This is a genomic window from Nonomuraea sp. GTA35, assembly GCF_041950525.1.
Lineage (GTDB): Bacteria > Actinomycetota > Actinomycetes > Streptosporangiales > Streptosporangiaceae > Nonomuraea.
In genome coordinates, this window is sequence record NZ_JBGNUV010000027.1 from 1 (window position 1) to 54,905 (window position 54,905).

A 54,905-nucleotide genomic window follows, 5' to 3' on the forward strand; every position below is an offset into this window, starting at 1 on the left:
CCCGGCAGGTGCTCCATACATCCGGCCCCACCGGCCGCTCGGGACGATGCCCCATCATGCTGCCCAGCCTGACCCTCGACCTACATGATCGGAAGCCTGACCAGCAACATCATCAGAAGTCTCCTAGTCGGGCGCGGTACGACGCTGCCGGAAAGAGATTGAGCTCAGCACGGTGGATCCGGTCAGGTGGCGGCGCAGCAGCTCGGCGGCCATGGCCCGGGCGTGCCGGTCCAGCCCGGCGTAGGCGATGGTGACGTCGGGTGCTCCGTCGTCGCCGGCGAGGACGAACGGCCGGCGGCCGGGCCGCGGCGCGTTCGGAGAATGTCCCCAGAGTGTCGAACATGGCGGTCAGGCTGGCGGGCGGCTTGACACGACGTAACGGCACGTGGACGGGGGCGTCAATCGCCTCCGCCTGCCTGCCCGAGCGGTCGAGCGCCAGCATGAGCAGCCCGGACAGCCGCTCTCGGGCCGGGTGCTCCGCGCAGAGCAGGGTGAGCAGGCGGGAGACGTAGGTGCGTAGGGTGCAACGCGGCGGGTCCTCGCCCCGGACGCGTCGAGCAACTGGTCGTGGCCCACCATCCGGCCGCCGGCCAGCAGCAGGACCATGCGGCTCGGCGAAGGCGCTGCCTGATCAAGCCCGGCATCATGGGGGACCTCGGCCGGACGAGAGGCGCGAAGGCCACTTGCCGTCCGGAACGTCTCAGCCCGCCGGCGCGAGCTGCGGGTACAGAGCGGTGAGGTCGGCGGCGAGACCGGCCTTGACCTGGCGTGACAGATTATCGGCCAGGACCTCGGGGGCGTCGGCCTCGATGCCGTCCAAGGCCTGCTGCGCGACACTGCCGGGGGAGGTCTTGGGCGCCTCGACGTCGGCGGCCATGTCGGTGTCGACGTAGCCGACGTGCAGTCCGGTGACGTTGATCCCCCGCGGCCGCAGCGCCAGGCGCAGCGCGTTGCTCTGCGACCACACCGCGGACTTGGAGGCGCTGTAGGCCTCCGCGCTCGGAAGCGTGACCCAGGAGAGCACCGAGTGCATGGTGAGGATGTGCCCGCCGCCGTTGCGCTCGATGATGGGCACGAAGGCGCGGGTGGTGAGCAGCGGCCCGAAGAAGTTGACCTCGAACTCGCGGCGGACGTCGTCGATGGGGGAGTCGAGGAACGACGCGGACAACAGGACTCCGGCGTTGTTGATCAGGATGGTCGCGTCCTGGGCCTGGTCGGCGGCTGCGGCCACGGAGCCGGGATCGGTGACCTCCAGCGCCAGCGGGACCGCGTCCGGGTGCGTGACGGTGCGCGGGTCGCGGGCGGTCGCGTAGACCTTGGCGGCGCCGCGCTGGTAGAGGGCGTCCACCAGTGCCTTGCCGATGCCGCGGCTGCCGCCGGTGACGACGGCTACGGAGCCTTTGATGCTGGTCATGAGGTCATCTCCTTCTTGGAAACCGATCGGTTTCCACTCACCGTAAACCGATCGGTTTCCCTTGCGCAAGTCGAGCGGTAACCTGGGCGCATGACGCACCCCACGCCGGCTGCCGCGCCCGTTTCGACCCGTGATCGCCTGCTCGACGCCGCGGCGGAGCTCTTCTACCGCGAGGGCGTCGGCGTGGGCATCGACGCGCTGTGCCGCAGGGCCGGGGTGTCCAAGCGCTCGATGTACCAGCTGTTCGGCAGCAAGGACGAGGTGGTGGCGGCGAGCCTGGACCGCATGGCGCCCGCCTACCAGGCCCTCCTGCTTCCCCCCGCCGACGACGACCGGCCGCCCCGCGCGCGCATCCTGCACGTCTTCGAGAGACTGGAGGAGTCGGCCGCGGAGCCGGACTTCCGCGGCTGCCCGTTCGTGGCGGCAGCGGTCGAGGTCAAGTCGCCCGAGCATCCGGCCAGCCTGGTCGCCCGGCGGAACAAGGACGCGCTGACCGCGTTCTTCCGACAGGAGGCCGAGCGCGCCGGAGCCGCGGACCCGGCGCTGCTGGCCCGGCAGCTCACCGTCGCCTTCGACGGGTCGAGCGCGCAGGCGGTCGTGCAGGCGCGGGGCCTCGACGGCCTCGCCGTCGCCACGGCCGCCGCCCTGCTCGACGCCGCTGGCCTGCGCGCCCGTCCCGAGGCATGAACCCGCCGACGTGGCGTGACATCGCGGCTCGTCCTCGACGATCCCGCCGTTGACCGGGCGCTCGTCGTGCGGGCAGTGGCGACTCGCCGCCGCGCCGGCGGTCGTGCCGACGTCGATCGCGGTGCGGGCCCTGGCCGCCCGGCGGCATCCACACTCTCACGCAGGAGCGTGCTTCCGGCTACGGATCCGGAGCCGGTCCGTGCCGCGCAGGCAGGGGAGACGACCGGCATCGGAGGCCCTGGACGGGGGAGGCCGCCATCTTTGGTGGCCCTTGGGTGGCGCCGGTGGGGGACCGGCGGGTCGGGCACCGCGCATGGACAGTCGGTGCAGGTGATCGGCCGATAGGCGGGGAGGACGGCGTCTTCAGGTGCCGGCCGTCGACCGACAGGTGGATGCTGCGCCGGCCGGCCCGGACGGTGACGGCCCAGGCCCACCCGGACGGCCCGACCATGACTTGGCTGGTGGTGGCGTCACAGGCGGCTACGACAATCTCGAACTCCCCGCTGCCCAGGAGTGGTCCGGGGCGGCGGGAAGGGGCCGATGATGGCGAAGTGGCCACGGGCTGGATCGCCCGGCCTTACCTCGGCAAGGGGATCGGACTCCACAGAGCGACCGGCGTGGGCGTGGTGGGGATCCGGTCGCGCGGAAGCGTTCGCCGGGCGTGGCCAGCTGTGAGCACTGACACGTTTCTCACCGGTGAACCGAGGAACTGGCGAGCGGCGGCGCGTCAGCCGCAGTGCTCCCATGGGCTCTCGTACCACTGGCTGCCGTAGGAACCGCCCCACATGATGCACTTGCCCGGCGCGTCGACCTTCACCGGCCCGGCGTAGTAACGGTAGTTGTCCGCGTCCACCCTGCCCGGCGAGCCGTACACCTGCACCACCGCCCGCACCCACGCGGTGTTGCCCGCTGCGCCGGTCTTCCAGGTCACCACGCAGTTGGTCTTGCCGTTGTAGAGCAGGTACGTGACGGCGCTGGAGCCGTAGGCGTGGCTGTCGATGACGTGATAGCTGCCGCCGCCGCAGGCCTCGATGGGCGAGGACGCCGCCATGGCGGGAGAGCTCAGAGTGGCCGCCGCGGCCAGCGTGGCCGCCGTGCCGAGCGCGAAGGTCGCACTACGCTTGATGATGCCCAAGGGAGGCATTCCTCCTTGATCGTTTCACTGTTGGTGATCAAGGATAGCGGAGCACATCAGCAGTCCCTCGGTGATGTTCCGCGAGCGCCGAGCGCCGGGCCGCCGGTGCACCGCCTCTGAGCCCGTGAGAACGCCTGTCACCGATCCGGAATTGTCGTAAGCCTGTCCGGCGCCTGAGCGGTCTGCTCCGGGGTGCGGCCGAGTGCGGGTGTCGAACCGGTGACCTGTGTTGGCAGTGGCCGGGGCCGCATCATCCACTCCGGCGGTTTCATCGCCGGCCTGCTGCCCGAGGGCAAGACCTGGTACAAGGAAAAGAACCGCGGCATGCCCGACTCGTGGTCGCAGTTCATCAACCCCGCCGAGGCGAAGACCCTGGCCCGGTTGCTCAAGAACGGCACGACCAAGGGCGACACCGTCTCCGGCTCGATCACCGTCAAGGAGCTCAAGGCGGTCTCGGCCTGGGTGTCCGCCGCCAGGATCGGCAAGGAGCACGACGGCGTGAAGATCTCCTACACGCTCACCCTGTCCTCGGCGGGCCTGGTCAGCCGGGTGAGATCCACCTACGCGCTGGCAGAGGACGGGACGACCTACACCAGCACCGTGGACAGCCGTTATACGGGGTGGGGCGGCAAGGTGTCGGTCAAGGCGCCGGCGCCCGCCACCGTGACCACCAAGCTTCGCTGACCTTCGCGTCCCATCGCCTGCGCTTCGGCCAGCACCGCAGCGCGGGCGGTGGCTCACCTGGGAGCGGACCGGCCTCCCGCCGGCTCAGGCGGCGATACAGCTGGGCGGCGGGTGCGTGCGGAGAGGCGATCAGCCGGGCCCTGGGCCAGCCACCCCGCACACTTCCAGCACCCGTACCGGCAGGTCACCCGGCGAAGCGGACGGCAGCCCGCGGCCCGCGAACCCGTCGCCGAGGATGCCGTGCGCGCCGAACGCGCCGGCCTTGTCCCGGACACGCGACCTCCTCTGCAGTGGTGCGGTTACGCGCCATCGGCTGGCGCCACCTGTACGTCGCCTGCTGATCACAACTGGTTACAGCCGCTCTGTACGGGCTTGTACGGATGATTCGGCGGCCGTTGCGCACCGGGGGCATGACGCCTCACGGTCGGCGTATCGGCGGCCGGTATCCGGAGCCGACCACCCTCACCCTGATCACGGACAAGTCAGTCGAACCTCACGGAGGGTCCACGCCCATGACAGCATCGACTTCCGCTCACGGCCGGCTCGACGTGCGGCGAATGCGGCGGATACGGCGGCGAGCGGCATCGTTCTTCGTATCCGCGCTGATTGCCGCGGCCGTTCTCCCCACCGGCGCGGCCCGCGCCTTCGCGGACGTCGCCGTGAACCTGGAACTGCGCGGCGCCTACGGCTCTGTGAGCATCCACGTCAACGGATCACTGGCCGGCACCTGCTCCGTCTCGAACTGCCTGCACATGGTGCCCGTCGGATCAACCGTGCGATTGATCCCCGACGGAGACATCACATCCTGGGGTCACGGGCCCTGCCAGTACGTGTTCGGCACCCAGCCCTGCGACTTCGCGGCGCTGTCCAACACCAGCTTCCAGGTGGTCTTCCTCGGCTAGGACGTTCCCTTCGCGGCCTCTCGCCCGCCGGACACCGCCGGTCGGATCCTCGGACATACCACTGCTATACCGCCGGTGTTTAGCATCCTTCGCGGTGCTCTGATCACAGGCGGAGCACCGCGAAATTCTCGTTGACTGACAAGGATCGAATCTCATGCGCAAGCTCTCCCCTTCGAAGAAGCTCGCCACTGTTGTCGGGGTCGCTGCGGCCTTCGCCGTACTGACGCCGGCCACGACCGCCACGGCCTCCACCACCGCCTCCTCGAGCGTCTCTTCGGCCGGCTGCAAGGACAAGTGGAGCAAGCTGAACACGAAGGACGGCTTCGTCAGCTACGTCCTGAAGCTCTGCAGCAACGGCTACGGCGAGGCGCGCGGCAGCGTGACGGACACCAAGAACGACGCCTGGACGACCGTGGTCGAGGTCTCCTTCAAGAAGAGCAACGGCAACGAGATTTATGGTGGGTACAAGGAGGCCGGCCGGAAGAAGGGCCACAAGAGCTTCAAATGGTCCACGACCCGCACCAACCTCGACCGGATCACGATTAGGGCCAAGCGCTGCCTCCCGAGCACGATCGTGTGCAACAACACCAAGACCTACACGCTCTACCCCTGATCTGAGGCGTGGCAGTCGGGTCGCCGACAGTGTGAGTTTCGGCCCGTACCGGCCCGAGCGGGCGGTGGCTGGTGGGCGAGCCGCCGCCGCCGGGTCGGGCGGGCCGGGGGGCGACAGCTCGCTATCGCAGCGAAGCCACCGTGAACGCGACCTTGGGGACGTCAGCAGTCAACCCGGAGAACGCCGCGCCGCCAGCGATCAACCGGACGGAGAGCGCGGGACAGGCGCCGCAGGGGCGAGCCGGCCATGATCTCCCCGAGCTCGCCCCTTCGCGCACCCTTCCGGGATGCCTTACCAGGCGATGGGGCCGAGGCGATCGATGAAGATCCCGGTCGGCCCGTCAGAGGCGAGCGTCGCGAGCTCGATGATCGGATCGCTGCCCTCGGTGACCGTCAGCTCGCCCGTGTGGATGTTCATGTCGGTGGCGGTGAACCTGCCTTTGGCGACCTCGCCAGGGGTCACGGCGTTGAACTTGATGGCCGGCAGCGCCTGGGCGTATCGGACGGTGATCATGTTCAGTGCTGCCTTCGACGAGGTGTAGGCGAGTTCGTACATCGTCGAGACGGCTTGCCCGGGGTCGGTCACGAACGCGATGGACCCTCCGGCGCCGGTGACCATCACCACCCGCGGGTTATCGGCCGCCTGCAACAGCGGCAGGAACGCGTTCGTGACCCGGACCGGCCCGTACACATTGGTGTCGTAGACGGCGTGGATGTCCTTGGCCGTCGCGTTCGCCGGATTGACGCCGCCGCCCGGCGTGCCGGCGTTGTTGATCAGCACGTCCAGCCGGTCAGTGTGCTCCCGGACCAGCCGTACCGCCCCGGCCACCGACTCCTCCGAGGTCACGTCCAAGGGAACCATGATGACGTGTGCGCCGTCGGCGGCCAGCTTCTGCGCGGCGGCCCTTCCCCGGCCCTCGTCGCGTGAGCCGAGGAAGACCCTCCAGCCCAGCTCCCCGAGCCTGCGCGCCGTCTCGTAGCCCAGGCCTTTGTTCGCTCCAGTGATCAATACGGAGGTCATGTTCTCTCCTGACGTCGTTGTACCTGCGGCCATGTGACACTGCCGACCTGATTTCTGTGACTCTGCCGACGTGTGATGTAGGCCACCGGCCGTGGTTGTCACAAACCGGCGGAATCGGCGTCCGCAGGCTGAAGGCGTCCAGCGGCGGCCCACTTGCAGGTGAGCTGCCACAGGCAGTCATCCAGCGCGCGCCGGCCAGGCGGTGAGGCGGGCCTGGACCTGCTCGGTCACGGCGCGGCAGTCGTCGCAGGCGAGGAAGAAGGTGCGGTCCCTGCCGTCTACGTCGCTGTGAGCCATGTCACATGCGGTTTCTGTCAGCAATCGGGGCGCTGTTCCGCTCAACTCACCGGTAGCACGTGAACCGACAGGAGCGACACATGAAGCACCGCATCGTCGTCCTCGGCGCCGGTTATGCCGGAGCCTACGTGGCCGGGAACCTGGCCCGCCGGCTGTCCCCGGCGGACGCCGAGATCACCGTGGTCAACGCTGAGCCGGACTTCGTCGAGCGGCTGCGGCTGCACCAACTCGCGGCCGGCCACGAGATCAAGGCCCAGAAGCTCGCCGACGTCTTCGCCGGAACGGGGATACGGCTGCGCCTGGCCCGGGTCACCGCCGTCGACCCCGAGCGTCAGGTCGTCGCCGTGGCCGACGCCGACGGTGGCGGAGAGCTCGGCTACGACACGCTCGTGTACGCGCTCGGCAGCCACGTCGCCGACGGCGGCGTCCCCGGCACGGCCGAACACGCCTTCCACGTCACCGGCCGGCCCGCGGCACTGCGCCTGCGCGAGCGCCTGGACGCCCTGGACAGGCGGGGTGAGGGCGGGAACGTGCTGGTCGTCGGCGACGGATTGACCGGCATCGAGACCGCCACCGAGATCGCCGAAGCCCGGCCCGGCCTGTCGGTGACGCTGGTCGCCCGCGGCGAGCTGGGCGCCCGGCTCTCCGCCGGAGCCCGCGGCCACCTGCGCCGGGCCTGCGACCGGCTGGGCGTCACCGTCCTGGAGCACACCAGCGTCGAAGCCGTCGAAGCGACGCGGGCGCTGTGCGCCGACGGCACCGCCCTGGCCTCCGACGCCACCGTGTGGACGGCCGGATTCGCGGTCAACCCCATCGCCGCCGCCGCCGGGCTGGAGGTCACCGAGAACGGCCGGATCGTCGTCGACCGCACGATGCGGTCGCTCTCTCACCCGAACGTCTACGCCGCCGGCGACAGCGCCTACGCCATCGGCGACAACGGCCGGCCGCTGCCGATGTCCTGCGCTTCGGCGGGCTACACCGGCCGGCAGGCCACGGACGCGATCGTGGGCCGCCTGACCGGCCGCAAGATCGCGAACACCAAGCTGGTCTACCCGGGCAACCACATCAGCCTCGGGCGCCGGGACGGGATCTTGCAGCCGGTCGACGAAGAAGCGCAGGCAAAGCCGATGTATGTGGGCGGCCGGAAGGCCGCGCGGATCAAGATGGGCATCCTCAAGATCTCGCTGTGGGGCATCTCGCACCCGACCTTCGCCCTGCCCGCGCGCAAGCGCCGCCTGGCCGCCACGCCGGATGGGTCCGCTGAGAAGGCCGCCGCGCCGGATATCTCCGCCGAGAAGGCGGATCGCGTGGCCGCCTAGGGTAGCCCGCGTGAACAGCAGCGCCACTGATCGCTTCGACACCAGCCGCTTCGAGGCCGGCCGGAACCGGCTGGCCTCGCTGGCCTACCGGCTGCTGGGCTCGGCCGCCGACGCCGAGGACGCCGTGCAGGACGCGTTCCTGCACTGGCAGGCCGCCGACCGGCAGCGGATCAAGGTGCCGGAAGCATGGCTGACCAAGGTCGTCACCAACCTGTGCCTCGACCGGCTCCGCTCGGCACAGGCCCGCCACGAACGCACCGCCGGCGCCTGGCTGCCCGAACCGCTTCTCGACGGCGACCCGATGCTCGGCCCGGCCGAGACCTTCGAGCAGCGCGAATCGGTCTCCCTGGCCGTGCTGACCCTCATGGAGCGCCTGTCGCCCCTGGAGCGGGCCGTCTACGTGCTGCGTGAAGCGTTCTCCTACGGCCACGCCGAGATCGCCGAGATCCTCGACATCACCGAGTCCGCCAGCCAGCAGCACCTCCACCGGGCCCGGCGCCGCATCACCGTCGCCCGCCGCCGCGGCGGCGGGGAAGTCGATCCGGCATCCGCCCGCAGGATCGTCGCGGAATTCCTGGCCGCCGCCGCCTCGGGCCGCACCGAACGGCTGGTGGTGCTGCTCACCGACGACGCGATCGCGATCTCCGACGGCGCCGGCCTGGCCGAGACGCTGCTGCGGTACGACACGCCGCAGCGCATCGCCGCCGTGGCACGGGCCGGCTTCACACCCACACCCGCGAAACGGCGATTTGCCGGCGGCACGCCCGCCGTCCACTACGCGCTCGTCAACGGCGCCCCCGCCATGCTCTTCGTGCTCGGCGACCGGGTCGTCGGCGCCGTGACGTTCGACCTCGCCGGACGCAAGATCGCAACCGTGCGCGGCATCGCCGCGCCCATCCGCCTCCTCCGCCTCACCGAAGCCTGGCGGCAGCACGAACCGGACCCGCCGCTCGTCCCCCAGTGGTGACCCGAAGCCGACCGCGACCGAGGGCAGCATGCGCCCTGCGCCTGGCCGCTCCCGGCCTTCGGACGCCACCAGCCGCATGCGGACGGCGCGTGCGGCGTCACGCGGTTCGAGGCCGCCCCTGCCGCAGATCGGGCCGACCGTGCTCGACGGCCCCGGCACGAAGGCCCACGGCGGCACCCCGCAACGCCGTGCACCTCGATCGCGGGCAGCCGAGCGCGCTCACCACCTGGACCGCCGGCTTGTGCATCGGATCCGGTCACGCGCAGTCGGCGTCGACCTTCGCGGGATCCTCAGCGGAGATCTCCCGCGCGACGGCCTTGATGTTCTCCTGCACGATGGTGGGGAGGTCCGCGACCGGTGGATGCCCCGGATGGGCACGGTCCATCTCGGCGATGATCGATTTCTGCTCGCCGGGTGCGACCGTTCTGCCCTCGGGGGAGTCCGGGGCGACAGCCGTACGAACGAGGCCGCGGAATCGCTGCAGGTAGCGGCGCTGGTCGTCGATCAGCACCCGGGTCGGGCCCGGGGCGCCGTGGCCCGGATAGATCATCCTGGCCCCGGAGAATCGCCGGTCCAGCTGGTTCAGGATCTGGAGCCAGCCGCAGCTGTCCCCTTCGATCAGCGCGGGCGTGACCTTGCTGGTCGCCAGGTCGCCGGAGAACAGGTCCCCGGTGTCGGGGCGGTAGTAGACGGTCGCGGTGTCGGACTCGCCCTCGGCGAAGGTGGCGGTCTCGAAGCGGAGGCCGCCGACCTCCACCGGTGTGTCGTCCTCGAAGGTCCTGTCGGCGTAGGTGACCTTGACGGGAAAGGCGGGGTTCGCCGAACGGGCCAGCGGATAGAAGCCGCGCTTGTCCTCACGCATCGCCTTGTCGGTCGCCTTCGACGCGTGGATGGGGGCCTCGGGGAAGGCCTCGTGGAAGGCGCCGGCACCGCCCACATGGTCGGGATGGGAATGGGTGAGCAGAATGGCGGCGACCGGCTCACCGGTCTTCCTGATCTCCGCTATCGCGTTCCGGGCGTCGGCCGGGGTGCGCAGGGTGTCGATGAGGACCAGGCCGTCCGGTGCCTGGATCCAGTAGGTGTTGACGGAGCCAGGGTTGGGCGAGGCGAAGCGTCCCGGCTGCGCCGTCTTCGCGGCCGGCGCCTCGGGCTTGTCCTCGTTCGAGCAGCCCGCCACCCATACGATCGTGCATGCGGCGGCGGAGCTTGCGGCGAGAAGGCGCCGCAGTCTCTGGTTCATCTGGAACTTTCGTGACGTCGGAGTGCGGGAGATTCAGCGGAAGTCGTCCGCGTGGGCCCTGACCCACTGTTCGAAGGTCCGGGGCGGATGTCCGGTCACCTTCTCCACGGTGGGGTAGATCTGGGACTCGTCGAGGGTCCCGTCGCTGTAGAAGCTGAAGAACGCGTGGATGTACTCCTCCGGTACGCGCCCGGCCATGTCGGCTCGGGCCTCCTCGTCCGTGAGGGCGTGGAACCGCAGATCGCGGTCGAGCACCTCGGCCAGGATGGCCAGGCGCTGAGCGGGCAGCAGCCGTTCCGGGCCGCTCAGCTCGTGGACGCGCTCCTCGTGACCCGGGTCGAGCAGGGCCCGGACCGCGACGGCGGCGATGTCATGAGGGTCGACGGAGGCGACGAGCACCTCACTGAAGGCGTCCTTGACGACGTCGCCCTCGCGTAGCTGGGGCAGCCAGCGCAGGGCGTTGGACATGAAGGCGTTGGGGCGCAGGAAAGTCCAGGCCAGGCCGGACTCGCGGACCGCGGTCTCCGAGCGGATCATGAACTCGGAGATGGCGTTGCGGGTGTCGGCCGCGACGGCGGCCAGGCTGGACAGCAGCACCACCCGTTCCACCCCCGCCCGCCGCATCGAGGCGAGCAGCCCCGGCATGTCGCGGTAACCGGGCAGCAGGAACACCCCGCGGACGCCGTCGAGGGCGGCGGAGAGCGAGTCCGGCTCGTTCAGATCGCCGACGGCCTGCTCGACCGGCAGGCGGGCGGGCTCACGCACGAGCGCGCGGACCGGCTGCCCGGCCCGGACGAGAGCCTGAACGACCTCGCCGCCGACGTTGCCGGTGGCTCCGGTGACGAGGATCATCGCAGCGTCCTGCCGAAGTGCGCGGCCACGGTGTCGGCTGCCAGGGTCACGTGTGGTTCCTGGTCGTAGAAGTCGAACTGGGTGCCCTGGGTCCAGAGGATGTCCCCGGGCCCGGCCAGGCCGGCGTGGAAGCGGCGCGCGCCGTCGGGGATGGCGGCGTCCTCGCTGTGCACGAGCAGCGTGGGGTGGGTGATCTGTGGCGCCAGGGCGGCGCCGTCGCTGTCGAAACTCACGTTCACGCGCACTCCAAGTGGCCATGGTGATCGATTTGTCGGTGGTCGCTGCTGACCACGGCCACGCCCGCGATGGGTGCACACCGCGGTGTCGCCGTCGATGTGACCAGGTGGCTGCCGATGAGGTGCTGGGTGGCCGCGTAGGCGCTGAGTCCCGTCTCCCAGGCCTCGATGATCCGGGCGGGGGTGAGGGTGACGGGTTCGCCGCCGTTCAGGCTGGTGTGGTCGAGCATCACCTTGTCGGCGAACACCCGGACGAGTTGGTCCCGGTCTCGCTGGTCGACGTGCCAGGCCATCGAGGTGCGGGTGTTGATGACGTGCAAACGATCCATGACTCCAGGATCTTGTCTGGGACGATCGGGGAGTAGAGCGAACGGTTGCACGCAGGACTGCAGGAACCTGCACGTCACAGCCAGCCGCGGTCATGTGACGTACGCCACCGATCAGGGGTGTCACACGGCCATGAGGGCCGGTGTCTTGTGCGCAGAGCAAGGTGAGAAGCGAACACAGGTGGGAGCCGGCGATGAACGAGCGCAGCGAGCCAACGACGGGCGCAGCGGAGCCGCTCGCTGACGGCGGCCGGATGGACGCCGCCACCGAGGCGTTCGTCGCCCACCGCAACCTGCTGTTCACCGTCGCCTACGAGATGCTCGGCTCGGCGGCCGACGCCGAGGACGTCCTGCAGGAAAGCTGGCTGCGCTGGGTCAAGGTCGACGTCGGTCAGGTGTCCGACCAGCGTGCCTATCTGGTCCGGATCACCACCCGGCAGTCGCTCAACCGGCTGCGCAGCATGAAACGCCGCAAGGAGGCCTACGTCGGCCCCTGGCTTCCGGAGCCGCTGCTCACCACGCCGGACGTGGCCGAGGACGTCGAGCTCGCCGAGAGCCTGTCGATGGCGCTCATGTTCGTCCTGGAGAGCCTCTCGCCGACCGAGCGCGCCGTCTTCGTGCTGCGCGAGGTCTTCGACGTCAGCTATGACGAGATCGCGGCCGCCGTCGACAAGAGCCCCGCGGCCGTCCGCCAGATCGCGCACCGCGCCCGCCGGCACGTCGAGGCCCGCCGTCCCCGCGAGGCGGTCTCCCCGAGCCAGGCCCGGGCGGTACTGGAGTCGTTCCAGCGCGCGCTGGAAACCAGAGACCTGCAGGGCCTGCTTGACGTTCTCGCCCCTGAGGTCGTCCTGGTCAGCGACGGCGGCGGCGTCAAGAAGGCCTCGCCGCGGCCGATCAGCGGCGCCGGCAACGTGGCTCACATGATCGTCAGCGGCCTCGGCAAGGCCGGCATCGCCCTCACCGGCGACTCCACCGTGGTCAACGGCGGCCCGGCGCTCGTCCTGCGTCTGGACGGCGAGTTCGACGGTGTCCTGGCGATCCGCGTCGAGGGCGCCCGCATCACCGGCCTCTACTACGTCCGCAACCCGCACAAGCTGACCCGCCTCGCCTCCGAGACCGTGCTCACCCTGCACTGAACAAGCCCGGCCACCGAAACACCACTCACCCACCGCCCCACGCCGGAAGAAGAGGATCACACGCCATGGCCGGACAGGCGACCGCAGCGCGCGGCGGCCTCACGTTCCTGAAGACCGCGGTCGCCGTGCAGACCTTGAGCATCTTCTTCCAGGCGGTCACCGCAGGAATGCTGCTGTCCTCCTCTCACGGCGCGCTGCTGCACGATGTCGGCTCGCGCGTGATGTGGGGCGCGTCGCTGCTGTACGTGCTCGCCGCGATCCTGGCCTGGCGTCCGGGCGGCGGCACACCCCGCCCCATCCTGTACGCCGCCGTCTTCCTCGCCCTGGCCTCGGTGCAGGTCGCGCTGGGCATCGCGGGCATGACCTCGCTCCATGTCCCCCTGGGCGTCCTGATGTTCGGCCTCAGCACCCTGGCACTGGGCCAGATGCTGTCCGCCTCCCGGCGGAACCGCTCCAGCACCCGGTTGTAGCCGCCGGCCCCAGGTCGTGCCCCCGCACCAGCCCGGCCCCGGGGCACCTTGAAGCGCGCGCTGTTCGAGTTCCGAGAAGCGACCCTGGACCACCCTGTCGCGCTCGAACGGTCACCGGCCGCTCGATCAGGCACTTCGCGGCCTGGTCACCCGTTACGGCAGGACCGCCGCTTCCTGCGTTGCCGTCGTCACCATGGCCTGCCTCCCGCGCGGGCTGTGATCATTCGAAGGCAGGTCCTAGGCTGGCGCGGGTGACGGGATCGGCGGCGGGCGCGCGGACGCAGGAGCAGATGCGGCAGCGGAACCTGAGTGAGGTGCTGCGGTGCGTCCACAAGGACGGGGCGGTGTCACGGGCCGCGCTCAGCCGCCGGATGGGCCTCAACCGCAGCACCATCATGGACCTGACCGCCGAACTCGCCGCGGCCGGGCTGGTCCGCGAGGGCGCCCCCGTCGGGCGGGGCCGCGCCGGGCGGCCGTCCATCGTCGTCATGCCCGAGCGGGGGACGGTGTACGGGCTCGCCTTCGACGTCGCCGTGGACCGGCTGCTCGCGGCCCGTGTCGGGCTCGGCGGCCAGGTCCTCGACCGTCGCGAGGCCGTGCGTGCCCGCGCCGGGGTCGACCTGGAGGACGTCGTCGGCGTCCTCGCCGCCTTCGGCCGCGAGCTGGTCGTCGGGGCCGGCCCGGGCGCGTTGTGCGTGGGTGTCGGCGCGTCCTACTGCGGGTTGATCAGGCGCGTCGACGGCACGGTCCGGTACGGGCCGCACCTCGGCTGGGTGGACCAGGCGTTCGGCGCGGAACTCGGCGCCGGGCTCGGCCTCGGCCTTCCCGTCGAGGTGGGCAACGAGGCGCACCTGGGTGCGATCGCCGAGCACGTGCGCGGCGCGGGATCCGACGTCGACAACCTCATCTACCTGCACGGGGACGTCGGCGTCGGCGGCGGGATCATCGTCGGCGGCGAACTCCTGGACGGCGACGCAGGCTACGGCTGCGAACTCGGGCACATGCTGGTCAACCCGTTCGACGGGCGGCCCTGCCTGTGCGGGTCGCGCGGCTGCCTGGAGGCCGAGGTGGGGGAGGAGGCGCTGCTCGACTACGCGGGACGGTCCGACGAACTCGTCGGACGCGACGGCATCCGAGCCGTCGTCGCCCTCGCCGGGACCGGCGACGCCCGAGCGCGGGACGCTCTCGACCGCGTCGGCGACTGGCTCGGCGTCGGCGTCGTCAACCTCATCAACCTGTTCAACCCGGCGCTCGTGGTCTTCGGCGGGATGCTCCGCGATGTCTACCCGGGCGCCGCGCCGCGCGTTCACGCCCGGATCGACGCGCATGTCCTGCCGGTGTCGCGCGAACGTGTCCGCCTGGCCGTGACGGCCCTCGGTGACGACACCACGCTCGCCGGGGCTGCCGAACTCGCCTTCGCCAAACTCCTGGACAACCCCCTCAGCACGTTGGCCGCCCTACGCTGATCCCGGTCGCCTTCGCCCACCCCAGCACCTGGGTGCCGGCATCCATGCCGCCGCTTTCCGCCGGCGTGCTCTCATCGTGCGGACCACAGGCACGGCAACGCAGGAGTCGAGGAGTCGGACGATCCAGGCCCCGGGGCGGCCGGGATCGTGATCTTCGTGGGCGCGCACAGGCCGCCGACGTGAGCCGCTTCCGGGCTGTCCCGGCACGGCCGCGGTCCCGCTGGGCGGAATTCACCAAGCGCTTGTTGACAGACGATCTCCGAAACTCATACTGATGGAGGTCAAGTGGATGAAGGGTCGTGAGCGGCGGCGTCGTCGGTCGGCTCCTCCGCGCGCGGCCCGCGGTCTCCGGAAGGACGTACCCCCACATGAGCGTCTCGCGTGTCGCGATCATCTCGGCGTTATGCGCCGCGGCCCTGGTCGCCTCGTCGTACCCGGCACTCGCCGACCAGCGCGAATCCGCGCCCCCACCGCAGCCGACCAGGGAGGTGAACGCGACCGGCCCCGGGCTCTACATCCCGGGCACCCGCACCTTCACGCTTCCGGAACGCGCCGAGTTCACCGGCGTCCTGGACCGGGTCTACCGGCTCACCGGGCAGAAGAACGGCGGCTTCAAGGAAGCGCCGGGCCCGCGATCGGACCTGTCCGTCTTCGGCCCGGGATGGCGGGCCGACATCCTCGGCGGCCTGACGAGCCGCCGCCTCGACCTGAACGACGACCAGGCTCAGGCCACTGACCTGGACGAAGGCGAGACCACCCAGTACACCCGGCAGCGGGCCGAGGCCGGCAGCCGTACCTACGCCTCCGCCACCGGCTCCGTCCTGACCGTCAAGGACGGGGACGCCGACGCGACAGAGACGCTGGCCCAGGCGACCGCCTCGGGCACCGCCGGCGGCTCCGGGATCAAGCCGGCGGACCTCGACGTCGTGCTCACCTGGCGGCAGATCGCCGGCGCCTGGCGCGTCACCTCCGTCGCGACGGCCGCGTACGGCACCTCCACCGTCGCCTACGACGACCAGGGCCGCGTGACCACCATCACCGACCTCGACGCCGGCAGCGGTCCCGAGACGACCATCACGCTGGCGTACGCCGAGAAGACCACCGCCACCGCGGACCGGCCGGGCGACTACGCCGGCCGCCTCGTCTCCGCCGAGAGCAAGTCCAAGCGCGCCACCTACGCCTACGACCCGCGGGGCCGGCTGCGCAGCGCCACCCTGGACGACGGCACGACCTCGGCCACCACGACCTACGCCTACGACCGCGCCGGCCTCCTGACCCAGCTCACCTCACCCAGGACCGGCAAGTGGAGCCTCACGTTCCCGGCCTCGGGCAGCAAGCCGAAGGCCGCCATGGTGGCGCCCGCCTCCGCCGGGCCCGGCGTCCTCAACTACCCGCCGACCTGCCCGTACGCGTCGCAGTGGATGTGGCACACGCAGGCCGAATGCGTGGCCGACCACGTCGCCCACTACGGCTGGCAGCCGCCGAGCTCCCGGATCACCAGGACGAACCACATCGTCATGGGCATCGACTACGACCACTGCAGCTCGCCGACCGGAGACACGCCCGGCGGGTACGACTTCACCGTCCCGTGCGACATGCACGACTACGGGTACGGAGTCATCGGCAACTCCTACAAGCTGCCGAGCGTCACCCACCACATGACCCCCGACAAGAAGTCGGCGGTGGACGACGTCTTCTACACCACGATGCGCGACTACACCTGCCCCGCCTACGGCTCGCCCCTGGGCTGCACCACCTGGGCGTGGGTGTACCGCCAGGGCGTCCGCCTCGGCGATCCGCAGAACGGCGCCAACGCCACCACGGGCAACCCGCCCGCCCTCACGGACGCGAGGCCATAGCCGTCCCCGCCCCCGCCGGCGCCCCGGCGGGGGCGGTCCCCGGGTGAGAGGATCAGGGAAGAGATGAGGAGAAGGGCAGTGGCGACGTGGGTCGCGGGGAGTTACGCGGCGCTCGTGATCCTGCTGGGCGTCGTGGCCTGGTTCACCTCACGCAGCGGCGTGCCCGACGTCTTCACGATGATCCAGACGGTGATCACGCTGCCGCTGAGCTACGTCGTCTCCCGTACGAGTCTCAGCGGGATCGCCTGGATCCTGGCCGTCGACCTGGCCGGCCTGATCCAGGCCGCCGCGCTCTGGCTCATCATCGGCGGCCTCCGCCCATAGACCGCTCTCCGGTACGGCCCGCCCGCTCTCGACCGGCCACCCCGTGCACCGCCCAGGCCGTCACCGTCCTGTCCACCGAGGCCCGAGCGCGATGGTCCCGTCCTCAGGGAACCTTCCCGCCGGCGTCTCGCCAGCTCTACCTGCTCTGTGGGGGTTCCGGCCAGTATGAGACCACCTGCTGGGCGGCGTCCGCGATGGCGGCGCCATCGAGTTCGGCGATGCTCAGTTCGATCCCGCCGACGGGCCACTCCACCGCGAGTTCGAACCTCTCGCGGGGAGGCGTTGGCCACAGCCACAGCCCCCAGGTCATGACACCTGCGTCGTCGTCACCGCTGCGCATGGACATGCCGGGGAGCAGCAGGGACAGATGCGGGCCCGGTGGCGGATCCTGCGGGAGTTGTGTCCTGTCCAGACGTTGTCCGACAGTGGTGGCCTTGGCACCGCCGGCGAAGCGCACGCCGAAGCGCAGCAGCTGATCCGGCAGCGGCTGACCGGCCCGCACCCCGGTGATCATGTGAGGGAACACCGCCAGCTGGAGGGCCTGGAAGTCGTCGGAGGACAGAGCCTGCCGTCGGGTGACGATGTCCACGTTGATCAGGCAGCCGGTGCTGAACGCCTGGATCGTCGGCACAGTGATGGCGACGTTCGGGGTGCGGAGGGGCGGACCCGCACCGCCCGGTCTGACGAGGCAACCTCTCCGCCCTCGATGACGAACGCTCCGCGTGGGCGGGTGCAGTGCGAATGGCCGCCATGTCCTCGTGATCGCTTACAGCTCTCCTCCGGACGGGATCGGGAACCGTACGCCGGTCAGGTGCTCCGACAGCTCCCACAGTCGGCGGCCGGCCTGGGGATCGGTGGCGGCGGAGGCCAGCTGGACCTGCTTGGGCGCACCGCGCAGTTCGGCCACGCCGCCGGGGCCGATGAAGTGCCCGCTTGCGGCGTCCGGGGCGGTCGCCGCGTAGAGCTGGGGAAGCGCCCCTTGGGCGGCGGACTGGGCGAGAGGCGCGAGAAGGTGGCCGAACAGAACCTTCACCATGCCGACCGGTGCGCTGGTCTGGAGGTTGGTGGAGGTGTAGCCAGGGTGGGCCAGCACGCTGCGTACGGCGCTGCCGGCTGCGGCGAGCCGCCGGTGGAGCTCCCAGCCGAAGCTGGCGTTGGCGAGCTTGGACTGGTTGTAGAACCTCATGGGGGAGTAGGCGCGCTCGCCGGTGAGGTCGTCGAAGAAGATCTTTCCCTGCCGGTGGTTGGTCGAGGTGACCGTGACCACGCGGGGGTCGTCGCCGCCTGCCAGGAGGCCGAGCAGCAGGCCGGTGAGCGCGAAGTGGCCGAGGTGGTTGGCGGCGAACTGCAGTTCGTGGCCCCGTGCGGTGAGCGTTCGGGGCGGTGCCATCACGCCGGCGTTGTTGATCAGCACGTCCAGGCGTCCGAGATCCGAGCGCAGCCGGTCGGCGAAGGCTCGCACCGAGTCCAGGTCGGTCAGGTCGAGGAGGCGCACTTCCAGGCGGGCGTCCGGCTGGCCGCTGCTGATCTCCGTGGCCGCGCGGCGGCCCTTGCTCTCGTCGCGCACGGCGAGGATCACGTGGGCGCCCCGGCGGGCGAGGGCCTTGGTGGTCGCCAGGCCGAGGCCGCTGTTGGCGCCGGTGACGACGACCGTCCTCCCGCTCTGGTCGGGTATCTGGTCGGCGGTCCAGCCCCTGATCGGGGTTCGCTGCGGCGCGCTCATGGCATCTCCGGGTCTGGCGGGATCGGCATACGACAACGCTCGTTGTCGTACGAGCAACAATGGGCGTTGTCGTATGCTGGTGTCAAGCGCCCGTACGGAGAGGTCCATGCGAAGCTGGTCGGACGACAACCCCAAGGCACAGCTCATGCAGCGCAAGCGGACGGCGATCGTCCATGCCGCCCGCGAGGCGTTCCTCGACACGGGCTACGCCGAGACGTCGATGCATCGGATCGCCGCGGCGGCGGGCGTCTCGATCAAAACGGTCTACCGGCATTTCGACGGCAAGGACGAGCTGTTCAGCGCCGTCATCCAAGACGCCTGTTCAGCACCCGAGGTGCCGCACGAGGAGCACGCGGACCTGCCCTGGTTCACCGAACCCCCGCAGGTGGCGTTGCCGATGGCGGGTGTCGACTATCTGCGGCGCGTGCTGTCGCCGACCGAGCTGGCGCTCTATCGCGTGGTGACGCGGGACGCCCCTCGCTTCCCGGAGCTCGGGCACCGCTATCGCCAGGTCATGGAGCTCCGGGTGCACGTCCTGGGCCGTTACCTCAGCCGTTGGGCTCCGAGCCAGGGCTGGAAGGTCGCCGACCCGCGCTCCACGGCGTCGACGTTCGTCGCGATGCTCGGCAGAGACCTCTTCGAGGACGCGCTGCACGGCGTCCGGGAGCCGGACGACAAGGAGATCGCCGGCCGGGCTCGCGTCGCGGCCGATCAGTTGATGACGCTGCTGGAGAGCGGGGTCGGGTGAGTACGGGAGTCCACCAGCCGCCTGCCCGCGTTGTCGGCCGGTCCCGTGCCCGGCGTGCTCGCAGGGGTGCGCAGCGGCTCCACGAACCGCAATCGTGATCTCACGCCGCTACCTGGCGGCTGGGGACGCGTCCGGGAGCGGAGGGCCTTGCTGAGGGGGTGTCGCCCGACGCTTCGACGGCTCTCTTCGCGGAACAGGTGACGCGCGTCCGTGAGGCACCCCGGCAATCGAGGCGTAGGCGGTATACCGCATACTGGATCCCATGTCTAAGAAGATCGTTGGTCGCCGTACGGTACTGCTCGCCGCTGGACTGGCCGCCGGAGGGGTCCTGTTAGACGGCGGGGCGGCGCGCGGCCTCGCACGACCCTCCGCGCGCCGGCCCGCCACCCCGGACGAGGCATGGGCGAAGTTGCGCGAGGGCAACCGGCGCTGGGCCGCCGACGCCTCCATCCACCCCCACCAGGACCTCCGCCGACGAGCGGAGGTCGCCCAGAAGCAGGAGCCGTACGCGGTGGTCGTCTCCTGCATCGACTCCCGCGTCCCCCCGGAGATCGTCTTCGACATGGGGCTCGGCGACATCCTCACCGTACGCAGCGCCGCCCAGACCATCGACCCCCTCATCGCCGGCGCCATCGAGTACGGCCCCGCAGAACTGGACACACCCCTGATCATGGTGCTCGGCCACCAGCGCTGCGGCGCGGTCACCGCCGCCGCCCACGCCCTCAAGGAGGGCACGAAGCTCCCCGGCCACCTGCAGCGCATCGTCACCGACCTGCGACCGGCCTACGAGCAAGCCCGCGGGGACGTGGACAGGATGATCCGGATCAACACCACCAATGTCGTGGCCGAGCTCAAGGCCGACAAGCTGCTCGCCCCACGCATCGCCGACCGGAACCTCAAGATCGTGGGCGGGTATTACTCGCTCGACACCGGCAAGGTCACCCGGCTGGTGTGACCGCTCCGCGAAGAGGGCCGGGACCCGGCCTGTACCGGGTCCCGGCCGCGCCGGAAGGATTGATCGCGCACCACGGTCGAGACGGGCAGACGCGACGATGACCCGGTCTCAACCCGCTGCCCACTCGCGATCATGGTCGTGATGCGGAATCAACGGAGGTCTTCCCGGGACCGGCTCGATGATCTCGGCGGCCATACCGCCAACGTACGGGAGGCAGTTCTTGATCTCCGATACGGGGGCACTTCTCGATCACCCCACGACCAGCGGCAAGCCCTGCGCGGGGGGATCGCTGCGAGGGCCCGGAAGGTCAGTACGTCCAGGCCGGCCCTTCAGCCGGCGACCGGGGAGGCGATGACCACGGTGACGTCGGCGGGTGTGTCGTCGGTGCGATAGCGGTGCGGGGCGTCGCCGGCGAAGGCCAGCATGTCGCCGACCTCCAGGCGGCGGAGATCGTCGGCCGGACCTGCGAGGAGGCTGCCGGAGGCGATCAGGAGATGCTCGGTCGTGCCGGGGGCGTGGGGGACGCCGTCGAGGGTGGTGTTCGGCGGGAGACGCAGTCGCCAGATCTCCAGGCTGTGGCCGCCGCTGATCCGGCGCAGCAGTTCGCGGGTGGGCTCGTCCTGGCTGGCGATGGTCGAGGCGAGGTGCACGGTGCCGGGGTCGCCGTGGCGGATGAGCAGGTCGGTGAGCGGGATGGCCAGGGCGACGGCGATGGCGTCCAGGGTGTCGAGGGTGGGGTTGCCCTGGCCCGCCTCCAGTTGCGACAGGGTCGCTTTGCTCAGCCCGGTCCGCCGGGCCAGTTCGGCCTGGCTCATGCCGCGCTGCTGCCGGCGGCGCTGGATCTGCACGCCGGCTGCGGCGGCGGCACCGCTGGCGGGACGGCGATCTCGGCCGGGTGCGCTCATCGCGGCGTCCGGTGGTCGGCGGTGTAGGAGACGCGCAGGCGGCCCTTCTTCAGCTTCACGGCGGAGATCGTCACCTGTCGCAGGTCGGCGAGGCTGCGCACGTGGGTGCCGCCGCAGGGAGCGGCGTGGACGTCGCCGAGCCGTACGACCCGGTGTCCTTGGTCGTCGTGATCGGCGGTGACCGGCAGGTCGTCGGCGATGGCCGCGGCGATGAACGCGCGCAGCCGGTCGGCGGCCTTCTCCCGCTCCTCGGCATCGGCGAGCTGCGCTCCGGTCCCGGGCGGGGTGAGCTCGATGCGGGCCTGGCCGGGGAAGTGGTTGCTGCGGGCCAGCGTCCATCCTTCGGCCCGGCAGGCCGCTTCGACGAGGTGGCCGGCGGTGTGCAGCGCGGCGTGCAGCAGGCGCAGGCCGGCGTCTACGCGCGTGTGCACGAGATCGCCCTCGGACAGGTCGTCCAGCCCGGCGCTGTGGCTCCCGGTCGCGTGGAGCACCACCAGGCCGGTCGCGGCGTGGCGTACGGGGACGACTTCGCACTCGCCCAGCCAGCCGCGGTCGGCGGGCTGCCCGCCGCCTTGCGGATGGAAGATGTTGTGCCGCACCGCGAGCCACCTGCCGCCGGCCTCGTCGTGGCCGGTCGCGGTCACGCTGGTGTGGACGTCGCCGAGATAGGTGTCCTCCAGGTAGAGGGCGTCCTGCGAGATCTTCGGGCGCTCGTTAAGGTGAACCATACGTTCATCCTATCGAACGATGTTGCTGGCATCGGCACGTGGAGATGATCTGGAACGGCGCCGCCGTCACCCTGCACCGCGCATCCACGGCCCATGCCGCCGAGGTGCTGGACGTGCTTGACGAGGCCGCCGCGTGGCTGCGCCGGCGCGGCGTCACCCAGTGGCCGGAGCGCTTCGAAAGCTCCTGGATCGAAGGAGCGATCGAGCGGGGGGAGACCTGGCTCGCCCGCCTGGGCGGCACGGCCATGGGCACGCTCACCCTTGACTGGTCAGATCCTCTCTGGGAGGACATCGGGGGAGCCGCCGGATATGTGCATCGCATGGCCGTCCGTCGACAGGCGGTGGGGCTTGGGGCGCTCCTGCTCGACTGGGCGGCAGATGTCGCATGGCACCACCACCAGCGCTTTCTGCGGCTCGACTGCGTCGCCTCCAACGGCAGGCTCCGCAGCTATTACGAGGCGCGAGGGTTCGTCCACCGGGGCGATGTTCTCGTGGGTGGTGCTCCCGGCCAGCGCCACGACGATGGGCCCCGTACCCGCGTCAGCCGGTTTGAACTGGCACTCCGACACCACGACACAGCGAGCTCGCTGGATGGGAACGGCAAGGAGCGAGGACCAAGCGCGCGCGGCGGTTCGCACGTGCGCGAGCTGCGGCGCTCCAGCGCCGCAGACGCCCCGGCGGTGGAGGGACTCACGGCCATGTGCTGATCACCACCCGCCGCGACATCGGCCGGCGGCACCAGGTGGGCAGGACCGCAGGTCGCCGCCGCCCGGATCCCTGCCTCACACCTGCTGGAGGCCGATCACCCGCAGCATGTCCAGGGCCGTCGCTTCGGGGGATCCCGGCTCGGCGGAGTACACGAGCACGGTCTGGTGACCGTCCGGGAGCAGCATGACGTCGCAGTCGAGCGAGATCGTGCCCAGGCTGGGATGCGTGATGCTCTTGGTCGCGGCGCGCCAGGGGGAGGAGTGCCCCTCCCGCCAGAGCTCGTCGAATCGCGGGCTGCCGCGACGGAGTTCCGCGATCATCCGGATCAGGTCGGGGTCGTCAGGGTAACGGGCCTGTGCGGCGCGCAGCGTGCCGACCGAGGCGCGGGCGGCCGCGTCGTCCTCGTCCGGGCCTGCGGCGACCTGACAGCGGCTGCTGCCGAGGAAGCGCTGCCAGATGAGGTTGCGTTGCCGGCGCGGCCATGCGGACATGTCGCCTTGAAGCGCTGCTCCGAGTGGGTTCCAGGCCAGCACGTCGCCCTTGGCCGACAGCACCAGTACGGGGAGATCCGCCATGCGGTCCAGCAGCCGGAGCACGCTCGGCCGTACGAGCATCGCGATGCGCCCGGCCTGCGGCGGCTCGTGGCCGGCGAGCCGGAACAGCAGGTCGCGATCGTCGTCGCCGAGCCGCAGGGCCTGGGCCAACGCGGCGATGACCTGGCTCGAGGGGCGCGGTCCGCGCCCCTGCTCCAGACGGACCACGTAATCGACGCTCACGCCTGCGAGCATGGCCAGCTCTTCCCGGCGCAGGCCCGGCACCTGGCGACGCGCCCCCGCCGGCAGCCCGACGTCCTGCGGTCGTACGCGAGCCCGAGCTGTGCGGAGTATTTCGGCGAGTCCGGCGCGGTTCACTGTTCAATCATGCCCGTAGATCGCTTCGGCCGGGTGGTACCGCAGGTCCTATGCCTCAGCGGTCCTGGTGGGCCCGGGGCGCTTGCCCCGAGGATCGGCTCCATGACAGAGACGAGGACGGTGGCGCTGGTCACCGGAGCGAACAAGGGGCTGGGCCAGGAGACCGTCCGCCAGTTGGCCGGCCGGGGATGGCAGGTCTTCCTGGCGGCACGGGACCGGGAACGCGGTCTCCGGGCCGCCGGCACGCTGGCGGGTGAGGGGCTCGAGGTGGAGTTCGTCGAACTCGACGTGACCTCGGACGAGTCCGTGTCGGCGGCCGTGAAGGCCGTCGCCGAGCGCGTGGACCGCCTGGACGTGCTGGTCAACAACGCCGGAGTCGGCGGCCCGTTGCTGGATCCGGCCGACATGGACGCCGGCGCGCTACGCGCGCTGTACGAGGTGAACGTCTTCGGCCAGGTCCGGGTCACCCACGCCTTCCTGCCGATGCTCCGCGGTTCGCAGCAGCCCCGGATCGTCATGGTGTCCAGCGCGCTCGCCTCGCTGACGCACGCCGGCGACCCCGCCCGCCCCGAGCACGGCTTCCTGAGCCTGGACTATGCCTCCTCGAAGGCGGCGCTCAACATGGTCGTCTCCCAGTACGCCCGGGCGCTGCCCGGCTTCAAGGTCAACGCCGCGGACCCGGGCAACCCCTCCACCGACATGAACCACCACACCGGCATCCACACCGTCGCGGAAGGGGCCACCGCGATCGTCCGGTTGGCTACCTTGGACCCCGGCGGGCCGACGGGAGGCTTCTTCGGCAGTGACGGCCCCGTCCCCTGGTAGGAGTGAAGATGACCAAGATCCTGACGATCGGGCTGCACCCGAGCACGATCGACTACACCGCGCACCCCGGCCTCGACGAGGCGACACTCACCGCACGGATCGAGCAGGGCGACGCGGCCCTGCGGGCGGCGGGCTTCGACACGGTGCCGTGCCTGGTCGGCGCCGACCCGGACGAGGCGGAGAAGACCGTCCGCGAACGGCTGGGGGAGGGGCCCTTCGGCGTGGTCATGATCGGAGGCGGTGTCCGCATGATCCCTGAGCACACCCTCCTGTTCGAACGGCTGATCAACGTTCTGGCGGTGGCGGCTCCCGGCATTCGGTTCCGCTTCAACACTTCGCCGGAAACGACGATCGACGCCATTCGTCGCCAGGGTTCACTTGTTGCGTGATGCCGTGAACAGACCCGGCCGGCCGAACATCAGCCCCATCAGTAAACACAGGAGACGAACAGCATGAAAGCCGGGCCAAGCAGACCAGGCCAGGCCCGTTGCACGAGGTCCGGCACCGGACAGGCCCCGTACTCGGCTGAGCAGCGCACCGGCACTCCCGCTCCGCTGGAGGACTCGTCCGTCGTGGTGGAGATCCCCACGGGCACCTTCACCAGCGGGCTGCGGATGCGCGACCGGCACGTGCGTGCGGCCGAATTCCTCGACGTGCGCTCCCACCCGACGATGTCCTTTCGAGGGGGACTGCCCGATCAAGGGCAAGCACCGACGGCGTTGCACGGGCACCTGACCGTGCGGGAGGTCGGTCGGCCACTCAGCCTGACCCTCCTCTCCGTGACAAGCACCGATACCCTCCTTACGGCCGACGCCACGGCCACGATCGACCGCTACGCCTTCGGCCTGACGAAGGGGCGCGGCATGGCCGCCAGGCATCTCAGGATCGCCATCCAGATCGTCGCCACCCGCGACACCTGATGTTCCCTCTCCCCGCGGCCGGAGACCGTCGCGACGGCCGGCCTCGGGTGGTAGATGGCGGCTGACGCCGCAGCCCGCCGCGGCTACGGCGCCGGCTGCGGCCCGGCGGGCCGGCGGGCCGGCGGGCCGGCAACTCCTCATGCACACCCACCCTCCGCAGCGACCTCGCCCAGGCCCTCAGGCAGCGGGAGACCCCGGCCCTCATGGCGCACCTCGGTTCGGGGCCGGCCAGGGATGACGCGCACATGCCCGGGCCGGCCCTGACGACACCGGCTCAGGCCGGGGCGGGCAGATGGATCGAGGTGAGTTTGGCCGGGTCGACGACGATGTGGATGCCGGTGATCCGGCCTTCGGTGACGGTGAAGGCGATGACGGACAGAGGGGTTCCGTCGGGGCGCCAGGACAGGTGGCCGGGGATGCCGTTGACCAGAACGGGTCGTTGGCGGGCGACCTCGCCGGAGAACATGCGGGCACCGGAGGCGACCGCGGTGGCTCCGAGGGTGACGACCACGCCGCCCGGGGTGTCGACCGTCAGTTTCACGTTCGGGTCGAGGACCCGCAGGAGCGCTTCGAAGTCGCCGCTGAGCGCGGCGGCGCTGAACGCCTGGACGACCTCTTGGTGCTCGCGGCCGTGGCCCGCCGGCCGGTCCGTGGTTCGGACCTTGCGGCGGGCGCGACTGGCGATCATCTTGGTGGCGCCGGCGGATTTGCCCAGGATCTGGCCGATCTCCTGGAACGGGACCGCGAACATGTCGTGCAGGACGAACGCCAGGCGCTCGCTCGGAGTGAGCGAGTCCAGCACGACGAGCAGGGCGAAGCCGACCGAATCGGCCAGCGCCACCTGCTCGTCCGGCGTGGGCTCGTCGGCAGGCGTCACCACGAGGTCCGCGAACTCGTGCCCGTAGGCGGCCTCCGGGTGGGCTTGACGGGATCTCAGCAGGTCCAGGCTGATTCGGCCGACCACGGTGGTCAGCCAGCCCGCCAGGTTGCCGATGCTCGCCTCGTCCTGGCGGACCAGGCGCATCCAGGCCTCCTGGACCACGTCCTCGGAGTCGGCGTGCGAGCCCAGCACGCGGTACGCGAGGGCGCGTAGCCGATCGCGCTGGGCTTCGAACGCCTCGGCCGCGAAGCCGGACGGGTGGGAGATCACGGCTGGCGCGGCTTTCGCTGCTGACGCAGCGAGACCCGGTTGCCATCCGGGTCCACCGCCTCGATGTAGACCCCGAACGGATAGTCCACGGGCTCGGACTCTTCGAAGGTGACGCCACGCTGCCGCATGATCTCGAAATCCTTCCGTAAATCCTCGGACTCGAGGATCACCGGGCCGGGCACGCCGTCCTGGCCCACGCCGCCCGGCTGACCCGCGGCCGCCGCATGCGACCACAGGAGAATCTGCACCGGGCTGTCGGGAACGCCGACGGTGAGGAACCGGCCGTCGGGCCCCGAGAAGTCGATCCGCTTCTCCAAGCCGAGCCCCTCGGTGTAGAACTCCAGCGCACGGTCCTGATCGGTGACGTAGACCGTCACGTACATGATGGTAGTCAGCATCCTGTTTCTCGCTTCACTCGTTGGTGCGACGACCGTTCGTCTTCGGCCGTCACACCCATGACGAGTGCCCGCGCGGAAAGGTAACAGGACCGGTCCGCCGGAGCGGCTACCAGGGCGCATGCGGCTGCGCCGGACCGACCCTGTGGGGCTCGGAGTGCGGTGTCCGACCTGCCGGTTCACGGGCGATATTCGCTGGTCACGCTGCGCGAGGCGTTCGCTGTGGCCCCAGGCTGCGGTGCCGCACGGCGGTCGTGCCGCGTACGACCCGATCCGCCGGGCCGTGACGGCCATCCACGCCGACCCCGGCGCGTCGAGGCCATCGCCCGCCGCTACGGCTTCGGCACCGCCGAGCACGGCGCGCATCGCCCGTGTTGACCAGAGTGCTCCTTCGCCGGCTGGAGCAGGTCCCACACTCTGGGGTTCCCTGAGGGCTCAGGTGCTCAGCCGGTGCCCCAGATCGGCCGTTCGGGGTCGGCGGGGGGCAACTTCGACAGGATCACGGCGAGGCCGGCCCAGTCGGCCACCTGCACGTTGTCCGCCATGAGACGCAGGCGTCCAGCGATCTCGTGGTGGGCGTCGAGCAGCACGTCGATGCCCTCGATGATCTGGCCGGTGACCGCCTCGTACCCGCTGCCGCCGCCCTGGCCCTTCATGAACGTCGTGCCCTCCTGGGTGCCGCCCCAGAAGTCGCCGATGGCGTTCAGGTCCTCGGCCGCCGCGGCGACGAACTTGCGCAGGTCGCTCTGCTCGGTCTCGAACGCGGTCGCCGCCGAGCGGAGCTGTTTGTTGTGGATCTCCATGCCGTCTCGTCACCCTCCGGCCGGCTTGTGCGCCATGGTGAAGTACAGCAGCGCCCGGCTCAGGGTCTGCTCCCAGGTGGGGATGAGCTCCGTGCCCGACTGCCCGTTCAGGGCCTCGTACGCGGGGCCGTACCCGACCGATCCGCCGGCCATGCGGCTCAGGAAGTACTGGATGTCCATGTTCGAGGTCGCCTTCCTGGCCAGGGGCATGGCCGCGTCGAACGCCCCGTAGAAGGCGACCGACGCGGCGAACTCCTTCATCGCCTGCGTCGCGTTCTCGCCGAGCGAGCCGGGGTCCTCGCCGCGCAGCGCCTTGACGCCCGCCACGACGCCCACGTCGCCCACGGCGAAGAAGACGCTGCCGATCGTGTACTCCGTCAGCTTGCTCAGCACGATCTTGGCGATGCTGTGCTCCAGCAACTTCGCCAGCAGCCGGGCCTGCGCCCGCCGGATGAGGATCTGCGTGATCTCGTACGCCCAGCCCGCCTGCCAGGGAAAGGTGGTGATGAAGATGAAGCTCGCCAGGTTGGCCAGGGCCAGCGTCCAGTACGCGTCCCTGGCCGCCTGGAGCGTCTCGGCGAACTCGTCGCAGGCCGTGCCGTTGTCGCGGCACCGCTGGGCGAGCTTGGCGGTGAAGGCGTTCTGCTCGGCCTGCGGGTAGAGCGCGCCGGTCACCGTCTTCTTGAACTCCTCCACCCCGGCCCCGTCGTTCCTGCGCCACACCGATTGCGCGGCGGGGTAGGTGTGGTCGGGGCTCTTCTCGATCCGGTCGGCCAGGCGTTTCCAGACGGCACCCGCCTGGCGCGCCTTGTCCGGATCACCCTCGGGGTAGGGAGTGGCGAGCATCTTGAACACGAAGGCCGCGATGCCCAGGCTGCCCAGGCCGTAGATGCTCGCGCGGCTGGGGCTGACTCTCAGCGCCACCGGGTCCCGCCCGTGCCGTCCTCGTCCAGCAGCGTCCCGGCGATGAACGGCGCCACCATGTCGTTGGCCTCCTGCTCGGCGGCGCGCGCCGCCCGCCCGGCGGCCTCCATGATCGCCGCCGCGAGCTGGTCGGAGCCGAGCCGCATCGCGCGGGGATCGATGCTGAGCCCGGCCAGTGCCCCGGTCTGCGTCACCTGCACCACGACGCGCCCCTCGGCCGCCTCGCCCCGGCCCACGACCGAGGTGATCCGGTCGCGCAGCCCCTCGATCGCCGTCAGCTCCTGCTGGAAGTCCTTCAGCAGCCGGCCCAGCTCTGGGTCGCCGGCGGTGCTGAACGGCTGCGTCGGTGGTGTCATCCCGCCTCCCGGTTGTTCGAGCGAAGTTCATAACATACTCCAAAAACAGGCCGGAAATAGAGGTTATCGGTCGGCGTGGATCTTCAGGGGGCCACGACCTTCCCGGTGGCCCGGCCGTCCTCCATGCGGCGATGGGCCGCGACGATGTCGTCCAGGCCGAAGACCCGCCCGCCTCCAGCCCGGTGTCCGGGGTACACCGCTGCCCGGTTGTCGAAATGAGAGGTGGATGTAGTTGCACCTCACCCTGACACCCGCCGATCGCGCGCACAGCCGCTCAAAGTGATGAAAGTTTCACCGCGCGGGGTGCCCTGATGTGCTCGCCAAAAGGCAAAAGGACAGGCTGGACGCGCGGATCTCTCGAGAGATCCGCCGACGAGGGCGGCGGCTCGTTGACGGGCATCGGCGCGTTGTATTTACTCGCTGGCATCTCACCACCGCGCACGGGAAGGCGGGTAATTGTTAGCGATAACAACCCATCGCTCCGGCCAGTCGCACATTCGGCGTCACCGGATTGACCGGGGTTCCGCTGTGCCTGGACACACCCTGGTCGCGAGGCTGTAGGGCCCGTGGGAACAGGCGGTCGACCGTGCAGGGATGCCCGCCATGACTGACCAGGGGCGAGACGGCACTGCACCTGCAAACGCAAATGTTGGCGCTCATGGGGACGGTGCGATCTTCCACCCGGTACCGCTCCGCCACCGGGACTACCGCGGCTACATCGAGCCGGTCAGCGCTCCTTCTCGCTCTGCCCTTCGCCGCCTCGAGCCCTCGGGGTGAAACCACCGCACTGGTGCATGCCCGGTAGAAGGCGCCACAGGCTGCGGACGGGCCTGCACCTCACGGTCAGCCGTGACGGCCTGAACTGGACGCCGCTGAACCAGAACGACGTTGTTGTCACACCGGCTGCCAGGACACAGGGCCTGTGTGAACCTCCAGCCTCACTGACCGGCAGGATGCGACCTTCCGGGTCGTCCCCCAGCCCACGACGGGTTCGAGCCTCCGGCCGGAGGCCGTTCAGATCGGAGTAGTGCGATGACATGGTTAGGTCAACGGGCCAGGCTTCGAATGTCCCGATGGACGAGCGCGGCAACGACGATTCTCGCGGCGGCCGCGGCCGGCGTCGTGGTCATGACACAGGTGACCACACCCCCGGCGACGGCGCTCGACAACGGCGTGGCCCGTACCCCGCCGATGGGGTGGAACACCTGGAACACCTTCGGATGCAACATCAACGAAACGCTCATCCGGCAGATGGCGGACACCATCGTGGCCAACGGCATGCAGGAGCTGGGTTACCGGTACGTCGTGGTCGATGACTGCTGGTTCAACCCGGATCGGGACGCGCAGGGCAACCTGCAGGCTCACCCGACACGCTTCCCGAGCGGCATGCGGGCTCTCGGCGACTACCTGCACGCTCGTGGTCTGCTGTTCGGCATCTACCAGTCTCCGATGGATCAGACCTGCGCGCAGTACTTCGACGCCTTCCCCGGTGCGACCGGCAGCCTCGGCCACGAGGCGCAGGATGCCCGCCAGTTCGCCGCCTGGGGTGTGGACTTCCTCAAGTACGACTGGTGTTCGCCGAGCGGAACCATCAATGACCAGGTGGCCGCGTTCGCGAAGATGCGGGATGCGCTGGCCGCCACCGGCCGGCCCATCGTGTACAGCATCAATTCGAACAGCATCCACGAGAAGACCGGCCCACTTCGCAACTGGAGCGATGTGGCCAACATGTGGCGCACCACCGAGGACATCACCAACGCGTGGGACACCGGCCAGACCAACGGTTACCCGATGGGCATCCAGAACATCGTCAACGTCAATGTGCCACTGGCGTCCTACGCCGCGCCGGGCGGCTTCAACGACCCTGACATGATGGAGGTGGGCCGCAGCGGTCTGACCGCCACGGAGCAGCGTAGCCACTTCGCGCTCTGGGCCGTCATGGCCGCTCCGCTGATCGCGGGAAACGATCTGCGCAGCGCCAGCGCGGAGACCTTGGCCATCCTGAAGAACGCCGATCTCGTCGCGGTGAACCAGGACTCGCTCGGACTGCAGGCCGTGCAGGTCTCACACGACGGTACCCGCCGTGTGCTCGCCAAGCGGCTCGCCAACGGCGATGTCGCCGTGGCGCTGTTCAACCAGGGTGGTTCCACGACGACGATCTCCACCACCGCCGCGGCGATCGGCAAGACCGGTTCGTCGTTCACGCTCCGCGACCTCTGGACCGGGACGACCTCCACCAGCAGCGGCACCATCTCGGCGACGGTGCCGGCGCACGGCACCGCCGTCTACCGCGTCAGCGGCGGCGGGACCTCGACGCCACCGCCCTCCTTCCGGTTGCGTGGCGAGGCGTCCGGTCGGTGCCTGGACGTCAATCAGGCTTCCTCGGCCAACGGCGCCCAGACACTGATCTGGGACTGCCACAACGGGGCCAACCAGCAGTTCACTGAGAACGGGCGGGCGCTGCAGGTGCTGGGCAAGTGCCTGGACGCGCCCCTCAACGCCACCCCCGGCACCCGCGTTCAGATCTGGGACTGCAACGGCGGCACCAACCAGCAATGGACCTTCAACGGCAACCGCACCATCAGCAACGCCCAGAGCGGGCTGTGCCTGGACGTCGACGGAGCGAACACCGGCAACGGCACCGCCGTGGTCCTGTGGAACTGCCACGCCGGCGCCAACCAACGCTGGACACGAGCGTAAGTGGCACGCCAGGGCGGCCGCGGAACGTCGCGGCCGCCCCGGACGAGCCGTCCACGGCGCCCGCGATGACCCTTGCGCAGAGCCAGGGCCTGCGCGTCGTGGGAGATCCACTGATGGTGGCCACCTTCAGCGGAGCGGTTTTCGGCGGTTGCCCTGTCAGCTCATCGCAGCCGCACCCTACCGCGTGAGCGTGGCGACAATCTTCGAACTCATCGAGTCCGGCCCAAGCTCGCTGGCGGCCGTGAACGCGCCCCGTCTCGTCGCACTCGTCCGCGCCGGAGCCCGCTTCCAACGTGGTGGCGTGCTCGTCGAACGATCCGTCGAGCACGCCGCCTGGCCTGCTGCCACGGAGCCGGTCAGCCGTGCCTGTCGGCCCGCTCGGCTACCAGGGCGCGGAAGGCCTCCAGGTCACCGATGACCTCTTCCGCACGGTCTGGCTGCTGGTACAGGCTGTAGTAGCGGGCGCCGATGGCATCAGGGTCAGCCACCTCGTCGCCCGGGATGACGCCGGAGGCGATCGTCACCGTTGCCGCGTGGATGCCCTGCGGGCGGAGTTCGGCGTGCAGCGCGTGCGCCCAGTTGCGCAGGCCGGCCATGGCCAGGCCCACGTTGGCCAGGAACGGCGCGGCGATTGTGGAGGACACACCGGTGGTCAGCAGCAGCGTCCCCTCGCCTCGGGCGCGCATCTGCGGGAGCACCTGCCCCACGGCCGTCACCGCGCCCAGCACATGCAGCTCGAACTGCGCGGCGGCGGAGGCCACCGTGGTCTGTGCGGCGTGGGTGATCGGCCCCGTCGGGCTGGGGCTGTACTCCAGGACATCGACCGGTCCCAGCGCCTCTCCGGCCCTGGTGAGAGCATCGGCCAGCTCGTCACGATCTCGGATGTCGGCGGGAAAAGCCGCAGCGGTGACGCCCAGCCCGGTCAAATCACCCACCAGAGCGGCGAGCGTGTCCTTGCTCCGGGCGATCAGACCCACGTGGAAGCCGTGCCGGCCGAAAGCCCGGGCCACGCCCATCCCCAGCCCCGGGCCTGCACCGACAATGACGAGCGTCTTCGCCACCACAACGTCCCTTCGATCGCAGCGGTTCACGCCGCGCAGAACCGCAGCCTGCCCGCCTGGCAGTTACTCTTTGTTCGCAGCAGCATGATTTGTCACTGCCCTGTCGGTGGCAAGACGGCACATTCATGTCGGTGACGCACATGGAGGTAACCCTTGACGCTCCGCAGGAGCACCTCGCCGGCCGGGCAGCGCCGCGACGTCACGCCACCGGCGCCGGAAGACGCGGGCGGTCACGAGCCGGATGACGTGGTATGCCGACAGGTGCTGCAGATCCTTGCCCTGATCGGCGACAAGTGGAGCATCCTGGTCATCGGGCAGCTCCGCGACCGAACCCTGCGCTTCAGCGAGCTGAACCGGGCGGTCACGGGGATCTCGCAGCGCATGCTCACCCTGACGCTGCGGCAGCTCGAGCGCGATGGCCTCCTCACCCGGACCGTGCACCCCAGCGTTCCTCCGCGCGTCGACTACGCGCTCACTCCGCTCGGCGCGACACTGCTGGACTCCGTCGCCGCGCTTGCCGAATGGGCCACCACGCACCGGAAGGAAATCAACGGCAACCGACGCCACTACGACGCCACCCATTCGCCACGGAAACAGCCCTAGCCGTCACAGCATGTGGCAACCCCTCCGCCGACGGCCCGATACCAAGCAGATTGATCACCACGTTTCACCCCTCTGAGAGGCATGCTGTTCGGAGCGCGCACCTTCTCGATCGGCCGCACCGGCCGCGTGCGCCATCGGTCGGATTCCACGATCAGTTTCTGTTGTCCCTCGACCTGCGTCCTTCATGTCTGATCGCGAGCCGGACCGCCCAGTAGATCACGAAGAACAGCACCACAGCAGGAATGACCCAGAACACCAACACCGTCAGAGCTTCGGCCGCACCCATGTTCATCCGTCCTCCATCTGTGAAGATCAAGAATTTTTGATCAGTATGGTGGCACGGCGGCGTTCCTGCACGTGGGGCAGCGGGGCGCTGAGCGGGACGTCCGGAGACTGGTCGGGGTTCGGATCTTCAGGCCGGTCGTAGGCTGCGGAGCCACAAGATGGCGAACGATCAGGGTCTTGACCGGCCGGGGTCCGTGCAGGCTTCCGGACCCCGGCGGCGACTGTCCCCTGCCGGGGCTCAGGTCAGGACTTGAGGAAGGCGGAGAGGAGCGGGTTGACCTGTTCGGGGGCGTCTTCGTGGACGTTGTGCCCGGCCCCGGGGACGATCTTCACCGTGGCATCGGGGATGCGCCGACCGTACTCCTCCGCGTACGCGGCCGGGAGCCACTGGTCGGCTTGGCCCCAGATCACGAGGGCGCGGGCGCGGAGGTGGGGGAGCCCGGCGTCCGTCGCCTTGTAGTCCTGGGTCCGGACGAGCCTCACGAACGCCTCTCGCTTGTCCGGGCGTGACATCCAGTGCCAGGTCTCGTCCACGGCCTCGGCGGTGACGCGGTCCTGGTGGGCGAAGGCGGTGCGCAGGCTCTTCTCGAAGTCGGCGCGGCCCATCAGCTTGACCGCCAACTCGCCCACGATCGGTACGGAGAACAGCGCCGTCTGCGAGGCGAGCGGCTTGTCCAGGCCGGGGGAGTCGAGCAGGACGAGCCGGTCGACGCGGGCCGGGTTGTGCTCGGCGTAGTACAGCGACCAGGCGCCTCCCCAGGAGTGCCCGACCAGGGAGACCGTGGTCAGCCCCGCCGCGTCCAGGAACGACCCGAGTGCCCGCGCCATGGCCGGGATGTCGTAGGCGAAGTCCCCCTTCACGGTGGTGTATCCCTGCCCCGGCAGGTCGACGGCGTACACGGTGTGCTCACGCGCCAGGGCCGGAATCGTGTCCCGGTAGGAGTACAGCCACTGTGCCCCGCCCGCCACCAGGACCACCGGCGATCCGCTGCCCGTCTTGCTGTAGTGGAAGCGCGCCTGGGGCGTGTCGAGGTAGCTGTCCTCGTACGCCGAACGGTAGCCGTCCACGGCCGCCGGTTGCCAGCCGTACGCGCCGAACAGCGTCACGGCCGCCAGCGACGCGACTGCGACCGCCACCCACCGCGGCCAGCGGCGCCCAGGTCGCCGGTGGACGGGCCGGACGGGTGTCTTTTCAACGTGAACCATGATCGCCTCTGGTCGTGGGAAATGCGTTGCAGCGAGGACGGGCGAGTGCCGGCCGGTGTGACAGTCGCGACGGTGACCTGCCTCACACGCCGGGCCCTGCCCGATCGTGATGCTGAGCGGGTACCTAAACGGCCGGTCGCGGCCTCGAAGGACTCCAGTCGCTCCGACTGATTCAGCCGGGATCGCCGGGCCGTACGGTCATGATCAGCCGGGTGAACATGCGTAGTCTCAGTCTCCAAATCAAATCTCACAGTTTTTAGATTTTGAGATGGCAGTAGACAGGTGCTCTGGATTCATCCAGCAGCGAGGAGTCGTAGCAGCGAGGGAAGCGGGGGGTAGGACATGCGTCGCGCCTGAAATCGCTCGGAAATCAAGGGATGTTGCTTACCAACGGTCAGTTGTTTCGCTAATGTGCTTACCGGAAGTCAGTCCATTGGCGCTGGGAGATGATCTGCATGCGATCCAAGGTGTCCTTCACCGCTGACGGCGTCCGGTGCGCCGGCTACCTCTACCTGCCCGCCGAAACAGGCCCCGCGCCGTGCGTGGTGCTCTGCCACGGCTTCAGCGGGACGATGGACCGGCTCTTCGACTACGGCGAGCGCTTCGCCGCCGCGGGGTTCGCGGCGCTGGTCTTCGACTACCGGAGCTTCGGCGAGAGCGACGGCGAGCCGCGCCAGGTTCCCGACATCGGTGGACAGCTCGCCGATGTCCGCGCCGCCGTGGCCTTCGCCCGGGGGCACGAGCGGGTCGACCCCGGCAAGGTGCTGCTGTGGGGCAACTCGCTGGGCGGCGCCCATGTGATCACTGTAGCCGCGGACGATCCCCACGTCGCGGCCGTGGTGGCGCAGATCCCGTTCAACGGATTCCCGAAGAAGGTCGAGGGACGGTCGACCGGTGAGACGCTGAGGACGCTGGGCGCGATCTGCTGGGACGCGCTGCGGGGCAGGCTGGGCCTGCGACCGTACTACATCCCGATGGTGGGACGGCCCGGAGAGCTCGCCGTGACCGCGACCCCCGAGGCCGACCAGCACATCCATACTCTGACCGGTGGAGAACACCGGACGTTGTGGCGCAACAGCGTCGCGCCCAGAGGGCTGCTGCAGATGATGCGTTACCGTCCCGCGGAGTCCGCGGCCCGCCTGGCCTGCCCCCTGCTGGTCTGCGTCGCGGCCGAGGACCGGGAGACCCCGCTGGAGAGCACCCGGGAGCTGGCCGAACGCGCCCCGCGAGGCGAACTGCGCGTCTACCCCGGCACCCACTTCACCTTCTACACCGACCCCACGTTCCGCGACCGCGTGGTCGCCGACCAGGTCGCCTTCTACCGCCGGGCCTGCGCGATGGTGTGATGGACGATGCCTGAGCGGGCGGTCGGCAGCACTTCTCGTGGCTCACCCCAGGAACGCCGTGGTCAGCACCCTGACGACGGCCGGACGGCCGGCCAGCGGCCGGTTACCTCGACCGAACCCTCACCACGAAGATCGACATTGGACACATATGGGCAGCATGGTGGCATCAGGGACAACGGGCACGAGGGGTGACGGGTTGTACGGCCGGGCGGCGGAGCAAGCCGTGATCGACCAGTTGCTGCTCGACACCCTCGAAAGCCGTCCCGGCGCGCTGGTCGTGCGCGGCGAGGCGGGCATCGGCAAGTCGGCCCTGCTCGACTACGCCGCGGCCAACGCCAACGCTCAAGTTCTGCGGGTGACAGGCGTGGAGTCGGAGGCCGAGCTCCCGTTCGCCGCACTGCACCTGCTGCTCCGCCCGGCCCTGGATCGGGTGAGCGTGCTACCGCCGCAGCAGGCCGAGGCGCTGCTCGGCGCGCTCGGCCTGGGCGGAACCACCCGGGGCGACCGCTTTCTCGTCGGGCTGGCCACGCTCAGCCTGCTCGTGGAGCTGTCGGCGCAAGGGCCGCTGGTCTGCCTGGTCGACGACGCGCAATGGCTGGACGGCGAGTCGGCCGACGCGCTGGTGTTCGCCACGCGCCGCCTGCACGCCGAGCCCGTCGCCGTGCTGTACGCCGCCCGAACCGGTGCACGCCTGCCCGCCGGGGGCCTGCCCGAGCTGCACCTGGGGAATCTGGACCCCGAAGCCGCCCGTCAGCTCCTCGCCGAGCACGCGGGTACGCTGCCACCGGCGGTACGCGACCATGTGGTGACCGAGGCCCAGGGCAACCCCCTCGCCCTCCTCGAACTGCCGCGCATGCTCAGCCCCGGGGCGACGGGCCCGCTGCCCTTCTGCCTGGGAAACGCGACACCGGTGACCAACCGGGTGCTCGCCACCTTCCGTGACCGCATCGCCGCGCTGCCCGAGAGCACCCGCTCGTGCCTGCTGGTGGCCGCCCTCAACGACCGGGGCGAGCTGGGCGTGCTCGCCCACGCGCTGGGCCGGCTCGGCGCCTCGCTCGACGACGCCGCCCCGGCCGAGTGGGCGGGCCTGATCCGGATCACTCCGGAGGGCCTCTCCTTCCACCATCCCCTGGTGCGGGCCGCGGTGCTGCTGGCCACCGACATCGCCGCGCGGATGGCCGCCCACCGGGCCCTGGCCGAGGCGGTCGACGACGACCGGCGGGCCTGGCATCTGGCCGCCGTCACGCTGCGCTCGGACGAGCAGGTGGCCATGGAGATGGAACGGCTGGCGTTGCGCGCGCAGCGGCGTGGTGGCCAGGCCGCGGTGTCGGCGGCCTACGCGCGTGCCGCCGAGCTGTCGGCCGACGCCGCCGGCGCGGCACGCCGGTACACGCGGGCCGCGTCGGCGGCGGTCGAGGCCGGGCTGGGGCAGCGTGCCGCCGAGCTGGTCGCCCGAGCGCTGCGCAGGGCCGACCCGGGGGCGCCGGCCGGGCCCGTCATGGCCGAGCTGGCCGTGGTACGGGCGCGGCTGGCCGTCGAGGCGGGCCGCCCGCTGGACGCCGCGCGGCTGCTGCTGGACAACGCCCAGGCCGGCACCGACCACCTCACCCGGCTGTCACTGCTCAGCCTGGCCGGCTTCTACACCTGGACCAGCGCCGCGCACCCCGACCAGATCGACCTGACGCGCCGCATCGCGGAGCGGACCCCGACCGGCGCGGGGGTGACCGCGGTGGTGAAGGCGATCAACCTGGACTTCCGGACGATCCTGGAAGGCGGCACCTCGGTAGCCGCCACCCGCGCGGCCAGGGTCGAGCAGGCGCCGTTCGACCTGCGCTTGATCGTCGCCTTCCAGGCCGTCATTCCCGCCGACCGCGACGGGATGCTCGACGCCGCGGCCGAGATGGTCCGCGAGTGCCGGGCGGAAGGGCGCCTGGGGCGGATGCCGCAGGCGATGACCGTTCTGGCCATCGCCCAGTTGATGGACGGCAGGCACCCGGCCGCCCGAGACACGGCGGCCGAAGGGCAGGCCCTGGCCGCGGACGTGGGCCAGCCGGTGTGGCGCAGCTATCTGGCGGGCGTGCACGCCTGGCTGTCGGCGGTCGCCGGCGCGGAGGAGGAGTACGCGGCGCTGGCCGCCGAGGCCTTCCAGCACTCCGAGGCCCGCAGGTGGATGCCGAGCCGTTGCTGGGCCGAGTACGCCGGGGTGCTGCTCGAGCTGGGCCGGGGCCGCTACGAGGCGGTGCTCGACCAGATGGACCGGGTGATGGCGGGCCCGTCCCGTCACGCGTTCATCTGGCGTTACGCCTGGCCCGACTACGTCGAGGCGGCCGTCAGGGCGGGCGCCCCCGAGCGGGCGCGGGAGGTGTTGCGCCGGCATGCGGAATGGGCGGAGTCCACCCAGCAGCCGGGACCCCTGGCGGTCCAGCATCGGGCCAGGGCGCTGATGGCCTCCGAACACTGCGCCGAGCAGGAGTACCGGCGTGCTGTGGAGCTGCACCTGCAGCACGAGCAGCCCTTCGACCAGGCGCGTACCCGGCTGCTGTACGGGGAGTGGCTGCGGCGGCACCAGCGGCGCAGCGAGGCCCGCGTCCACCTGGAGGCCGCCATGGAGGCGTTCGATCGTCTGGGTGCCGCGCCGTGGTCCGCTCGCGCGGCCGGTGAGCTGCGCGCGTCCGGCGTGTCCGTACCCAGCAGCGGCGCCGACGACCTGATGGCTACGCTCACCCCGCAGGAGCTCCAGGTCGTACGGCTGGCGGTCACGGGAGCGTCCAACCGCGAGATCGCCGCCCAGCTCTTCCTGAGCCCGCGCACGGTGGCCTCCCACCTGTACAAGGCCTTCCCCAAACTGGGTGTCGCCTCCCGTGCCGAGCTGGCCAGGCTGGGTCACACCCGGCGGTAGATGATCGGCTGCGCGGCGATGCCATTCGCCTTCGAACAGGAAGTAGTGGTCCTGAGCGTGGTCCACGAGGCCGGGCCGTCCGGGGTCGGCCTCGCGGGCCTGGATGCCGGTGGCCAGGGCTTCGAGGTGGGCGGTCAGCCGGGTGGGAGCGGCTGGGGAACGGCCGCGCCCGTCGCCGGCCGCTTCCGTCATCGCGCTGAGGTGACCACCGTACTCAGGTTGATCACTTCCTGCCCTTGGGTGCCGGAGAGGGTGACCGACAGCTCCCAGACGCCGTCCATGCTGAACAGGTCCTTCTCCGCATGTGTCTGACGGGGCTGGATGATCCGTCTCCGCGTACAGTAGCGGCCGGGGTCGGGCAGCGTGAGCGCGAAGCGCAGCGCGGAGGCCCCGTGCGCGTGAGCCAGGTACGCTCCGTCCTCGCTCCTGACGATCAGATGGCCGGGCATGCCCAGCCATGGCTGGAGCGGCCCCTCCACATCGATTTCGACGGTCACCGGGCTCCCCGCGACCGGCGCCGCCGGAAGACGGCACCGTCCTGGCTGGTGACCACCAGATGCGCCGGGGCTTCGTGGTGGACGGCGAGGTCGTCCACCGGCCGTCCGGTCGCGCCGTCGGTGAGCCGCAGGGTCAGGGTGAACTCGACGTCCGTGGCGGGCCGGGCGGGCAGCGTCGAGAATCGCCCCTGCGCGTACGGCCGGCCTGCCGCGGCGACGGGCGCGGCGCCCTCGGGCTGGCCGGGCGGCAGGTACGGCGCCAGCAGCATCACGGCGACCGCGACCGCCCCGGCCGCGCTGGCGCCGCCCACGAGGAGCCTGGACCTGCTGTTGGCGAGCACACCGCCGACCACCAGCAGCCCGGCCATCAGGAAGGCGCCGTCCATCACCATCGTCCAGGGGGCGCTGGCAGGCACCAGCACCCGGAACGGGATCATCGACACCTCGCCGCCGGCACGAACCCGCAGCTCGTACGGCCCGGCCTGCCTGACAGGCAACGCGGCGGACCCCTGACCGACCCGCACAGAACCTGCCGACCTGCTCCCGTCGGCCCGCGAGCGCAACTCCAGCCCGAGCACCGGCCCCGTGGACCGGACGGCCTGCGCGCTCACCCGCAGCGGCGCCGGTACCGACGAGACGCCCGCGATGACGAGCGTGACCTCGCCCGCTCCGAACGTCTGCGTCACCCGCAGCTCCGCACCGGCCTCGACGACATGTGCCCGAGCCGGGACGGCGGGCCACAGCACCAGCAGGAACGCGGCAGCCAGGACCCGGATCATGCCGCCGGCCGGCCATTGATCGACTTCATGCCGCAAGACGCTAGCCCGGCGCCCCTGCGTAGCGCCTCCGTCGCATGACTGGTGTGACCGCGCAACGAACATCAGTCACGCGACGGAGGCGGACGTCATCGCGATCTTCGTAGGGTCCGGGCCATGACCAAACGAACTGAACCCCATTCGGCGACCGTCATGGCGATTGTGGCCGTGGCCTTCTGCACCTGGGCTCTGCTCACGCTTCCCCTTCAGGGCGCGATGATCCTCGTGGTGGCCAGCGTCCTCGGCTGGAGCGGCTGGATGGCCTTCAGTTACGTCCGCCCGGTGAGGTCCAGGAAGGTGATCGCCGTCTACCTGTGCGCGGTGGGCTTCCAGCTCATCCACATGGCGGAGGAGTACACCGGCGGTTTCCCCCACGAGATCGTCGAGCTGTTCGACTCGCCGCGGGACTGGCCGGAGAACGAGTTCCTGCTCGTCTTCGTCTTCGGTTTCGGCTCCCTGTACTTCTTCGCCGGAGCGGGCGCGCTCTACCGGATTCGCGTGGCCAACTTCTTCCTGTGGTGGTACGCCCTGGGCGCCGGCCTGCTCAACGGCATCGCCCACTTCGTCTTCCCGATCCTCAAGGGTGGCTACTTCCCCGGCCTGTACACCGCCGGTGGCCACCTCATCATGAGCAGCCTGCTGATCTACTTCCTCGTCAAGGAGAACCGCAGGCTCAGGGCCGAGGACCAGGCGCCTCAGCCGCTGGCGGCCAGGTAGCGCCGGAGGGCCGGTGCGAGCCGGCTGCCGAGATCTCGCGCCTACGGGCGGCCGCGCCTTCGTGCGTCACTCCCGCAGGCAGCAGGACATGGAGCACGCCGTCGGCCTGCCATCGCTCCGGGAGATGCCGGATCTCCGCTTCGCCCAGCCGCTCGCGGGCCGCGGCCAGGATCGGGGCCCTGGTCTCTGCTGCCGATCTCCTCATGTCAACAACTGCAGGCCAACGTTGGTTGGCATACGCGGAAAGGAGCACCCATGTCGAAGAATGTGCTGGTGACCGGAGCCTCCACCGGAATCGGCCGGGCCACCGCCCTGCTGCTGGCCCGTGAAGGCTTCACCGTCCACGCAGGGGTACGCAAGGACGCCGACGGCCGGGCGCTCGGGCCCACCGTCACCCCGATCAAGCTCGACGTCACCGACGCCGGCCAGATCGCCGACGCCGCCCAGCGGCTCGGCCGCCTCGACGCCCTGGTCAACAACGCCGGCATCGGCGTCACCGGCCCCCTCGAATTCGTCCCCCTGGACGCGCTGCGCCGGCAGTACGAGGTCAACGTCTTCGGCCAGATCGCCGTCACCCAGGCCATGCTGCCGATGTTGCGCGCCTCGCGCGGCCGGGTCGTCACGGTCGGCTCGGTGGGCAGCTGGATCACCCTGCCCTTCGGCGGCCCGCTCTGCTCGTCCAAGCACGCCATCCGCTCGCTCAACGACGCCCTGCGCATGGAGCTCAAGCCGTACGGCGTGGCGGCCGTCCTCATCGAACCCGGCTCCATCCACACCGACGCCGTCGACAAGCTCGAAGACGAAGTCGAACCCCGCCTGGCCTCGCTCGGTGAGGAGGGGCGGCTGCTGTACGGCCAGGCGTACCGCGCCATGACCACCGCCGGCCTCAAGGAAGAGCGCTCCGGCTCCAGCCCCGACGTCGTCGCCCGAGCCGTCCTGCACGCCCTCACCGCGCGCAAGCCGCGCGCCCGCTACCCCGTCGGCAAGAAATCCCGCCTGATGAGCACCATGGGCCGCGTCATTCCCCAATACATCCTCGACGCCGTGCGCATGCGTGCGCTCGGCCTGTCCTGAACGGAGTCCACCACCATGACCCAGCTCTCCGGGGCCGAAGCCCTGACCGCGCTCGACCCCGTCTTCGCCCAGTGCGCCGTGGGCGCGGGCCACAACCTCTGGGGCCTGCCCCACCTGACCATGCGCGAGAAGGCGTTCGTCTGCCTGACCGCCGACCTGTGCCACCCCCACCTCGGCCTGCCCCTGGCCATGCACCTGCGGATGGCCCTGGACCACGGGGTCGACGCCGAGGCGATCCGCGAGCTCTACCGGCATCTGGCGCCCTATGTCGGCTATCCGATCGTGGTCACCGCGTTCCAGCGCCTGACCGAGCTCGGCCTGCCGGAGGCGCGGGACGACAAGCCCGTAGAGCCGACGCCGCTGGCCGGGCCGCTCGCGCGAGCCGTACATGCCCTGGAGGACGTGGACCCGGGCCTGGCCGCCTTCACCGAGGACCAACTGGCCCAGCGCTGGGCGCGCCCGCACCTCAGCGTCCGGGAGCGGGCCATCGCCTGCCTGGTGGTGGACGTCTTCCACCAGACGCTCGGGGAATCCCTGCACCTGCACGCCGAGCTCGCCAGGTCGGCCGGCGCCACCGACGAGACCCTGCGCGACCTGCTCCGGGGCGTCGCCGAATTCGGCCTCCCGAGGGCCTGGGCCGCCGCCCGAGCCCTGATTTCTTAGCCGTATCAGGGACATGAGCGGCGGGTGGCGGCCCGGCCCGGGATGCTGATCCGCCTGCCGCCTGCCGCCTGCCGCCTGCCGCCTGCCGCCTGCCGCCTGCCGCCCGCCGCCCGCCGGCGTCAGGCCGCGTGCGCGCGGATCCCGGCCTTGCGCCACACCTTCAGCAGCCGCCTGGCCGAGCCGCCCACCGGGCCGACCGCCTCGTAGAGGACCTCGCGCGAGACCGGCCCGGCCGTCTCCACGGCGTTCACCGCCGCGTCGGCGGTGGTGATCGTGCGCGCGCAGACGCTCAGCAGGTAGCCGGGGATCTGCAGGGCCGGGTCGGTGCAGCCCACCAGCGGCACGCCCACCGCCGCCACCACGGGGAAGACGGTCCCGGGGATGCCGACGGCGACCTCGGCCCGCGCCGCCGCCTGCACCGACGGGACCGTGCTGATCTCGTACCTCTCCCACAGCGAGCGGTCCTCGCGCGGGTGCAGGCCGACCAGGATGTGCCGGCCGGCCGCCGCGAGCCGCTCGGCCGCGGCCAGCAGCAGCTCGGTGCCGGGGGCCGAGCCGCCCGTCTGGCCGGACCTGGTGACGCTGGTGAGCACGAGGACGGTGCCCGCCTCCGGCCGGTGCTTGGGCAGGGCGTCGGTCTGCGGGGTGCCCACGACCGAGATCGCGCGGCGGGTGCCCAGATAGTCGTCGAACACCTGGGCCTCGGCCGGCGACGAGGCGGTGATCGCCCGCAGCCGGTCGCGGAACTCCCCGGCCCGCGGCGCCTCCCGCGGCAGCTGGTAGGCCAGCGAGGAGGCGACGAGCGGCAACCGGCGCAACCGCGCGGCGCAGTCGGCGGGCCAGTCGCCGGCCCCGGTCACCACGAGCAGGTCGGCCCGGGAGACCTCCTCGGGCGTCGCGACGGGGACCGGGTCGTCCGGCTTGATCTGGGACCGGTCGGGAACCAGCTGCACGACCTCCCATCCTTGCCGGCGCGCCTGCGGCAGCAGCGGCGCGGTGTGGTAGGTGCCCCACGGCTCGTTCGTTGCGATCAGGACGCGCGGCCCGATCCCGTCCGGCCGGCTCGCCGCCTGGGCGGAAGTGCCACCCAGGACGGTGATGCCGGCTCCCGACAGGACACCGGCGAGCAGGGACCTGCGCGACAGCGGACCAGAAGACATGTCATTGATTGCCATGGATTGGTAACTTATGGGGCCTTTGTGAACGTTGGGAGACGCGCAGACGAACCCCCCGGCCCGATCATCCTGGAGGAGCCTCTCCGGCCCTCGCGCCTCGGGCGGTTCAGCCGGCCCGGATCATGTCACCGTACGAAGGCCGGTTGCCGACGTTGCCGGCAAGCGCCGAGGGTGCGACGATTCCCCGAATGAGCCCGATGGGGTTGCTTGAGACCACGCCCGGGAAGTTCGCGCTGCTGCTGGATCCCGGCGACTGGCCAGGACGATTTTGAGAGTGCCGTCCTCCCGGAACTCGATCGGCGGGAACGGCACCGCACACTGGCGCGACTCCCGTAGCTCTTCATCTGATGGGCTGGCAGATGATCCGAACTGAACTTACTTTGTAAAGGCGTCGGGAATCGTCTCGAACATCACCAGATAGTCCCGGTGCACGTCCTCCAGGTCGGACAGCAGGCGTTCCAGCGCGTCCGGGGCCGCGGCCCGAGGGGAGGCCTGGATCTCCTGGACGGAGTCGAGCACCGTCCGCGCCATCGCCACGGAGCCGGCAGCCAGGCCGCCGGCGGTGCCGTGGATCCGGCCGCGATCGGCCGTCGCCCTGGCGCCGATCCCCGTACGAGCGTGTCTGGCCATGCGCCCATCATCGGCCACCGCCCAGCCCCCGCGCCAGCGACCGCGGACAAGCCCCGGGGGAACGACGGTCAGGGGGACGGGCGGAGGCCGGTGAACATGATGGTGAGGGTCCGCCGGGCGTCCCGGTCGCCGTGCAGGGCGGCGTGACACGCGCTGCGGCCGGCGGGGTCGATCAGGTCAGGAGACCTTGGAGGAGGGGGCTGCCCAGGTGTTGCAGGAGGCCGGGTCGGCGGTGCGGAAGCCGGCCTTGACCCACCGCTTGATGTTGGCGGCCTTGCCGAACTCGGTGCTGTCGCGGTAGAAGGACGACTCGACCCTCTTCCAGTCCCGCGCGGTCTTGTCCGGCAGCGGCCAGACGCTCTTCATGAAGGCCGCACCCAGGCATTCGACCTGCTGGTACATGCGCCGCCCCTGCTCGAGGTGCTCGGCCTTGCTGCCGGCCCGGAGGTCCTCGGCTGCGTCGTAGAGCCCGGCCTGCTTCTGCACGTGGTAGCCGTACATGACGGCGGTGGTGTTGAAGAGGTCGAGTCCGGTGATCGGCCCGAGGAGCCAGTAATCGCCGATCTTGAAGGACAGCGTGCGGTCCCAGTCGCAGTACCACACCGTGGACGACTGGATCGTCTCGCCGTCCTCGGACCCGCAGTAGTTCTTGGGCAAGCGGGTCACGTACTGCACCTTGACCAGGTCATAGGGCAGGCCGGCCTCATGACGCGTTCTTCGCCCGGTCAATGCAGGCCGCTGATCATCCCTGCGCCCACCGTGGCGTTGTCGGCCTCGTCGATGAGGATGAACGCCCCGGTCGCCCGGTTGCGGGCGTATTCGTCGGCGAACAGCGGCCGGGCGGTGCGCAGCCGGACGCGGCCGATCTCGTTCATCGTCAGCGACCGCGCCTCGGTGTCGCGGTGCAGGCTGTTGACGTCCAGCCGGTAACGCAGGTCGCCGACCACGGCGGTGGCGGTGGCGGTGGTGTGTTTGACCAGCAGCCTGGTGCCGGCGGTGAGCGGGCGCTCGCCGCTCATCCAGCACACCATCGCCTCCATGTCCTGCGCCGCGCGCGGCTGGTTGCCGGGTCTGGCGATCATGTCGCCGCGCGAGATGTCGAGGTCGTCGTCCAGCCGCAGCACCACCGACATCGGGGCGACGGCCTCGGCCAGCGGGCCGCCGGGGCCGTCGATATGGGTGATCACGCTGGTCAGCCCGGAGGGCAGGTGCACCACCTCGTCGCCGGGCCGCAGCACGCCGCCCGCGACCTGGCCCGCGTAGCCGCGGTAGTCGTGCAGCAGCGGGTCGGCGGCCTGACGCGGCCTGATCACGCACTGGACGGGGAAGCGCGCGTCGATGAGGTTGCGGTCGGAGGCGATGTGCACGTGCTCCAGGTGCCGCAGCAGGGACGGGCCGTCGTACCAGGGCATGTTGATCGAGCGTTCGACCACGTTGTCGCCGTGCAGCGCGCAGACCGGGACGAACGTGAGGTCGCCGATGTCGAGCTTGGCGGCGAAGGCGGCGAACTCGGCCACGACCCGCTCGTACGCGGCCTGCTCGTAGCCCGCCAGGTCCATCTTGTTGACCGCGACCACCAGGTGCGGCACCCGGAGCAGCGAGGCCAGGAAGGCGTGCCTGCGCGACTGCTCCAGCACGCCCTTGCGCACGTCCACCAGGATGACGGCGAGGTCCGCCGTCGAGGCCCCGGTCACCATGTTGCGGGTGTACTGGATGTGCCCCGGCGTGTCGGCGATGATGAACGTCCGGCGCGGCGTGGCGAAGTAGCGGTGGGCGACGTCGATGGTGATGCCCTGCTCCCGCTCGGCCCGCAGTCCATCCGTGAGGAGCGCCAGGTCGGCGTGCCCGGAGCCGCGGGCGGCGCCGGCCCGCTCCAGCGCGGCGAGCTGGTCTTCGAAGATGGCCTTGGAGTCGTAGAGCAGCCGGCCGATCAGCGTGGACTTGCCGTCGTCCACGCTGCCCGCCGTGGCCAGGCGGAGAATGTCCATCAGAAGTAGCCCTCTCTCTTGCGGTCCTCCATCGCGGCCTCGCTGACGCGGTCGTCGGCCCGGGTCTGGCCGCGTTCGGTGACGCGGGTGGTCTTGAGCTCCTCGATCACCTCGCCGACCGTGGCGGCGCCCGACTCGATCGCCCCGGTGCAGGAGGCGTCGCCGACGGTGCGGAAGCGCACGGTCGCCGGGAAGGCCGGCTCGTCGTCCTGCCGGCGGGTGTGCGGGTTGTCGTCGAGCAGCAGCCCGTCGCGCTCGAACACCGTGCGCCGGTGGGCGAAGTAGATGGCCGGCAGCTCCAGCGACTCGCGCCGCACGTACTCCCACACGTCCAGCTCGGTCCAGTTCGACAGCGGGAAGACCCGCGCGTGCTCGCCTGGCCGGATGCGGGTGTTGAACAGGTTCCACAGCTCGGGCCGCTGGTTCTTGGGGTCCCACTGCCCGAACTCGTCCCGGAAGGAGACCACCCGTTCCTTGGCGCGGGCCTTCTCCTCGTCGCGGCGGGCGCCGCCGAACGCGGCGTCGAAGCCGTGCTCGGCGAGCGCGTCGAGCAGCGTGACGGTCTGCAGGCGGTTGCGCGAGGCGCGGAGGCCGCGCTCCTCGCACACCCGGCCCCGGTCGATGGACTCCTGCACCGAGGCGACCACCAGGCGGACGCCCAGCCCGGCCACCTGCCGGTCGCGGAACTCGATCACCTCGGGGAAGTTGTGCCCGGTGTCCACGTGCAGCACCGGGAACGGCACCGGCGCCGGGCGGAACGCCTTGCCCGCCAGCCGCAGCAGCACCACGCTGTCCTTGCCGCCGGAGAACAGCAGCACGGGCCGCTCGAACTCGGCGGCGACCTCGCGGATGATCTGGATCGACTCGGCCTCCAGCACGTCCAGCTGGGAGAGCCCGGGGGTGGTCAGCATCGTGGTCCTCCGGTGGTCAGCGCAGGTAGCGGTCGAGGAACGGGCTCGCGAACTTGCCGGCCGGGTCGCAGTCGCCGGCCAGGCGGGCGAAGTCCGCGAGACGGGGGAAGAGCCGCCGGAGCTCCGGCGGCTCCATCGTGAAGATCTTCGCCCAGTGCGGCCGGGCGGCGAACGGCGCCAGCCGCTCCTCCACCAGCCGGACCACCGGCAGCACGGCCGCGGTGTCGGAGGTCCAGGTGAAGTGCACGCTGACCGAGTCGGCTTCGTAGAAGGGGCTCATCCAGAGCCGGTCGGCGGCGATCGTGCGTACCTCGCAGATCTGCAGCACCGGGCGGATGCGGTCGCGGACGGCGTCGAGCGCGTGCAGCGCCGACACCGCGTCGGCCCGGGCGATCATGTACTCGGAGTGCAGCTCGTCGCCGGCGCTGCTCGGCTCGTGGTCGGGCCGGAAGTGCGGCAGGCGCTCGTGCCAGCGGCCGGGCACGCCCAGCTGCTCGGTGCAGCTCGCCGCGGGCATCCCGTCCACGGGGTGGCAGGGCCCATCGGCCGGCAGGGCGGTGAACCACGGCAGCTTGGCCACGTCCGCGGGGGGCTCGTCCAGCCGCTCGCCGATCCAGATCTGGGTGAGGCGGGGCGCGCTCCAGTCGGTGAACAGGCAGACGCTGTACGCGCTCGAGACCAGCTCGCCGAAGTGGTCGTCCAGCGCGTCCAGCGGCAACCCCTTGTAGACCTGCTGGCGCATCTCGTACGCGGGCACCAGGTCGAGGGTCAGGTGGGTCACCACGCCCAGCGCGCCCAGCCCGACGACCGTCCCGTCGAAGTGCTCGTCGCCGCGCGCCACGGTGATCAGGTCGCCCTCGGCGGTCACCAGGTCGAGGGCGGACACCGAGGCCGCCAGGCAGCCGTTGCGGACGCCGGAGCCGTGGGTGGCGGTGGCGCACGCGCCGCCGACGGAGATGTGCGGCAGCGAGCCGAGGCTCGGCAGGGCGAAGCCGCGCTCGTCGAGGTGCCGGGTCAGCTCGGCGTAACGCATGCCGGCGGGCACCCGGGCGGTGGCCCGCCCATTGACCGGCCCGGTGTCCAGCTCGACGGAGGGGGGCAGCCCCGTGACGGACACCAGCGCGCCGGGGGAGTCGGCGAGGTCGTTGAAGGAGTGCCGGGTGCCGAGCGGCCGGATCCGGCGGCTGCGCGCCACCACCGCCTGGAGCTCCGCGACCGAGGACGGCCGGTGAACCTCCTGCGCCCGGTAGGTGATGTTGCCTGCCCAGTTGGTGGTCATGTCCCTTCCTCGATTCTGACGATCAGGCCCTCGCCGGGTGCGAGCCGCAGCGGGCGCAGCCCCACCGCCGACCCGGCGGGCCGGTCGCCGGTGGACACCTCGGCCAGGCCCCCGGCCGGCAGCCCGGACAGGACGGCCGCCGCCGGGCGGGAGGCGAAGTTCAGCGCGACCAGCAGCCGCTCCCCGGGCGCTGACCGCAGGTAGGCGAAGACGTCATCGCCTGCCTCGACCGACCGGTAGTCGCCGCCGCGCAGCGCCGGGCTGGCCCGCCGGTAGGCGATGAGCCGCCGGTACAGGTGGAGCAACGAGCCGGGATCGTCCTGCTGGGCCGCCACGTTGACCTCGGCCTGGCCCGGCGCGAACGGCATCCACGGCTTCCCGGTGGTGAACCCGCGGCCGGTGGCGTCCCACTGCATCGGGGTGCGCTGCCCGTCGCGGCCGTCCACGTCCAGGGCGTCGGGCGGCGGGGCGTCGGTCATGCCGATCTCCTCGCCGTAGTAGACGCACGGGATGCCGCGCAGGGTGAGCGCCATCATGGCCGCCACCCGGGCGCGCGCGGCGCCGTACCGGGAGGCGGAGCGGGGGATGTCGTGGGTGGCCAGGGCGTACGTCGGCAGGGCGCCGGGGCGCATCGCGGCGGCCAGCCCGTCCACGGTCCGCCGGAAGGCGGGGGCCTGCCAGGGCTGCTCCCAGAACGCGAGATGGAAGGCCGTGTGCATGCCGTCGCCGCCGAAGTAGTCGGCCAGCCGCCGGTCGTCGGAGATGGGCACCTCGCCCAGCGCCAGCTTGCCGCCGTACTCGTCGAGCGTCTCGCGCAGCTCGCGCAGCACCTGCAGCGTCTCGGGCAGGTCGAGGTTGCGCATCCGCAGCGTGGGATGGACGGTGTGCCGGCGGGCGTGTGCCAGCTCGGCCGGGTTGTCGCGCAGGTCGGCGTCCTTCAGCAGCCGGTGCGCGACGTCGATGCGGAAGCCGTCCACGCCCCGGTCGAGCCAGAACCGCCACACCTTGCGCATCGCCGCCCGCACCTCAGGGTTGCGCCAGTTGAGGTCGGGCTGGCCGGGGGTGAAGCTGTGCAGGTAGCACTGCCGGGTTCCCGGGTGGTACGTCCACGCGGGCCCGCACCGCTCGAACGAGCTCAGCCAGTTGTTCGGCGGCTCGTTCCCCGGCCGCGGATCGGCCCAGATGTACCAGTCGCGCTTGGGGGCGGCGCGGTCCGAGCTCGACTCGGCGAACCACGGGTGCGCCACGGACGTGTGGTTCATGATCAGGTCGATCAGCACGCGGATGCCCCGCTCGTGCGCGGCGCGCACCAGCTCGTCGAAGTCGGCGAGCGTGCCGTAGGCCGGGTCCACCGCCTCGTAGTCGCTGACGTCGTAGCCGAAGTCGGCCAGCGGCGAGGGATGGAACGGCGACAACCAGACCGCGTCCACCCCCAGCTCCCGCAGGTAGTCCAGCTTGCCCAGCAGCCCAGGCAGGTCGCCGACGCCGTCGCCGTCGCGGTCGGCGAAGCTGCGCAGGTACACCTGGTAGATGACGGCTGTCCGCCACCACTCCGCGCGGGTCGTGACGCTCATCTGCCCACTCCTGACATGTCCGGATACCGGTCGCCGGCGGCGCTGCCGGGCGGGGCCGCCGCGTCGAGCAGCGCCCGGTCCTCGGCGCTGAGCCGCAGGCGCGCGGCGGCGACGTTCTCCGCCAGGCGGGCCCGGTTCTTCGCGCCGGGGATGGGGACGATGTCGTCGCCCTGCGCCAGCACCCAGGCCAGCGCGAGCTGCGCCGGGGTGACGCCGCGCTCGCGGGCGAGCCGGGCGATCCCCTCCACCAGGCGGACGTTGCGTGCCAGGTTGCCCGGCTGGAAGCGGGGCAGGGTCCGGCGGAAGTCGTCGTCCGCGAGGTCGTCCGTCGCGGTGATGCGGCCGGTCAGCAGGCCGCGGCCGAGCGGCGCGTAGGCGATGAACCCGATGCCGAGCGCGCGCAGCGTCGCCAGCAGCCCGTGCTCCGGATCGCGGCTGACCAGGGAGTACTCGGTCTGCACCGCGGCCACCGGATGCACGGCGTGCGCCCGCCTGACCGTCTCGGGGGACGCCTCCGAGATCGCCAGGTGGCGGACCTTGCCCGCGCGCACCAGCTCGGCCAGCGCCCCCCAGGTCTCCTCGACCGGCACGGACGGATCGACGCGGTGCTGGCAGTAGACGTCGATGACGTCCACGCCCAGCCGGCGCAGCGAGCCCTCGCAACTGGCGCGGACGTACTCGGGACGGCCGTTCACGCCGATCACCCGGCCGTCCGGGCCCTTGACGTTGCCGAACTTGGTGGCGATCAACACCTCGTCCCTGCGGTGCCGGATTGCCCGGCCGATCAGCTCCTCGTTGGTGTAGGGGCCGTACATGTCGGCGGTGTCGAGCAGGTTGACGCCCAGGTCCAGGGCGTGGTGGATGGTGCGCAGCGAGTCACCGTCGTCCCAGGCGCCGTAGAACTGCGACATCCCCATGCAGCCCAGGCCGAGCGCGGAGACCTGCGGCCCGCCGCGTCCCAGGGTGCGGTGGCGCGCCGGCGCGCCCTCATTCGTGTGCGTCATCATGCCGCCCTCTCCGTCGTCATGTGCTCGATGAGCCGGCCCCACCGCAGGAGCTGGCCGTCGGGCAGGTACCGCTCGCGCACCCGGCGCCGCGCGTCCTGCCCGAGCCGCCGCGCGAACGGCCGGTCGCCGAAGAGCCGCCGCAGGTGCGCGGCCGCCGCCGCCACGTCGTGCGGATCGTCCACCAGCAGCCCGGACCGGCCGTGGACCACCTGGTCGCGCAGCCCGCCGACGGCCGAGGCGAGCAGCGGCCTGGCCTTCCACATGGCTTCCGTCGCGGTCAGCCCGAACCCCTCGGCCAGGCTCTTCTGCACGACGACGCTCGCGTGCCGCTGCAGGGCGTTGACCACCACGGCGTTCTCGCGCAGGTCGTCCATCGGCAGGCAGACGAGCTGGCAGCGGCGGCGGTGCGCGGCCGGCAGCGCCTCCCAGACCCGCCGGCACTCCTCAAAGACCCGGGCCGCGCCCGGGTCGTCGGCGACGCCCACCAGGTCGGCGCCGGCCAGCGTCAGGTAGCCGTCCACGCCGGAGGCGAGGAAGCACTCCAGCACGCCGATCATGTCCTTGAGCCGGTCCCAGCGGGAGACCTGCACCACCATCGGCAGGCCCGCGGGCGGCGGCGGGCCCTCGCGCAGCACCACGGCGGGCCTGCTCACCCGGACCGGCGCGCCGACGGGCACGGGCGTCTCGACCGGCTCCGGACGCTCGTGGGCGAGGATCCCGGCCGCTCCGAGCACGTCACGGACCTGGGCCGGCGTGAGGGGCATGTTCTTCGGCCCGCAGGGGTCGATCGAGGGCGGGACGACCAGCGGCCGGGGCGCCCACCCCGGGATGTGGCCGGGCGTGGAGAACACGCTGGCGTCGGCGCCGGCGACGTGTTCGGCGACGAACCGGCCGCCGTCGCGCGTGTGCTCGTTCGGCCGGTCGCTGCCGATGTGGCAGCGCCACACCACGCGGGCGCCGCACCGCCGGGCGGCGCCGATCATGCCCGCGGGCTGGGGGTCGTGCACGACCACGACGTCCCCGGGCCGGACGAGGGCGGCCAGCTCGCCGGCGGCGTCGTCCAGGTGACGGCGGTACCGGCGGGCCTCGGCCGCGCCGAGCGGGCCGCCGTCGCCCGCGACGCCGTACAGGCGCGACACCAGCCGCTTGGCGATGGCCTGGAAGCCGGCGCCGCCGTCCAGCACGAGCCAGCGCACGTCCACACCGGTCGCGCGGGCCAGCGGGCCGAGTACGTGCAGCAGCTCGGCCACGCCGCCGCCGGCGGCCGTGGAGTTGACGTTCCAGACGGTGCGGCCGCCCAGCAGCTCGCGCACCCGCTCGCCGCCCCGGCGCAGCTCCGCCAGCCGGCGTTCCCCGAGCACGTCCCCGTACGGCTCCAGCGGGACCTCGGCGAAGGCGATCTCACGCATGGCCCGCTCCCACCGTCGTCGGATGCTCCAGCATGCCGATCCAGCTCGTCTCCCACAGCGCGGTGTCGGCGGGCGGTATCAGCTCGACCAGGCTCGGCCCGGGGCCCGCGGCCAGCGCCTGGAGCGTGACGGCGAACGCCTTGGTCTGCGAGGCCAGGTAGTCGGGGTCCAGGCGGCCGCTCAGGTCCACCCGGCGGGTGCGCAACCCGAGCGCGGCGGCCAGCTCGCCGTAGCGCGGGCCGCCGTCGCCGCAGACCACGAACGTCACCGGCGCGGCCTGGCGGGCGGCGTCGGCCAGCGCCTGCACGCCGTCGCCGCCGCCCAGGCCGCACAGCACCTTGGCGGACGGCTCGCCGAGCGCCAGCCCGGTGGCCAGCCCGGCGCCGCCGGAGGCGGCGAACGCGCCCGCCGGCAGCTCCTCCGGCGCGCCGCCCAGCACGTCACCCAGGACCGCGGCCACGGAAGGCGCCGTCCGCCCGGCCGTCCGCTCGGACGTCGGCCCGGCGGCCTCTTGCCCGGGCGGCCGGTCCGCGTCCGCGTCCGTGGCCGCGTCCGCGTCCGTGGGCGTGCCCGCGTCCGTGGCCGCGTCCGCGTCCGTGGGTGTGCCCGCGTCCGTGAATGTGGCCGTGGCCGTGGCCGTGTCTGCGAGCGCGGCCAGCGGCACCCAGGCGGTCTGCGCCCACTGCTGGGGGAGCGTCACCAGCGTGGGGCCGGTCGGCGACCGCCTGCTCTCGTGCAGCGCCTGCCGGACGGCCGTGACCAGGGCGTGCGCCGCGGCCGTGCCGTCCGCGCCCGGCGGCGGGAGCGGTTCGTGGCAGGACTTGGCGAACGCGCCGCAGGCAGTGAGCAGGCCGGGGTCGGCGGCGGGCAGCTCGGCGACGGCGACCGTGCCGATCCCGTCGCGCCGCAGGTCGGCCAGCGCGCCGAGCGCGCCGGCCAGGCCCCGCGCACCGGACAGCACCGCCGCGCCGTTGCCCGGCCGCACCATGCTGGCGCCGCCCGCCTGGATGGCCGCCTCCCGGTCGTCACGCGCCTCCGTCAGCAGGCCCAGGCGCGCGGCGGCGTCCCGCAGGGGCGACTCACCGGCTCCCGGCGCGGCGAAGACGATGCCGACGCCCGCGCGCCGGAGCGTCAGAGCCACCGCCTCCGCGCCGGTCAGCAGCACGTCGCCGGGATCGGGCAGGGCCTGGGCGACGGCGTGCCTCAGCGCCTGCTCGGACGCGCCGCCCAGCGCGCCGGCCAGTGCCCGCCCGAACTCCCGCCGCCCGGCATCCTCGATCAGGGCGGCGACCAGGCCGTTGACGCTGCCGTCCGGGCGGGTCAGCAGGGCGCGGAGCAGGTCGTGCACCGTGGGGCCGGCCGCCCGGGCCGCGTGGACCTCGCGCGGGCTCAGGCCGAAGGGGGCCAGGGCCTCGGCGGCGGGACCGGCGGCGAGCACCCGCACGCGCACGTCCGCCGCGGCGGACGGGTCCAGCTCGTCGAACGGCACCCCGCCGTCCTGGGCGAGCGTGATCCGCAACCGGTAGTCGCCGGGCTCGCCGGGCGTGCGCGCCCGCACGGGCACCGGGATGACCCCTTCGGGCGGCAGCGTACGCGGCAGCGCCGCCCTGATCGGCTGGGTGGGGACCTCCTGCCCGTCCGCGTCGTACCAGCGGTGCACCACCCTGACCGGGTACGGCGGCGCGGGCGTGAGCAGGCCCGCGCCCGTGTTGGCGACCCGGCACTCCACGGTCAGCAGGCTGCCCGGCTCGGCCCGCTCCTCGGCCGGCCCGGCCATCGTGATCTCGGCCCGGCACTCCTCCTCGGCCAGCCGGTCGCCGATGGCCCACAACCGGCTCGGCTGCCGTCCCAGCAGGTCGAACAGCTGCCGCTGGCCCTGCTCGTGCAACCGGGTGTGGTTGGCGGCGAACCCCTGCCGCGCGCCCTCGGCCAGCGGCGAGGGCACCAGCGCCAGCGCGTACACCTCGCGGGCGGGCAGCGGGACGAGCGCGACCTGCCGCCACTCGGCGCGGTCCACGACCGCGACGGCCGCCGTCTCCACCGAGGCGGTCAGGTAGCGGTGCGGGCT

Annotated in this window: 59 protein-coding genes (1 of these 59 running past the window's edge); 24 read left to right on the forward strand and 35 right to left on the reverse strand. The window is 71.3% G+C overall.

Translation table 11 applies throughout. The annotated features are described in order from the left end of the window. Positions 1-112: 112 nt before the first annotated feature. Both ACBJ32_RS56505 and ACBJ32_RS56510 read right to left on the reverse strand, forming a co-directional pair. A complete protein-coding gene (locus ACBJ32_RS56505) occupies positions 113-499 on the reverse strand; it encodes a BTAD domain-containing putative transcriptional regulator (protein ID WP_375133951.1) in 387 nt (128 codons plus the stop codon). Between the two features lie 201 nt (positions 500-700). Then, positions 701-1,414 carry an SDR family oxidoreductase gene (locus ACBJ32_RS56510; RefSeq protein ID WP_375133883.1) on the reverse strand — a complete coding sequence of 238 codons (714 nt, stop codon included), beginning with the start codon at positions 1,412-1,414 and terminating at the stop codon, positions 701-703. A gap of 90 nt (positions 1,415-1,504) precedes the next feature. Here ACBJ32_RS56510 and ACBJ32_RS56515 point away from each other — a divergent pair, with 90 nt between their 5' ends. Continuing rightward, positions 1,505-2,101, forward strand: coding sequence for a TetR/AcrR family transcriptional regulator (locus ACBJ32_RS56515; protein WP_375133884.1), 597 nt, complete (start codon positions 1,505-1,507; stop codon positions 2,099-2,101). Positions 2,102-2,828: 727 nt separating this feature from the next. Here ACBJ32_RS56515 and ACBJ32_RS56520 read toward each other — a convergent pair. Continuing rightward, positions 2,829-3,236 carry a hypothetical protein gene (locus ACBJ32_RS56520; RefSeq protein WP_375133885.1) on the reverse strand — a complete coding sequence of 136 codons (408 nt, stop codon included), beginning with the start codon at positions 3,234-3,236 and terminating at the stop codon, positions 2,829-2,831. A gap of 219 nt (positions 3,237-3,455) precedes the next feature. On the opposite strand from ACBJ32_RS56520, the gene ACBJ32_RS56525 reads away from it, so the two are divergent. From ACBJ32_RS56525 to ACBJ32_RS56535, 3 genes are all read left to right on the forward strand, one after another. Then, positions 3,456-3,920, forward strand: coding sequence for a hypothetical protein (locus ACBJ32_RS56525; protein WP_375133886.1), 465 nt, complete (start codon positions 3,456-3,458; stop codon positions 3,918-3,920). Positions 3,921-4,432: 512 nt separating this feature from the next. After that, on the forward strand, positions 4,433-4,822 hold the full coding sequence (locus tag ACBJ32_RS56530) for a hypothetical protein (protein WP_375133887.1): 390 nt from the start codon (positions 4,433-4,435) through the stop codon (positions 4,820-4,822). A 154-nt stretch (positions 4,823-4,976) separates the two neighbouring features. Continuing rightward, positions 4,977-5,435, forward strand: coding sequence for a hypothetical protein (locus ACBJ32_RS56535; RefSeq protein WP_375133888.1), 459 nt, complete (start codon positions 4,977-4,979; stop codon positions 5,433-5,435). 291 nt (positions 5,436-5,726) lie between these two features. Here the strand turns inward: ACBJ32_RS56535 and ACBJ32_RS56540 are convergent, their stop codons facing one another. Beyond that, positions 5,727-6,455 (reverse strand): SDR family NAD(P)-dependent oxidoreductase, encoded by a 729-nt coding sequence (locus ACBJ32_RS56540; RefSeq protein ID WP_375133889.1) that lies wholly within the window; start codon positions 6,453-6,455, stop codon positions 5,727-5,729. A gap of 377 nt (positions 6,456-6,832) precedes the next feature. Between ACBJ32_RS56540 and ACBJ32_RS56545 the strand changes: the two genes are divergently transcribed. Continuing rightward, a complete protein-coding gene (locus ACBJ32_RS56545) occupies positions 6,833-8,071 on the forward strand; it encodes an NAD(P)/FAD-dependent oxidoreductase (protein ID WP_375133890.1) in 1,239 nt (412 codons plus the stop codon). Between the two features lie 10 nt (positions 8,072-8,081). Further along, positions 8,082-9,038, forward strand: coding sequence for a sigma-70 family RNA polymerase sigma factor (locus ACBJ32_RS56550; RefSeq protein WP_375133891.1), 957 nt, complete (start codon positions 8,082-8,084; stop codon positions 9,036-9,038). A 256-nt stretch (positions 9,039-9,294) separates the two neighbouring features. On the opposite strand, the gene ACBJ32_RS56555 is transcribed toward ACBJ32_RS56550, so the two are convergent. The 4 genes from ACBJ32_RS56555 to ACBJ32_RS56570 all read right to left on the reverse strand — a co-directional run bounded on the left by ACBJ32_RS56555 (position 9,295) and on the right by ACBJ32_RS56570 (position 11,695). Beyond that, a complete protein-coding gene (locus tag ACBJ32_RS56555) occupies positions 9,295-10,215 on the reverse strand; it encodes an MBL fold metallo-hydrolase (protein WP_375133892.1) in 921 nt (306 codons plus the stop codon). 96 nt (positions 10,216-10,311) lie between these two features. After that, positions 10,312-11,130, reverse strand: coding sequence for an NAD(P)H-binding protein (locus ACBJ32_RS56560; protein ID WP_375133893.1), 819 nt, complete (start codon positions 11,128-11,130; stop codon positions 10,312-10,314). After that, positions 11,127-11,369 carry a hypothetical protein gene (locus tag ACBJ32_RS56565; RefSeq protein ID WP_375133894.1) on the reverse strand — a complete coding sequence of 81 codons (243 nt, stop codon included), beginning with the start codon at positions 11,367-11,369 and terminating at the stop codon, positions 11,127-11,129. The genes ACBJ32_RS56560 and ACBJ32_RS56565 overlap by 4 nt, the downstream gene beginning before the upstream one ends. Further along, on the reverse strand, positions 11,366-11,695 hold the full coding sequence (locus ACBJ32_RS56570) for a nuclear transport factor 2 family protein (protein ID WP_375133895.1): 330 nt from the start codon (positions 11,693-11,695) through the stop codon (positions 11,366-11,368). Before ACBJ32_RS56570 ends, ACBJ32_RS56565 begins: the two co-directional genes overlap by 4 nt. Before the next feature lie 191 nt (positions 11,696-11,886). Between ACBJ32_RS56570 and ACBJ32_RS56575 the strand changes: the two genes are divergently transcribed. The 5 genes from ACBJ32_RS56575 to ACBJ32_RS56595 all read left to right on the forward strand — a co-directional run bounded on the left by ACBJ32_RS56575 (position 11,887) and on the right by ACBJ32_RS56595 (position 16,947). Then, the gene (locus ACBJ32_RS56575; RefSeq protein WP_375133896.1) at positions 11,887-12,828 is read left to right on the forward strand and encodes an RNA polymerase sigma-70 factor; all 942 of its coding nucleotides are present in this window, start codon (positions 11,887-11,889) and stop codon (positions 12,826-12,828) included. Positions 12,829-12,893: 65 nt separating this feature from the next. Beyond that, complete coding sequence (locus ACBJ32_RS56580) at positions 12,894-13,298, forward strand: hypothetical protein (RefSeq protein ID WP_375133897.1); 405 nt, start codon at positions 12,894-12,896, stop codon at positions 13,296-13,298. Between the two features lie 242 nt (positions 13,299-13,540). Then, positions 13,541-14,764, forward strand: coding sequence for an ROK family protein (locus ACBJ32_RS56585; protein ID WP_375133952.1), 1,224 nt, complete (start codon positions 13,541-13,543; stop codon positions 14,762-14,764). Positions 14,765-15,132: 368 nt separating this feature from the next. Next, positions 15,133-16,623: a phospholipase A2 gene (locus ACBJ32_RS56590; protein ID WP_375133898.1), complete on the forward strand. Its 1,491-nt coding sequence runs from the start codon at positions 15,133-15,135 to the stop codon at positions 16,621-16,623. A gap of 78 nt (positions 16,624-16,701) precedes the next feature. After that, positions 16,702-16,947 (forward strand): hypothetical protein, encoded by a 246-nt coding sequence (locus tag ACBJ32_RS56595; RefSeq protein WP_375133899.1) that lies wholly within the window; start codon positions 16,702-16,704, stop codon positions 16,945-16,947. Positions 16,948-17,083: 136 nt separating this feature from the next. Here the strand turns inward: ACBJ32_RS56595 and ACBJ32_RS56600 are convergent, their stop codons facing one another. Both ACBJ32_RS56600 and ACBJ32_RS56605 read right to left on the reverse strand, forming a co-directional pair. Further along, complete coding sequence (locus ACBJ32_RS56600) at positions 17,084-17,578, reverse strand: hypothetical protein (protein WP_375133900.1); 495 nt, start codon at positions 17,576-17,578, stop codon at positions 17,084-17,086. 135 nt (positions 17,579-17,713) lie between these two features. Then, positions 17,714-18,670, reverse strand: coding sequence for an oxidoreductase (locus ACBJ32_RS56605; RefSeq protein WP_375133901.1), 957 nt, complete (start codon positions 18,668-18,670; stop codon positions 17,714-17,716). A gap of 106 nt (positions 18,671-18,776) precedes the next feature. Here ACBJ32_RS56605 and ACBJ32_RS56610 point away from each other — a divergent pair, with 106 nt between their 5' ends. Further along, positions 18,777-19,418, forward strand: a complete 642-nt coding sequence (locus tag ACBJ32_RS56610) for a TetR/AcrR family transcriptional regulator (protein ID WP_375133902.1) — start codon at positions 18,777-18,779, stop codon at positions 19,416-19,418. On the opposite strand, the gene ACBJ32_RS56615 is transcribed toward ACBJ32_RS56610, so the two are convergent. Beyond that, positions 19,382-19,522 (reverse strand): hypothetical protein, encoded by a 141-nt coding sequence (locus ACBJ32_RS56615; protein ID WP_375133903.1) that lies wholly within the window; start codon positions 19,520-19,522, stop codon positions 19,382-19,384. The two genes, ACBJ32_RS56610 and ACBJ32_RS56615, sit on opposite strands and share 37 nt — an antisense overlap. Positions 19,523-19,680: 158 nt before the next feature. Between ACBJ32_RS56615 and ACBJ32_RS56620 the strand changes: the two genes are divergently transcribed. After that, the gene (locus ACBJ32_RS56620; RefSeq protein ID WP_375133904.1) at positions 19,681-20,373 is read left to right on the forward strand and encodes a carbonic anhydrase; all 693 of its coding nucleotides are present in this window, start codon (positions 19,681-19,683) and stop codon (positions 20,371-20,373) included. A gap of 329 nt (positions 20,374-20,702) precedes the next feature. Here the strand turns inward: ACBJ32_RS56620 and ACBJ32_RS56625 are convergent, their stop codons facing one another. Then, positions 20,703-21,278 (reverse strand): helix-turn-helix domain-containing protein, encoded by a 576-nt coding sequence (locus ACBJ32_RS56625; protein WP_375133905.1) that lies wholly within the window; start codon positions 21,276-21,278, stop codon positions 20,703-20,705. Continuing rightward, positions 21,275-22,006, reverse strand: coding sequence for a hypothetical protein (locus tag ACBJ32_RS56630; RefSeq protein ID WP_375133906.1), 732 nt, complete (start codon positions 22,004-22,006; stop codon positions 21,275-21,277). Before ACBJ32_RS56630 ends, ACBJ32_RS56625 begins: the two co-directional genes overlap by 4 nt. A gap of 44 nt (positions 22,007-22,050) precedes the next feature. Here ACBJ32_RS56630 and ACBJ32_RS56635 point away from each other — a divergent pair, with 44 nt between their 5' ends. Beyond that, entirely contained in the window at positions 22,051-22,713 is a 663-nt protein-coding gene (locus tag ACBJ32_RS56635) for a GNAT family N-acetyltransferase (protein ID WP_375133953.1), read from the forward strand. Between the two features lie 75 nt (positions 22,714-22,788). On the opposite strand, the gene ACBJ32_RS56640 is transcribed toward ACBJ32_RS56635, so the two are convergent. Further along, on the reverse strand, positions 22,789-23,625 hold the full coding sequence (locus tag ACBJ32_RS56640) for a helix-turn-helix transcriptional regulator (RefSeq protein ID WP_375133907.1): 837 nt from the start codon (positions 23,623-23,625) through the stop codon (positions 22,789-22,791). Between the two features lie 102 nt (positions 23,626-23,727). Here ACBJ32_RS56640 and ACBJ32_RS56645 point away from each other — a divergent pair, with 102 nt between their 5' ends. The 3 genes from ACBJ32_RS56645 to ACBJ32_RS56655 all read left to right on the forward strand — a co-directional run bounded on the left by ACBJ32_RS56645 (position 23,728) and on the right by ACBJ32_RS56655 (position 25,370). Next, complete coding sequence (locus tag ACBJ32_RS56645; protein WP_375133908.1) at positions 23,728-24,450, forward strand: SDR family NAD(P)-dependent oxidoreductase; 723 nt, start codon at positions 23,728-23,730, stop codon at positions 24,448-24,450. A gap of 8 nt (positions 24,451-24,458) precedes the next feature. Beyond that, positions 24,459-24,839: a hypothetical protein gene (locus ACBJ32_RS56650; RefSeq protein WP_375133909.1), complete on the forward strand. Its 381-nt coding sequence runs from the start codon at positions 24,459-24,461 to the stop codon at positions 24,837-24,839. Positions 24,840-24,902: 63 nt separating this feature from the next. After that, positions 24,903-25,370 (forward strand): YceI family protein, encoded by a 468-nt coding sequence (locus ACBJ32_RS56655; protein ID WP_375133910.1) that lies wholly within the window; start codon positions 24,903-24,905, stop codon positions 25,368-25,370. 274 nt (positions 25,371-25,644) lie between these two features. On the opposite strand, the gene ACBJ32_RS56660 is transcribed toward ACBJ32_RS56655, so the two are convergent. From ACBJ32_RS56660 to ACBJ32_RS56685, 6 genes are all read right to left on the reverse strand, one after another. After that, positions 25,645-26,520: a sigma-70 family RNA polymerase sigma factor gene (locus ACBJ32_RS56660; protein WP_375133911.1), complete on the reverse strand. Its 876-nt coding sequence runs from the start codon at positions 26,518-26,520 to the stop codon at positions 25,645-25,647. Then, positions 26,517-26,897 carry a VOC family protein gene (locus tag ACBJ32_RS56665; RefSeq protein ID WP_375133912.1) on the reverse strand — a complete coding sequence of 127 codons (381 nt, stop codon included), beginning with the start codon at positions 26,895-26,897 and terminating at the stop codon, positions 26,517-26,519. Before ACBJ32_RS56665 ends, ACBJ32_RS56660 begins: the two co-directional genes overlap by 4 nt. 461 nt (positions 26,898-27,358) lie before the next feature. After that, positions 27,359-27,718, reverse strand: coding sequence for a hypothetical protein (locus tag ACBJ32_RS56670; RefSeq protein ID WP_375133913.1), 360 nt, complete (start codon positions 27,716-27,718; stop codon positions 27,359-27,361). A 9-nt stretch (positions 27,719-27,727) separates the two neighbouring features. Continuing rightward, complete coding sequence (locus tag ACBJ32_RS56675; protein WP_375133914.1) at positions 27,728-28,642, reverse strand: hypothetical protein; 915 nt, start codon at positions 28,640-28,642, stop codon at positions 27,728-27,730. Continuing rightward, positions 28,633-28,998 carry a YbaB/EbfC family nucleoid-associated protein gene (locus ACBJ32_RS56680; protein ID WP_375133915.1) on the reverse strand — a complete coding sequence of 122 codons (366 nt, stop codon included), beginning with the start codon at positions 28,996-28,998 and terminating at the stop codon, positions 28,633-28,635. The genes ACBJ32_RS56675 and ACBJ32_RS56680 overlap by 10 nt, the downstream gene beginning before the upstream one ends. 83 nt (positions 28,999-29,081) lie before the next feature. Then, positions 29,082-29,195, reverse strand: a complete 114-nt coding sequence (locus ACBJ32_RS56685; RefSeq protein WP_375133916.1) for a zinc-binding dehydrogenase — start codon at positions 29,193-29,195, stop codon at positions 29,082-29,084. An 868-nt stretch (positions 29,196-30,063) separates the two neighbouring features. Between ACBJ32_RS56685 and ACBJ32_RS56690 the strand changes: the two genes are divergently transcribed. Then, positions 30,064-31,698, forward strand: a complete 1,635-nt coding sequence (locus tag ACBJ32_RS56690; protein WP_375133917.1) for an RICIN domain-containing protein — start codon at positions 30,064-30,066, stop codon at positions 31,696-31,698. A gap of 356 nt (positions 31,699-32,054) precedes the next feature. On the opposite strand, the gene ACBJ32_RS56695 is transcribed toward ACBJ32_RS56690, so the two are convergent. Beyond that, the gene (locus ACBJ32_RS56695) at positions 32,055-32,759 is read right to left on the reverse strand and encodes an SDR family NAD(P)-dependent oxidoreductase (protein WP_375133918.1); all 705 of its coding nucleotides are present in this window, start codon (positions 32,757-32,759) and stop codon (positions 32,055-32,057) included. A gap of 153 nt (positions 32,760-32,912) precedes the next feature. Between ACBJ32_RS56695 and ACBJ32_RS56700 the strand changes: the two genes are divergently transcribed. Beyond that, the gene (locus ACBJ32_RS56700) at positions 32,913-33,362 is read left to right on the forward strand and encodes a winged helix-turn-helix transcriptional regulator (RefSeq protein ID WP_375133919.1); all 450 of its coding nucleotides are present in this window, start codon (positions 32,913-32,915) and stop codon (positions 33,360-33,362) included. Between the two features lie 151 nt (positions 33,363-33,513). Here the strand turns inward: ACBJ32_RS56700 and ACBJ32_RS56705 are convergent, their stop codons facing one another. Both ACBJ32_RS56705 and ACBJ32_RS56710 read right to left on the reverse strand, forming a co-directional pair. Next, positions 33,514-33,654 (reverse strand): hypothetical protein, encoded by a 141-nt coding sequence (locus tag ACBJ32_RS56705; RefSeq protein ID WP_375133920.1) that lies wholly within the window; start codon positions 33,652-33,654, stop codon positions 33,514-33,516. Positions 33,655-33,890: 236 nt separating this feature from the next. After that, positions 33,891-34,784, reverse strand: coding sequence for an alpha/beta fold hydrolase (locus tag ACBJ32_RS56710; RefSeq protein WP_375133921.1), 894 nt, complete (start codon positions 34,782-34,784; stop codon positions 33,891-33,893). A 524-nt stretch (positions 34,785-35,308) separates the two neighbouring features. On the opposite strand from ACBJ32_RS56710, the gene ACBJ32_RS56715 reads away from it, so the two are divergent. Together ACBJ32_RS56715 and ACBJ32_RS56720 are read left to right on the forward strand one after the other, a co-directional pair. Beyond that, the gene (locus tag ACBJ32_RS56715; RefSeq protein ID WP_375133922.1) at positions 35,309-36,199 is read left to right on the forward strand and encodes an alpha/beta hydrolase; all 891 of its coding nucleotides are present in this window, start codon (positions 35,309-35,311) and stop codon (positions 36,197-36,199) included. Between the two features lie 157 nt (positions 36,200-36,356). Further along, on the forward strand, positions 36,357-39,098 hold the full coding sequence (locus tag ACBJ32_RS56720; RefSeq protein ID WP_375133923.1) for a LuxR C-terminal-related transcriptional regulator: 2,742 nt from the start codon (positions 36,357-36,359) through the stop codon (positions 39,096-39,098). Between the two features lie 188 nt (positions 39,099-39,286). On the opposite strand, the gene ACBJ32_RS56725 is transcribed toward ACBJ32_RS56720, so the two are convergent. Then, the gene (locus ACBJ32_RS56725) at positions 39,287-39,595 is read right to left on the reverse strand and encodes a hypothetical protein (RefSeq protein WP_375133924.1); all 309 of its coding nucleotides are present in this window, start codon (positions 39,593-39,595) and stop codon (positions 39,287-39,289) included. After that, positions 39,592-40,374 carry a hypothetical protein gene (locus ACBJ32_RS56730; RefSeq protein WP_375133925.1) on the reverse strand — a complete coding sequence of 261 codons (783 nt, stop codon included), beginning with the start codon at positions 40,372-40,374 and terminating at the stop codon, positions 39,592-39,594. The genes ACBJ32_RS56725 and ACBJ32_RS56730 overlap by 4 nt, the downstream gene beginning before the upstream one ends. A gap of 153 nt (positions 40,375-40,527) precedes the next feature. Between ACBJ32_RS56730 and ACBJ32_RS56735 the strand changes: the two genes are divergently transcribed. From ACBJ32_RS56735 to ACBJ32_RS56745, 3 genes are all read left to right on the forward strand, one after another. After that, positions 40,528-41,127, forward strand: a complete 600-nt coding sequence (locus tag ACBJ32_RS56735; RefSeq protein ID WP_375133926.1) for an HXXEE domain-containing protein — start codon at positions 40,528-40,530, stop codon at positions 41,125-41,127. Positions 41,128-41,382: 255 nt separating this feature from the next. Then, entirely contained in the window at positions 41,383-42,201 is an 819-nt protein-coding gene (locus tag ACBJ32_RS56740) for an SDR family oxidoreductase (protein WP_375133927.1), read from the forward strand. A gap of 15 nt (positions 42,202-42,216) precedes the next feature. Next, entirely contained in the window at positions 42,217-42,864 is a 648-nt protein-coding gene (locus ACBJ32_RS56745) for a carboxymuconolactone decarboxylase family protein (protein WP_375133928.1), read from the forward strand. A gap of 119 nt (positions 42,865-42,983) precedes the next feature. Here the strand turns inward: ACBJ32_RS56745 and ACBJ32_RS56750 are convergent, their stop codons facing one another. The 10 genes from ACBJ32_RS56750 to ACBJ32_RS56795 form a co-directional block, all read right to left on the reverse strand. Beyond that, positions 42,984-44,024: a hypothetical protein gene (locus tag ACBJ32_RS56750; RefSeq protein WP_375133929.1), complete on the reverse strand. Its 1,041-nt coding sequence runs from the start codon at positions 44,022-44,024 to the stop codon at positions 42,984-42,986. 390 nt (positions 44,025-44,414) lie between these two features. Beyond that, positions 44,415-44,669: a hypothetical protein gene (locus ACBJ32_RS56755; RefSeq protein WP_375133930.1), complete on the reverse strand. Its 255-nt coding sequence runs from the start codon at positions 44,667-44,669 to the stop codon at positions 44,415-44,417. A 177-nt stretch (positions 44,670-44,846) separates the two neighbouring features. Next, the gene (locus tag ACBJ32_RS56760; protein ID WP_375133931.1) at positions 44,847-45,335 is read right to left on the reverse strand and encodes a hypothetical protein; all 489 of its coding nucleotides are present in this window, start codon (positions 45,333-45,335) and stop codon (positions 44,847-44,849) included. 59 nt (positions 45,336-45,394) lie between these two features. Then, complete coding sequence (locus tag ACBJ32_RS56765; RefSeq protein WP_375133932.1) at positions 45,395-46,657, reverse strand: sulfate adenylyltransferase subunit 1; 1,263 nt, start codon at positions 46,655-46,657, stop codon at positions 45,395-45,397. Continuing rightward, a complete protein-coding gene (gene cysD, locus ACBJ32_RS56770; protein ID WP_375133933.1) occupies positions 46,657-47,568 on the reverse strand; it encodes a sulfate adenylyltransferase subunit CysD in 912 nt (303 codons plus the stop codon). Before cysD ends, ACBJ32_RS56765 begins: the two co-directional genes overlap by 1 nt. A gap of 16 nt (positions 47,569-47,584) precedes the next feature. After that, a complete protein-coding gene (locus ACBJ32_RS56775) occupies positions 47,585-48,847 on the reverse strand; it encodes an FAD-binding protein (RefSeq protein ID WP_375133934.1) in 1,263 nt (420 codons plus the stop codon). Continuing rightward, positions 48,844-50,421, reverse strand: a complete 1,578-nt coding sequence (locus ACBJ32_RS56780; RefSeq protein WP_375133935.1) for an alpha-amylase family glycosyl hydrolase — start codon at positions 50,419-50,421, stop codon at positions 48,844-48,846. The genes ACBJ32_RS56775 and ACBJ32_RS56780 overlap by 4 nt, the downstream gene beginning before the upstream one ends. Continuing rightward, the gene (locus ACBJ32_RS56785; protein WP_375133936.1) at positions 50,418-51,428 is read right to left on the reverse strand and encodes an aldo/keto reductase; all 1,011 of its coding nucleotides are present in this window, start codon (positions 51,426-51,428) and stop codon (positions 50,418-50,420) included. Before ACBJ32_RS56785 ends, ACBJ32_RS56780 begins: the two co-directional genes overlap by 4 nt. After that, positions 51,425-52,837 (reverse strand): glycosyltransferase, encoded by a 1,413-nt coding sequence (locus tag ACBJ32_RS56790; protein WP_375133937.1) that lies wholly within the window; start codon positions 52,835-52,837, stop codon positions 51,425-51,427. Before ACBJ32_RS56790 ends, ACBJ32_RS56785 begins: the two co-directional genes overlap by 4 nt. After that, positions 52,830-54,905, reverse strand: partial view of a DUF4915 domain-containing protein gene (locus tag ACBJ32_RS56795; RefSeq protein ID WP_375133938.1) — the 3' portion only. The gene runs 744 nt beyond the window's last position; the window shows 2,076 of its 2,820 coding nt (coding positions 745-2,820); its start codon lies beyond the right edge, outside the window — the gene reads right to left on this strand; the stop codon is at positions 52,830-52,832. Before ACBJ32_RS56795 ends, ACBJ32_RS56790 begins: the two co-directional genes overlap by 8 nt.

Coding starts and splice junctions, on each gene's coding strand:
- ACBJ32_RS56510 (WP_375133883.1), bottom strand. CDS start 1,414: ATGACCAGCATCAAAGGCTCCGTAGCCGTCGTCACCGGCGGCAGCCGC.
- ACBJ32_RS56515 (WP_375133884.1), top strand. CDS start 1,505: ATGACGCACCCCACGCCGGCTGCCGCGCCCGTTTCGACCCGTGATCGC.
- ACBJ32_RS56530 (WP_375133887.1), top strand. CDS start 4,433: ATGACAGCATCGACTTCCGCTCACGGCCGGCTCGACGTGCGGCGAATG.
- ACBJ32_RS56535 (WP_375133888.1), top strand. CDS start 4,977: ATGCGCAAGCTCTCCCCTTCGAAGAAGCTCGCCACTGTTGTCGGGGTC.
- ACBJ32_RS56540 (WP_375133889.1), bottom strand. CDS start 6,455: ATGACCTCCGTATTGATCACTGGAGCGAACAAAGGCCTGGGCTACGAG.
- ACBJ32_RS56545 (WP_375133890.1), top strand. CDS start 6,833: ATGAAGCACCGCATCGTCGTCCTCGGCGCCGGTTATGCCGGAGCCTAC.
- ACBJ32_RS56560 (WP_375133893.1), bottom strand. CDS start 11,130: ATGATCCTCGTCACCGGAGCCACCGGCAACGTCGGCGGCGAGGTCGTT.
- ACBJ32_RS56570 (WP_375133895.1), bottom strand. CDS start 11,695: ATGGATCGTTTGCACGTCATCAACACCCGCACCTCGATGGCCTGGCAC.
- ACBJ32_RS56575 (WP_375133896.1), top strand. CDS start 11,887: ATGAACGAGCGCAGCGAGCCAACGACGGGCGCAGCGGAGCCGCTCGCT.
- ACBJ32_RS56580 (WP_375133897.1), top strand. CDS start 12,894: ATGGCCGGACAGGCGACCGCAGCGCGCGGCGGCCTCACGTTCCTGAAG.
- ACBJ32_RS56590 (WP_375133898.1), top strand. CDS start 15,133: ATGAGCGTCTCGCGTGTCGCGATCATCTCGGCGTTATGCGCCGCGGCC.
- ACBJ32_RS56605 (WP_375133901.1), bottom strand. CDS start 18,670: ATGAGCGCGCCGCAGCGAACCCCGATCAGGGGCTGGACCGCCGACCAG.
- ACBJ32_RS56610 (WP_375133902.1), top strand. CDS start 18,777: ATGCGAAGCTGGTCGGACGACAACCCCAAGGCACAGCTCATGCAGCGC.
- ACBJ32_RS56620 (WP_375133904.1), top strand. CDS start 19,681: ATGTCTAAGAAGATCGTTGGTCGCCGTACGGTACTGCTCGCCGCTGGA.
- ACBJ32_RS56625 (WP_375133905.1), bottom strand. CDS start 21,278: ATGAGCGCACCCGGCCGAGATCGCCGTCCCGCCAGCGGTGCCGCCGCC.
- ACBJ32_RS56630 (WP_375133906.1), bottom strand. CDS start 22,006: ATGGTTCACCTTAACGAGCGCCCGAAGATCTCGCAGGACGCCCTCTAC.
- ACBJ32_RS56635 (WP_375133953.1), top strand. CDS start 22,051: ATGATCTGGAACGGCGCCGCCGTCACCCTGCACCGCGCATCCACGGCC.
- ACBJ32_RS56645 (WP_375133908.1), top strand. CDS start 23,728: ATGACAGAGACGAGGACGGTGGCGCTGGTCACCGGAGCGAACAAGGGG.
- ACBJ32_RS56650 (WP_375133909.1), top strand. CDS start 24,459: ATGACCAAGATCCTGACGATCGGGCTGCACCCGAGCACGATCGACTAC.
- ACBJ32_RS56655 (WP_375133910.1), top strand. CDS start 24,903: ATGAAAGCCGGGCCAAGCAGACCAGGCCAGGCCCGTTGCACGAGGTCC.
- ACBJ32_RS56670 (WP_375133913.1), bottom strand. CDS start 27,718: ATGGAGATCCACAACAAACAGCTCCGCTCGGCGGCGACCGCGTTCGAG.
- ACBJ32_RS56680 (WP_375133915.1), bottom strand. CDS start 28,998: ATGACACCACCGACGCAGCCGTTCAGCACCGCCGGCGACCCAGAGCTG.
- ACBJ32_RS56690 (WP_375133917.1), top strand. CDS start 30,064: ATGTCCCGATGGACGAGCGCGGCAACGACGATTCTCGCGGCGGCCGCG.
- ACBJ32_RS56705 (WP_375133920.1), bottom strand. CDS start 33,654: ATGAACATGGGTGCGGCCGAAGCTCTGACGGTGTTGGTGTTCTGGGTC.
- ACBJ32_RS56715 (WP_375133922.1), top strand. CDS start 35,309: ATGCGATCCAAGGTGTCCTTCACCGCTGACGGCGTCCGGTGCGCCGGC.
- ACBJ32_RS56720 (WP_375133923.1), top strand. CDS start 36,357: ATGGTGGCATCAGGGACAACGGGCACGAGGGGTGACGGGTTGTACGGC.
- ACBJ32_RS56730 (WP_375133925.1), bottom strand. CDS start 40,374: ATGATCCGGGTCCTGGCTGCCGCGTTCCTGCTGGTGCTGTGGCCCGCC.
- ACBJ32_RS56735 (WP_375133926.1), top strand. CDS start 40,528: ATGACCAAACGAACTGAACCCCATTCGGCGACCGTCATGGCGATTGTG.
- ACBJ32_RS56740 (WP_375133927.1), top strand. CDS start 41,383: ATGTCGAAGAATGTGCTGGTGACCGGAGCCTCCACCGGAATCGGCCGG.
- ACBJ32_RS56745 (WP_375133928.1), top strand. CDS start 42,217: ATGACCCAGCTCTCCGGGGCCGAAGCCCTGACCGCGCTCGACCCCGTC.
- ACBJ32_RS56750 (WP_375133929.1), bottom strand. CDS start 44,024: ATGTCTTCTGGTCCGCTGTCGCGCAGGTCCCTGCTCGCCGGTGTCCTG.
- ACBJ32_RS56755 (WP_375133930.1), bottom strand. CDS start 44,669: ATGGCCAGACACGCTCGTACGGGGATCGGCGCCAGGGCGACGGCCGAT.
- ACBJ32_RS56765 (WP_375133932.1), bottom strand. CDS start 46,657: ATGGACATTCTCCGCCTGGCCACGGCGGGCAGCGTGGACGACGGCAAG.
- cysD (WP_375133933.1), bottom strand. CDS start 47,568: ATGCTGACCACCCCCGGGCTCTCCCAGCTGGACGTGCTGGAGGCCGAG.
- ACBJ32_RS56775 (WP_375133934.1), bottom strand. CDS start 48,847: ATGACCACCAACTGGGCAGGCAACATCACCTACCGGGCGCAGGAGGTT.
- ACBJ32_RS56780 (WP_375133935.1), bottom strand. CDS start 50,421: ATGAGCGTCACGACCCGCGCGGAGTGGTGGCGGACAGCCGTCATCTAC.
- ACBJ32_RS56785 (WP_375133936.1), bottom strand. CDS start 51,428: ATGATGACGCACACGAATGAGGGCGCGCCGGCGCGCCACCGCACCCTG.
- ACBJ32_RS56790 (WP_375133937.1), bottom strand. CDS start 52,837: ATGCGTGAGATCGCCTTCGCCGAGGTCCCGCTGGAGCCGTACGGGGAC.